Annotated in this window: 42 protein-coding genes and 2 pseudogenes; 30 read left to right on the top strand and 14 right to left on the bottom strand. The window is 62.7% G+C overall.

Annotated elements, in window-relative coordinates; genetic code table 11:
- From LB524_RS28315 to LB524_RS28255, 13 genes are all read left to right on the top strand, one after another.
- Positions 1-129 (top strand): mannonate dehydratase (locus LB524_RS28315; RefSeq protein ID WP_181171475.1); only part of this gene is annotated, 129 nt, incomplete at its 5' end.
- Between the two features lie 115 nt (positions 130-244).
- The gene (locus LB524_RS28310; protein ID WP_140793817.1) at positions 245-1387 is read left to right on the top strand and encodes an ABC transporter substrate-binding protein; all 1143 of its coding nucleotides are present in this window, start codon (positions 245-247) and stop codon (positions 1385-1387) included.
- Positions 1387-2238: an IclR family transcriptional regulator gene (locus LB524_RS28305; RefSeq protein ID WP_140793815.1), complete on the top strand. Its 852-nt coding sequence runs from the start codon at positions 1387-1389 to the stop codon at positions 2236-2238. Before LB524_RS28310 ends, LB524_RS28305 begins: the two co-directional genes overlap by 1 nt.
- A gap of 27 nt (positions 2239-2265) precedes the next feature.
- A complete protein-coding gene (locus tag LB524_RS28300) occupies positions 2266-3294 on the top strand; it encodes a sugar ABC transporter substrate-binding protein (RefSeq protein WP_224531655.1) in 1029 nt (342 codons plus the stop codon).
- 115 nt (positions 3295-3409) lie between these two features.
- On the top strand, positions 3410-4393 hold the full coding sequence (locus LB524_RS28295; RefSeq protein ID WP_140793811.1) for an ABC transporter permease: 984 nt from the start codon (positions 3410-3412) through the stop codon (positions 4391-4393).
- Complete coding sequence (locus LB524_RS28290) at positions 4383-5915, top strand: sugar ABC transporter ATP-binding protein (RefSeq protein ID WP_140793809.1); 1533 nt, start codon at positions 4383-4385, stop codon at positions 5913-5915. The genes LB524_RS28295 and LB524_RS28290 overlap by 11 nt, the downstream gene beginning before the upstream one ends.
- Positions 5916-5964: 49 nt before the next feature.
- Positions 5965-6960 (top strand): ABC transporter permease, encoded by a 996-nt coding sequence (locus LB524_RS28285; RefSeq protein ID WP_140793807.1) that lies wholly within the window; start codon positions 5965-5967, stop codon positions 6958-6960.
- A 1-nt stretch (position 6961) separates the two neighbouring features.
- Positions 6962-7747, top strand: coding sequence for an SDR family NAD(P)-dependent oxidoreductase (locus tag LB524_RS28280; RefSeq protein ID WP_224531652.1), 786 nt, complete (start codon positions 6962-6964; stop codon positions 7745-7747).
- Positions 7748-7766: 19 nt separating this feature from the next.
- Positions 7767-8972 carry a CaiB/BaiF CoA transferase family protein gene (locus LB524_RS28275; RefSeq protein ID WP_140793803.1) on the top strand — a complete coding sequence of 402 codons (1206 nt, stop codon included), beginning with the start codon at positions 7767-7769 and terminating at the stop codon, positions 8970-8972.
- Between the two features lie 2 nt (positions 8973-8974).
- Positions 8975-9763 (top strand): enoyl-CoA hydratase/isomerase family protein, encoded by a 789-nt coding sequence (locus tag LB524_RS28270; RefSeq protein WP_140793801.1) that lies wholly within the window; start codon positions 8975-8977, stop codon positions 9761-9763.
- A complete protein-coding gene (locus tag LB524_RS28265) occupies positions 9760-10776 on the top strand; it encodes a hypothetical protein (RefSeq protein WP_140793799.1) in 1017 nt (338 codons plus the stop codon). Before LB524_RS28270 ends, LB524_RS28265 begins: the two co-directional genes overlap by 4 nt.
- Complete coding sequence (locus LB524_RS28260; RefSeq protein WP_224531650.1) at positions 10773-12560, top strand: CoA-transferase; 1788 nt, start codon at positions 10773-10775, stop codon at positions 12558-12560. The genes LB524_RS28265 and LB524_RS28260 overlap by 4 nt, the downstream gene beginning before the upstream one ends.
- Positions 12561-12567: 7 nt before the next feature.
- Positions 12568-13404: an SMP-30/gluconolactonase/LRE family protein gene (locus LB524_RS28255; RefSeq protein WP_140793795.1), complete on the top strand. Its 837-nt coding sequence runs from the start codon at positions 12568-12570 to the stop codon at positions 13402-13404.
- A gap of 1007 nt (positions 13405-14411) precedes the next feature.
- On the opposite strand, the gene LB524_RS28250 is transcribed toward LB524_RS28255, so the two are convergent.
- From LB524_RS28250 to LB524_RS28240, 3 genes are read right to left on the bottom strand one after another with little or no spacing between them, the layout of a single operon-like run.
- Positions 14412-15287, bottom strand: a complete 876-nt coding sequence (locus LB524_RS28250; RefSeq protein ID WP_015316337.1) for a carbohydrate ABC transporter permease — start codon at positions 15285-15287, stop codon at positions 14412-14414.
- Entirely contained in the window at positions 15284-16174 is an 891-nt protein-coding gene (locus LB524_RS28245; protein ID WP_224531648.1) for a carbohydrate ABC transporter permease, read from the bottom strand. Before LB524_RS28245 ends, LB524_RS28250 begins: the two co-directional genes overlap by 4 nt.
- Positions 16174-17466, bottom strand: coding sequence for an ABC transporter substrate-binding protein (locus tag LB524_RS28240; RefSeq protein ID WP_140793578.1), 1293 nt, complete (start codon positions 17464-17466; stop codon positions 16174-16176). The genes LB524_RS28245 and LB524_RS28240 overlap by 1 nt, the downstream gene beginning before the upstream one ends.
- Positions 17467-17785: 319 nt before the next feature.
- Between LB524_RS28240 and LB524_RS28235 the strand changes: the two genes are divergently transcribed.
- Genes LB524_RS28235 through LB524_RS28205 form a run of 7 tightly spaced genes read left to right on the top strand, consistent with a single transcriptional unit; the run spans position 17786 to position 24098 of the window.
- The gene (locus LB524_RS28235; protein ID WP_140793576.1) at positions 17786-19057 is read left to right on the top strand and encodes an extracellular solute-binding protein; all 1272 of its coding nucleotides are present in this window, start codon (positions 17786-17788) and stop codon (positions 19055-19057) included.
- 50 nt (positions 19058-19107) lie between these two features.
- Positions 19108-20040, top strand: a complete 933-nt coding sequence (locus LB524_RS28230) for a carbohydrate ABC transporter permease (RefSeq protein ID WP_140793573.1) — start codon at positions 19108-19110, stop codon at positions 20038-20040.
- Positions 20041-20090: 50 nt separating this feature from the next.
- Positions 20091-20894 (top strand): carbohydrate ABC transporter permease, encoded by an 804-nt coding sequence (locus LB524_RS28225; protein WP_224531645.1) that lies wholly within the window; start codon positions 20091-20093, stop codon positions 20892-20894.
- Positions 20891-21631 (top strand): PIG-L deacetylase family protein, encoded by a 741-nt coding sequence (locus LB524_RS28220; protein WP_140793569.1) that lies wholly within the window; start codon positions 20891-20893, stop codon positions 21629-21631. Before LB524_RS28225 ends, LB524_RS28220 begins: the two co-directional genes overlap by 4 nt.
- Positions 21628-22503, top strand: a complete 876-nt coding sequence (locus LB524_RS28215; RefSeq protein ID WP_015316344.1) for an ROK family protein — start codon at positions 21628-21630, stop codon at positions 22501-22503. Before LB524_RS28220 ends, LB524_RS28215 begins: the two co-directional genes overlap by 4 nt.
- Positions 22500-23270, top strand: coding sequence for a GntR family transcriptional regulator (locus LB524_RS28210; protein ID WP_140793564.1), 771 nt, complete (start codon positions 22500-22502; stop codon positions 23268-23270). The genes LB524_RS28215 and LB524_RS28210 overlap by 4 nt, the downstream gene beginning before the upstream one ends.
- 36 nt (positions 23271-23306) lie before the next feature.
- Positions 23307-24098, top strand: coding sequence for a sugar isomerase domain-containing protein (locus tag LB524_RS28205; protein ID WP_140793562.1), 792 nt, complete (start codon positions 23307-23309; stop codon positions 24096-24098).
- A gap of 45 nt (positions 24099-24143) precedes the next feature.
- On the opposite strand, the gene LB524_RS28200 is transcribed toward LB524_RS28205, so the two are convergent.
- Complete coding sequence (locus tag LB524_RS28200; protein ID WP_224531643.1) at positions 24144-24482, bottom strand: hypothetical protein; 339 nt, start codon at positions 24480-24482, stop codon at positions 24144-24146.
- Positions 24483-24742: 260 nt separating this feature from the next.
- Here LB524_RS28200 and LB524_RS28195 point away from each other — a divergent pair, with 260 nt between their 5' ends.
- Both LB524_RS28195 and LB524_RS28190 read left to right on the top strand, forming a co-directional pair.
- On the top strand, positions 24743-25234 hold the full coding sequence (locus LB524_RS28195; protein WP_140793560.1) for a DUF4142 domain-containing protein: 492 nt from the start codon (positions 24743-24745) through the stop codon (positions 25232-25234).
- The gene (locus LB524_RS28190) at positions 25231-25818 is read left to right on the top strand and encodes a cytochrome b (RefSeq protein ID WP_140793558.1); all 588 of its coding nucleotides are present in this window, start codon (positions 25231-25233) and stop codon (positions 25816-25818) included. Before LB524_RS28195 ends, LB524_RS28190 begins: the two co-directional genes overlap by 4 nt.
- A 279-nt stretch (positions 25819-26097) precedes the next feature.
- Here LB524_RS28190 and LB524_RS28185 read toward each other — a convergent pair whose 3' ends face one another.
- The 6 genes from LB524_RS28185 to LB524_RS28160 form a co-directional block, all read right to left on the bottom strand.
- Entirely contained in the window at positions 26098-26295 is a 198-nt protein-coding gene (locus LB524_RS28185) for a hypothetical protein (protein WP_140793556.1), read from the bottom strand.
- The gene (locus tag LB524_RS28180; RefSeq protein WP_140793554.1) at positions 26283-26924 is read right to left on the bottom strand and encodes an HD domain-containing protein; all 642 of its coding nucleotides are present in this window, start codon (positions 26922-26924) and stop codon (positions 26283-26285) included. Before LB524_RS28180 ends, LB524_RS28185 begins: the two co-directional genes overlap by 13 nt.
- A 173-nt stretch (positions 26925-27097) precedes the next feature.
- Positions 27098-28066 carry a GlxA family transcriptional regulator gene (locus tag LB524_RS28175; RefSeq protein WP_224531640.1) on the bottom strand — a complete coding sequence of 323 codons (969 nt, stop codon included), beginning with the start codon at positions 28064-28066 and terminating at the stop codon, positions 27098-27100.
- Between the two features lie 201 nt (positions 28067-28267).
- Entirely contained in the window at positions 28268-28690 is a 423-nt protein-coding gene (locus tag LB524_RS28170) for a cupin domain-containing protein (RefSeq protein WP_140793582.1), read from the bottom strand.
- A 77-nt stretch (positions 28691-28767) separates the two neighbouring features.
- Complete coding sequence (locus LB524_RS28165) at positions 28768-29424, bottom strand: HD domain-containing protein (RefSeq protein ID WP_140793550.1); 657 nt, start codon at positions 29422-29424, stop codon at positions 28768-28770.
- A 78-nt stretch (positions 29425-29502) separates the two neighbouring features.
- Positions 29503-30492 carry an NADP-dependent oxidoreductase gene (locus tag LB524_RS28160; RefSeq protein ID WP_140793548.1) on the bottom strand — a complete coding sequence of 330 codons (990 nt, stop codon included), beginning with the start codon at positions 30490-30492 and terminating at the stop codon, positions 29503-29505.
- 737 nt (positions 30493-31229) lie between these two features.
- Between LB524_RS28160 and LB524_RS28155 the strand changes: the two genes are divergently transcribed.
- From LB524_RS28155 to LB524_RS28125, 7 genes and pseudogenes are all read left to right on the top strand, one after another.
- A complete protein-coding gene (locus tag LB524_RS28155) occupies positions 31230-32207 on the top strand; it encodes a DUF3991 and toprim domain-containing protein (protein ID WP_140793546.1) in 978 nt (325 codons plus the stop codon).
- A gap of 111 nt (positions 32208-32318) precedes the next feature.
- Positions 32319-32916, top strand: a pseudogene (locus LB524_RS28150) (DUF1419 domain-containing protein).
- A gap of 11 nt (positions 32917-32927) precedes the next feature.
- The gene (locus LB524_RS28145) at positions 32928-33326 is read left to right on the top strand and encodes a DUF3085 domain-containing protein (RefSeq protein WP_140793544.1); all 399 of its coding nucleotides are present in this window, start codon (positions 32928-32930) and stop codon (positions 33324-33326) included.
- Between the two features lie 521 nt (positions 33327-33847).
- Positions 33848-35518 carry a ParB N-terminal domain-containing protein gene (locus LB524_RS28140; RefSeq protein ID WP_224531639.1) on the top strand — a complete coding sequence of 557 codons (1671 nt, stop codon included), beginning with the start codon at positions 33848-33850 and terminating at the stop codon, positions 35516-35518.
- 508 nt (positions 35519-36026) lie between these two features.
- Positions 36027-36614, top strand: a complete 588-nt coding sequence (locus LB524_RS28135; RefSeq protein ID WP_224531637.1) for a hypothetical protein — start codon at positions 36027-36029, stop codon at positions 36612-36614.
- Positions 36615-37184: 570 nt separating this feature from the next.
- Entirely contained in the window at positions 37185-37370 is a 186-nt protein-coding gene (locus tag LB524_RS28130) for a hypothetical protein (RefSeq protein WP_140794054.1), read from the top strand.
- Positions 37371-37637: 267 nt separating this feature from the next.
- Positions 37638-38567: an ArdC family protein gene (locus tag LB524_RS28125; RefSeq protein WP_140794052.1), complete on the top strand. Its 930-nt coding sequence runs from the start codon at positions 37638-37640 to the stop codon at positions 38565-38567.
- 164 nt (positions 38568-38731) lie between these two features.
- Here LB524_RS28125 and dinB read toward each other — a convergent pair whose 3' ends face one another.
- Positions 38732-39817, bottom strand: a complete 1086-nt coding sequence (gene dinB, locus LB524_RS28120; RefSeq protein WP_224531635.1) for a DNA polymerase IV — start codon at positions 39815-39817, stop codon at positions 38732-38734.
- A gap of 56 nt (positions 39818-39873) precedes the next feature.
- On the bottom strand, positions 39874-40380 hold the full coding sequence (locus LB524_RS28115; protein ID WP_140794060.1) for an SOS response-associated peptidase family protein: 507 nt from the start codon (positions 40378-40380) through the stop codon (positions 39874-39876).
- A 60-nt stretch (positions 40381-40440) separates the two neighbouring features.
- On the opposite strand from LB524_RS28115, the gene LB524_RS28110 reads away from it, so the two are divergent.
- Positions 40441-41031 carry an SOS response-associated peptidase gene (locus LB524_RS28110; RefSeq protein ID WP_140794048.1) on the top strand — a complete coding sequence of 197 codons (591 nt, stop codon included), beginning with the start codon at positions 40441-40443 and terminating at the stop codon, positions 41029-41031.
- Positions 41032-41210: 179 nt separating this feature from the next.
- Here the strand turns inward: LB524_RS28110 and LB524_RS28105 are convergent.
- Positions 41211-41789 (bottom strand): annotated as a pseudogene (locus LB524_RS28105) (endonuclease/exonuclease/phosphatase family protein); the annotation flags it as partial.
- Between the two features lie 4 nt (positions 41790-41793).
- The gene (gene ligD / locus LB524_RS28100; protein ID WP_224531633.1) at positions 41794-43929 is read right to left on the bottom strand and encodes a DNA ligase D; all 2136 of its coding nucleotides are present in this window, start codon (positions 43927-43929) and stop codon (positions 41794-41796) included.
- Positions 43930-44197 lie beyond the last annotated feature (268 nt).

Here is a 44197-nt window from a genome sequence, read left to right as displayed (position 1 = left end):
GGCCATCTGCTTGCCGACGACATCGGCAAGAAGAAGATCAACCCCGGCTATTCGCTCATCGGCCGGCTGAAAGGCCTCGCGGAGCTGCGCGGCATCATGCGTGCGGTGGAGCGGTTCGGGCTGGCCTGAAGCAAGAGAGGCTGACAGTTGTTTGCATATGTAAAAGTAACTTGTCTATGTAAAAATACCTGTTACTAGTCGACGGGCCGGCGCGCATGCCCGGCTCCAGGGAGGAATTGCCTGAATGACAAGACTGCGCGGTCTTGCGTGGGATCATCGACGTTGCTGGGGTCCGCTCGACGCTAGCGTCGCGCTCTATTGCGCCGGCAATCCCGGATTGGAAATCGAATGGGACCGCCGTAGCCTCTATGAATTCGGCGAAGGGGCGCTCGGCCCAGTGCTCGACACTTACGATCTGGTCGTGTTCGACCACCCCTTCATCGGCGACATCGCGCAGGATGGGCTGATGGTGCCCTTCGATGTGCACCTGTCGGCGGAGCAGATGCGTTTCTTCGAACGCGATTCAGTCGGTGCGTCCTGGCGGTCCTACGCAAGGAGCGGACGCCAATGGGCGTTGCCGATCGATGCTGCCTGCCAGGTTGCTTCCTATCGCCCGGATCTAATGGAGCGCTACGGGCCGCCGCCGCGCACGCATGACAAGGTGGTCGAACTTGGCCAACATGCGCGCAAGGACGGCAAGTGGCTCGGCCTGCCCTTCGTGCCGACAGACGCCATGTGCATGCTTTTGACGCTCGGCCATCCACAGGAGGACGGCGAGGAATTCATCGCCAGGGAAACGGCCGAAAAGGCCATCGAGCAATTGCGCGAACTGGCGGCTCTGTCGCACCCCAACTCCTCCAAGTGGAACCCGATCCGCTGCTATGACCACATGATCGCGCATGACGACGTTGTCTATGTGCCGTTCGCATTCGGCTATGTGAACTACGCCTCGAAAACAGATCGGCCCTATCTGCGCTTCGCCGACGTGCCGACCCCGCGCTCGGCTGGCGCCTTGCTCGGCGGTGCCGGCATTGGCGTCAGCGCCCAGTCGAAGCATAAGCAGGCGGCAATCGACTACGCGCTGTTCCTATGCTCGCCCGAATACCAGCGAGGCGACTATGTCAAGTCGGGCGGCCAGCCGGGATCGCTGGCGGCCTGGAAAGATGCTGGGGTCAACGATCTTTCCGGTGATTTCTTCAGCTCGACGCTGCGGACGATCAGCTCCTCCTATTTGCGTCCGACTCATCCTGGCTTCATCGCCTTCTTCCGCGAATGCGCACCGCATGCGGCCGCTGCCATTTCCGGCGCGTTGTCGGCGGCCGAACTTTCTGATCACGTCAATCGCCTCTACCGCGAAACTAGGCAACCGGAACGGAGCATCGCGTGATGGCCGCCAGTGTTGCCGAAACCTTCGAAGAAGGCGAAAACGGCCGTAGCGGCTATCGCGTGCCGGCAGTGGATAAGGCACTCGACGTTTTGGAGTTCATGGCCGCCAGCGCCGAGACGCTGACCCAGACCGAGATCGCGGCCGGCCTTGGCCGCTCCATCCACGAAATCTACCGCATCCTGCTTCTCCTGGAGAAGCGCGGCTACATCTTTCGCACGCAGTCGGATCGCTTCCGGCTGTCGCTGAAACTGTTCGAACTGGCGCACATGCATCCGCCGGTAAACCGGCTGGTCGAATGCGCGCTGCCGGTGATGCGCGAATTGACCGCCAATGCCGACCAGAGCTGTCACCTCGTAGTGCGCGAAGGCCAGAACGCGCTGGTGGTGCTGCAGATCGATTCCCCGCTGCCGATGCGCTACTCGGTTGCGCTGGGGTCGCATTTTCCAATCCTGGAGACAAGTTCCGGCGCGGTGCTGCTCGCCCATTCCAACCGGGCCGAGCGCGACCGCATCGTCGAGGGCATCGTGGCGGCCGGCGAAGGGCAGGGCAGCAGGGCCGAAATCGAAGCGCGGCTGAACGAGGTGGCAAGGCTAGGCTACGAGATGCGTACCTCGTTGGCTGTCGAAGCCTGCACCAACATCTCGATGCCGGTGCGAGATCACACCGGTGCCGTCATCGCCGCGCTTACCGTGCCGCTGCTGCCGCAGAAGGCGGCGCGCTTCGATCGCGAAACCGTCTTCGAACGCACCAGGGCCGCCGCCGAAAAGATATCGGCGGCGCTCGGCTGGGGCGAATCTATCTCTTCGTTACGTGCCGACCCGGAACGGCGGGACTACCCGTTCAGCGATTAGCAAAAGCGATAAACCTGGGAGAAGAAAATGCACTGGTCCAAGTCAATCCTGTTCGCATCCGCCGCCGCTCTGGCGATGGGCGCGGCTGCGCATGCCGAGAACATGCCCAAGCGCATCGGCTACGTCACCAACTACGCCACCCATGAGTGGTATCAGAACGTCATCAAGGGCATGAAGGCTCACGGCAAGGACCTCGGCATCGAGGTCGAGGTACAGGACGCCAATCTTGACATATCCAAGCAGGTCGCCGCGGCCGAGGACTTCATCGCCAAGGGCGTTGACGTGCTGATCATCACCCCGGTGAATGAAGAAGGTGTGGTGCCGCTGCTGCGTCAAGCCAAAGCTGCCAACATCCCCGTGGTGCTCGAGGGCAACCCGGTCAAGGGCATGACCACGATGGTTGCCATCTGCGACTACGACACCGGCTATTTCTCCGGCGTCGAAGCCGGCAAATATGCGAAGGAAAAGCTCGGCGGCGTCGCCAAGGTGATGAATGTCGGCCTGCCGCTGCTTTCCGCCACGGTGCTGCGCTCACATGGCTTCATGGACGGGCTGAAGACCATCATCCCCGCCGCCGTCATGGTCCACGACCTCGACGGCGGCGGCAACCCCGACCGCGCGCTTGAAGTGTCATCGGCGGCCCTCGCCAAGAACGCCGACATCAACATCATCTACGGCATCAACGACTCGTCGTCGCTCGGCGGCCTGCAGGCTTGGAAAGCCGCCGGCAAGTCGCAGGATGGCCTATTGACCGTCGGCACCGGCGGCGAAGGCCTTGCCTTCATCAACGCCATGCAGAACGAGCCGTCCTACCGCATCGAAGCCGCGATGTTCCCGGAGAAGGAAGGCTTTACCGCTATCGATGCCGCGGTCAAGCTCTTCAACAAAGAGGAAGTACCGGAGCACATCGTCAGCCCGACCGCACCGATGAAGGGCGAGGACTGGAAGAAGTTCTACGACTATGACGGGAAGACCCGCACCATCAAATGGGATGCCGTCAATGCGCTGCAGCCGCCGGCAAAGTGCATGAAGACCTCGGCTGACCTGAAGAAATAAGCCGGCCGACATTGCCCTTCCCGCATCGCGGGAAGGGCGCATGGTCAAGAGCTGTTGACGGCCAAAGGCAGGCGCAGGTTCGACGCCTGAGACAATCGGCCGGGAATGGACTGAGATGAGCGAGCTTATACACGCCTCCGCGCCGAGGCGCTTTTTCGGCGGCCAGCTTCTGGGCAGCAGTCAGCTTGTGCTGGGCGTCATCTTGGCGGTGCTGTGCATCGCCATCTCGGTCGCGGCACCACAATTCTATTCGGAGGCCAACATCATCGCCATCCTGCGTCAATGCGCGCTGGTGCTGATCGTCGCCGCCGGCATGACCATGCTGATCATCACCGCCGAGGTCGACCTGTCGGTCGGCGCGTCGCTCGCCTTCGTCGGCTGTATCGGCATGGCAGTGCTCAATTCCACCCACAGCCTTGCACTCGGCATGCTGGCGGCACTTGCCTTTGCCGGTGGCGTCGGCCTGTTCAACGGCCTCGTCGTCACGCGGCTCAGGGTCAATTCGTTGATCGCCACCATCGGCACGATGATGATGCTGCAGGGCGGCGTCTACCTGTTCACGCGCGAGGCGGTGCAGAACCACAACCAGTTGGCAAGCTTCACCGATCTTGGCGCCGGCTATGTCGGCGCTGTGCCGGTCCCGGTGATTCTGGCGGCGCTGGTATTCGTGGTCGCCTATATAATGTTGCGCCTCACCACGCTTGGCCGCTATCTTTACGCCGTCGGCGCCAATGAGAAGGCGGTGCGCCTGTCGGGCCTGCGCTCTGAGCGCCTCAAGCTGTTTGCCTTCGTCGTCACCGGCCTGTGCGTCGGCATTGCCGGCATGATCCTGTCGTCGCTAATGAACGCCGGCCAGCCGACCGCCGGCCGTGGCTTCGAACTGACGGTCATCGCAGCCGTCATCCTCGGCGGCACCAGCCTGCTCGGCGGCCGTGGCTCGCTATTCGGCACCTTGCTCGGCGTGCTGGTGCTGAAGGTGATCGACAACGGCATCATCATCCTCGGCTGGAACCAGGACCTGCAGATGGTGGTGCCGGGTGTCGTGATCATCCTGGCAACCTATCTCGACATTATCCGGAACAGAGCCAATGTCCGTTGATTTTATTCACCCCGGCGAAGGTGCGGTCATCGACACTGATGTGCCGGCGCTGGAACTGCGCGGGATCGATAAGCGCTTCCCGGGCGTGGTGGCGCTGGATAGCGTCGACTTCACCCTTGAACCCGGCAAGATCCATGCCCTGATGGGCGAGAACGGCGCCGGCAAGTCGACGCTGATCAAGATCATGGCCGGCGTCTACGGCAAGGATGCCGGTACCCTCCGCATGCGCGGGCGCGAGGTTGACATCAAGTCGCCGCGCGACAGCCTGAAGGAAGGCATCAAGGTCGTGTTCCAGGAGATCGCGCTGATTTCCGAATTCACTGTTGCCGAGAACATCTTCCTGGAAGGCTATCCGACCGGCAGGACTGGCTCGATCGACTGGAAGAAGATTCGCGCCGATTCAGCCGCCCTGTTTAATCGTATCGGCTTCAACGTCGATCCGGCGGCGCGCACCGGATCGCTGCCGGTCAGCCAGCAGCAGATGGTCGAAATTGCCCGCGCGCTCGCCCATGAAGCCCGCGTCGTTGTGATGGACGAGCCGACATCCTCGCTCACGCCGAACGAGGTTTCGCTGCTGTTCACTGTCATCCGACGGCTGGCCGCGCTCGGCATCGCGGTGGTTTATGTCAGCCACAAGCTCGACGAAGTCTTTGAGATCGCGGACACGGTGACGGTGCTGCGCGACGGGCGCCACATCTCGACCAAGCCGGTCGGCGAGCACACCAACGACACGCTGATCCAGGACATGATTGGCCGCCGCATCGACAATCTGTTTCCCCGCCAGCGGGGCGCGGCCGGCAGCAAGGTTGCCTTGTCGGTAGAGAAGCTCAGCACGGCGAAGAAGCTGAACGACGTCTCCTTCGAGGCACGAGCCGGCGAGGTGCTCGGCTTTTTCGGATTGATGGGCGCGGGCCGCACCGAACTGGCCAAGTCCATCGTCGGCTATGATCCGATCACTTCGGGCACGATCACCGTCGACGGCAGCCGGCTCGCGCCGCACGACACGCGCACCGGCGTCAAGCTCGGCATCGGCCTGCTCACCGAGGACCGCAAGAGCGAAGGCCTGATGGGCGAACTGCCTGTCTACCAGAATGCCAGCCTCGCCTCGCTCGGCGCCTTCGCCCGCATGGGGTTCGTCGATAGGGCGAAGGAGCACCGCGCGGTGCAGGATTATGTCGACCGCTTCCGCGTCAAGACCCCCAGCCTGTTCCAGCAGGTGAAGAACCTGTCGGGCGGTAATCAGCAGAAAGTGCTGATCGCGCGCTGGCTGATGCGAGGCCTCAAGGTCATCGTTGTCGACGAGCCGACACGCGGCATCGATGTCGGCGCCAAGTCGGAGATTTTCGCGCTGATCGACCGGCTCGCCGGAGAAGGCCTGGCGGTCGTCATGATGACATCGGAGATGCCGGAACTGCTCGGTCTCGCCGACCGTATCGCGGTGATGTGCGAGGGCCGCCTGACCGTGATCATGTCGCGTGAGGAAGCCACGCAGGAGAAAATCCTCAATGCGGCGATCGGTTAGGAACGATGACATCTGGTGATCTGGTCCGCCTCTTCGAAGGGAGCAAGCGATGAGCCTTGCAAGCACGGTTTCCGCAAAAACCCAGCCGTCCACGCTGGCACGGCTCCTTGCCCGGCAGGAGGTGGCGCTGCTCGTCTGCCTCATCCTGGTGCTGGCGTTCTTCTCCGTCACGGTTGAGAATTTCTTTTCCGTGCGCAACCTGACCAACGTGCTTGGCCAGGCGTCGCTGCCGCTCATCGCCGGCATCGGTTGCGCTGTCGTCTTCATCTCAGGCGAGGTCGACATATCGATCGGCTCGCTGCTGGCCACCATCGCCCTGCCGCTGATCATGATCATGAACGACACCAACTCGCTGCTGCTCGGCATCGGCGGCGCGCTGCTGTTCGGACTGATCATCGGCGTGGTGAATGGCTATCTCACCGCCTATGCCGGCATCAATTCGCTAATCGTGACGCTCGGCACGATGTTCATAATGCGCGGTGGCGTCTATCTCTACACCGGCCAGCGCGCGATCCCGGACGATGCTAGCCTCGACAGCTTCATCGCGCTGTCGGACGGCCGCCTATTCAACGTCCTGCCCTATTCGGCGATCATCGCCATCGTCCTGCTCGCTGCCTTTGCCTACATGATGCAGCACCGGCCGTTCGGGCGGCAGATCTATGCCGTCGGCGGCAATCAGGAAGTGGCGCGGCTGGCGGGCTACGATGTGCGGCGCGTCAAGTTCATCTGCTTCATCATCAGCGCACTGCTGGCGACGGTCGCCGGCATCATCCTGGCCGCCCGTGTCGGCTCGGCGCAGCACACGGCAGGGCTCAATTTCGAGTTCCAGGTCGTCGCCGCCACGGTGCTTGGCGGGGTCAGTCTTGCCGGCGGCATCGGCAGCCTGACCGGCATGGCGCTCGGCGTGCTGCTCCTGCAGTTCCTGTCCAACGGCCTGCGCGGGCTTGGCCTGCCGACCGAATGGCAGCTGGTCATCACCGGCATGATCATCATTGCGGCGGTCGCCTTGGACGAGGCGAAACGGCGGCGCGCGAACGGAGGCTGACATGGCTCGTCTTGAAGGGAAAACCGCCGTCATCACCGGTGCCGCGGACGGCATCGGCCATGCGATTGCGCAGGCAATGGCACGCGAAGGGGCGCATGTCTTCCTGGGCGATATCGCCGACAAGGCGGGCGAGGATTTCGGGGCGGCCCTGCGCGCGGCCGGCCACCAGGCCGACTATGTGCACTGCGATGTCTCGCAGGAGGCGGATATTTCAGGCCTCATCGACAGCGCCGTGAACAAGACCGGGGGCCTCGACATCCTCGTCAACAACGCCGCCATCGCCATCGGTGGCATGCCGGTGCACGAGATGACCGACGAGCAATGGCATCGGCTGATCGCGGTCAACCTGACGAGTGTGTTTCGCGGCTGCAAATACGCGCTGCCGCACATGATCGCGCAGAAATCGGGCTCGATCATCAACATGGCCTCCGCGCAGGGGCACATCGGTCTCGACGGCTGGACCGCTTACGCCGGCGCCAAGGGCGCGGTGATGGCGATGACGCGCCAGATGGCGGTCGAGTTCGGGCCGGCGAACATCCGCGTCAATTCGATCTCGCCGGGCACCATCAACACACCGATGAACGACAAGCTGGTCAAGGAGATCGGCGGCAACCTCGCCAAGGCCTGGGTCAAGATGCATCCGCTCGGTCGCATCGGCGAGCCTTCAGAGGTGGCGGAGGCCGCGGTCTATCTCGCTTCCGATGCTGCCGGCTTCACCACCGGTACCGACCTGCGCGTCGACGGCGGCCTGACCGCTGCCCCGCGCTACGTTCCCGAACTGCTTTGAAACGCGAAACGAGACAGAAATGAACAAAGCCCTCGAAGGCGTCCGAATCCTCGATTTCAGCCATCTGCTGCAGGGGCCGTTCGCCACGCAGCTGCTCGGCGACATGGGCGCTGATGTCATTAAGATCGAGCGGGCCGGCGCCGGCGACATGTTCCGGGGCATGACCTTCTTCGCCAAATGGGTGGGCGGCTCCGAGAGCCCGAACTTCCTCGCCTGGAACCGCAACAAGCGTTCGATCGCGCTCAACCTGAAGAGCCGCAAGGTGCACGCCATCATCATGGAGATGGCCAAAAGCGCCGACGTTGTGGTGCAGAATTTCCGCCCCGGCGTGCTGGCCAAGCTCGGCTATGGCTATGAAGCCTTCAAGGCCGTCAATCCGCGCATCATCTACTGCTCCGGGTCTGGCTATGGCGAGGAAGGTCCCTATGTCGAGCGCCCCGGCCAAGACATGCTGATCCAGGGGCTCGCCGGGCTAATTGCCAACACCGGCCGCGGCGACCAGGCCCCGGTTCCGGCCGGCGCCGGCCTCGCCGACCAGATCGGCGCCATGAACATGGTCTACGGCATCCTCTCTGCGCTCTATTATCGCGAGAAGACTGGCAAGGGCCAGAAGATCGAAGTCAACCTTCTCGCCGGCCTGCTGGCGCATCTCAATCAGGAATACGTCGCCGTGCTCAACCTGGGCGAGGATTTCGTGCGGCCGAATTCCGGCATCGGCCATCCCGGCATGCAGGCGCCGTTCGGCATCTACGAGACCATGGACGGCGGCTACGTGTCGATCGCCATGAGCCCGTTCAAGACGCTCTACGAGGTGCTGGAAGCGCCTCAGCTTGCGGCCTACGACGATCTCAAGACGTTGTTCGACAGGCGTGACGAGGTGTTCGAGAAGGTCAATGCCGAGACGAAGAAATTCGGCACCGAGGACCTGCTGGCACGGCTGCTGGCAGCCGACATCTGGTGTGCGGAGGTGAAGGATATCCGCCGTGCGGCCGAAGATCCGCAGGTCACGCATATGGGCATGATCACCAGCTACGATCACCCGCGTGGCGGCAAGGTGCGGGTGGTCGCGCCCGCGGTCAAGATGAGCGAGACGCCCGCGACCATTGAGCGGCCGGCGCCGCTGGTCGGCCAGCACGGCCGAGAGATCCTGGCGGAGTTCGGCCTCTCGAAGGATGAGATCGCGGCGCTGGAGGCATCCGGCGACATGACCGTGGACGCGGCCTGACGATGGGCACTTATCAGACACTCTCGGTCGCAACCTCGGGCCGCGTCGCGATCGTCACTTTCCGCCGCGCCGATCAGCTCAACGCCATGAACAGGCTGATGCAAGGCGAGATCACCGAGACCTTCGAGGCGCTGTCGCGCGACGACGGCGTCGGTGCGATCGTGGTGACCGGTGAAGGGCGCGGCTTCATGGCCGGCGCCGACATCAAGGAATATGCTGCACAGACCAGCCCCGAGTTCGACCTGTTCCAGACGGCCGGGACGCGCATGTATGCGGCCATTGAGAACAACCGCAAACCGGTGATCGCGGCGGTCAATGGCTTTGCGCTGGGCGGCGGCATGGAACTGGTGCTGTGCTGCGATATCGTCATCGCCAACCAGTATGCGAAACTCGGCCTGCCGGAGATCAAGCTCGGGCTGATCCCCGGCGGCGGCGGCACGCAACGCAGCGTCGCGAAGCTCGGCCGCAACCGCGCCAATTTTCTGCTGATGACCGGCGCCATCGTGCCGGCCTCGGAATTCGTCAATGCCGGCCTGGTCAACGAGATTGTCGATGTCGACAGGCTGATGCCGCGCGCGTTGGAACTCGCAGAGGCGATCGCCGACGAGCCTGCTGCCGCGATCGAAGGGTTGAAGGTGCTGACGGCGCATGCCGTGTCGGGCGATCTGGCCGATGGCTTTGCCATGGAACGCGACAGGCTGGGTGACCTCTACCGCAGCGAGATCGGCCAGCGGCGCGTCAAGGAATTCGCCGGCAGGAGCACGGCGAAGGTGAAGAAGGCCGGGCCGTGAAGGGCAACGACGGTTATCGCAGACTGGACTGGGCGCATGGCGCGCTGACCGTCCAGCGGCTCGGCGCGATGCTTGCCCCCGTCACATTCTTGCTGGCCGATGGCCGGCAGGTGTCCCCCATGCACGTCGCCCCCTGGTCGAACGAGGCGGAGACTGAGGCGCTGCCTGGCATTCTGCGCAAGCTGCGCGGCGAATGGCCCTGCGTGCCCTTCGGATATTCGGTGCCTGCCGAGGGATGGCCCGAGAACTGGTCACGCGTGATGGGGCCGCCGGAGCCGGATGAGGAAGTCCATGGCCACAGCTCCAACCATGACTGGACCTGGCGCGATGCCGAAAGCGGGTCACTGTCGCTGATGCTGGCCTATCCCGGGGGAAGCCCGATCGAGCGGGTTGAACGGACGGTGCGGCCCGACCCGTCGGCGCCGGCCGTCGACATCGAATTCAAGATCTTAGTCCGCCACGCCTGTCGCTTGCCGATCGGCCTGCATCCGGTGTTCCGGCTGCCTACAGAGATCGGCGCCGCGGCACTGGAACTCGGCTGCTTCGATCACGGCCATACCTATCCGCATGATGTCGAGCCCGGTGCGGAGCTGTTTGCCCGGGACAGGTCCTTTACCGACCTGACCAGCGTGCCGGCGCGCGCCGGCGGCGTGGCTGACGCCTCACGCTTGCCCTTGGCGGTCGATACCGAGGAATTGCTGCAGATCGAGGGTCTCGACGCAACGGTGGCGCTCGTCAATCACACGGACGGCTATCGGGTAAGGCTCCGGTGGCAGCAGGAGCATTTTCCGAGCCTCCTACTCTGGTATTCCAATCGCGGCCGCAAGGCTGCACCCTGGAACGCACGCCATCTCGCTATTGGCATCGAGCCGATCTGCTCGCCCTTCGGGCTCGGCCCGGCGACCGCGAAGGCCGACAATCCCATCTCCAGATCCGGCATCGCGACGGCCCTGGAATTCTCGCCCGAAAAACCGTTCGTAACCCGTTATCGTATCGAGGCATCCGCGCTGTGACGAACCGTGCCGCAACGTCCCTGGTCAAGCCGAACCGGCCTCGCTTCACCGATGTGGCGGGACTGGCCGCGATGGTCAGCCAAGGTGACTCGCTGGGCGTTGGTGGCCATCATTTCGCGCGGCTGCCGATCGCATTGCTGCGTGCGATAGCCAGCTCCGGCATCAAGGACTTGCATTATGTTTGCTGGGCCGGCGGCTTGTCGCTCGAGCTGCTGCTCGAGGCGGGTGCGGTGGCGGAAATCGACCTCTGCTTTTCCAGCCTCGACATTTTTGGCCTGCCGCCGCGATTTCGCGCTGCTGCCGAGAGCGGTGCAATACCGGTCCGCGACTGGACCGCACTGGCCATGATCCAGGCCTTGCGGGCGGCGCAGCAGAATCTGCCGTCCATGCCGTTCCAGCTTCCGGATGGTTCCGACATGCTGGCGCGCGTTCCGGGCGCGAGCGCCGCATCCGATCCGATCGCCGGCAGAGCTGCGGGATACATCCCGCCATTGCGGCTTGATACGTTCATTGTCCATGCGCAGCGCGCCGATGAAAGCGGCAATGTCCAGATCATCGGGCCACGCGCATTGGACTTCGCCATGGTGGGTGCGGCGCGCAACGTGCTGGTCACGGTCGAGGAGATCGTACCGGTCGGGGCGCTTCGGCAGGACGGGCGCCAGAGCATCCTGACCCGCAACCAGATTTCGGCTATAGCGCCGGCGGCAGGCGGCGCCTACCCGGCCTCGTGCCTGCCATTCTACGTCACGGACTATCGGGCGTTGTCGGATGCATTCGCGGCCCGCGAGACGCCCTTGGCGGACAATCTGCGCACGCCGCCCGAAGGCGTGCCGGGCCCGCTTCAAGCAGCTGCGAAGGTCCGCGCTGAAACGGTCCTTGCGATGCCCGCCCTCGCACGCAGCGAGAAGGATATATCTGTCGAGGAGACCATTGCCGTCCGCATCGCGGCGGAACTCGACAATGAGAGCTTTGCCAGCGCCGGCGCGGTTTCGCCGCTCGCCAACGTCGCCTACCGGCTGGCCAAGGCAACGCATGCGCCCGACATGATCATCGCGACAATGAGCTGCGGCCATCTCGACATCGCGCCGAGCCCAATGATCCTGTCGCTGATCGAAAGTCTGGATTGCCAGACGGCGGTGGCGCACGCCGGCGGCGACGACACCTACTCGACCTACTATCAGGCCGGTGCGGTGACGCACGAGATTGTCGGCGCGGCCCAGGTCGACCGCCGCGGGCGCCTCAACACCGTCGCGCTGCGCAAGCCGAGCGGCGGCCTGCTCCGGTTGCCAGGACAGGGCGGCATGGCCGACGTCGCCAACATGCATCGCGACTATTTGCTCTATCTCCCACGTCATTCGGCCCAGTCACTGGTGGATGGGGTCGAGATCGCGAGCTCCGCCCGTGGGCTGCTGACGTCGGCCGAGCGCGAGCCGATGGGCTATCGCACCGGCAAGGCGCTGGTCTTCACCGACCTCTGCGTCTTCCGGCTCGACCAGATATCCAGGGAATTGATCGTCATCGAGCTCATGCCAGGCGTCACACAGCAGCAGGTTCGTGATGCCACCGGCTTTGCCGTGACTTTTGACCCCGATTGCGGAGAGGTCCCACTGCCTTCCGATGATACGCTCGCAATCCTGCGAAGCCGCATCGACCCGCTCGGTCTGGGTCGCCTGGAATTCGTCAGCGCCAAGGAGCGCGGCGCGCTGATCGCCGAGATTGTTGATGCCGACCACGTCATGGTCGAACGCTGCATCGCCGCTCAGAGATCACTCATCGAAAGCTGAGGACCCCATGGCAAAGCCGTTGCTCGATATGTCCGCCGCGCGTGTCTTCTTCGACGGCATCTTCACCAGCCCGCGCGTCGCGCATCCCGAAGGCGTGGCAATCAACCCGGATGGCTCGATCTGGTGCGGCACCGAGACCGGCGACCTCTTACGGTTGGCCCCCGATGGCGCTTCGGTCGAGCGCATGGGTGGCACGGATGGCTTTCTGCTCGGCATTGCCTTCGACAGCGCCGGCAACTGCTTTGTCTGCGATCTCAGGCACGCCGCGATTTTTCGCTGGGATGCCGCGACGGGCCACATCGAGCGCTTCGCGTCGTCCGGCATCCGCGTGCCGAATTATCCCATCGTGGACGAGGCGAGAGGCTGGCTTTACGTGTCGGATAGCGTTGGCGAAGACAATCGTTCCGGCATTTTTCGCTACGATCTCAAGACGGGCGAGGGTCGTTTGTGGTGCCAGGAGCCGATGTCCTTCGCCAATGGCATGGCCATGGCGCCAGAGGGAAGCGGGCTCTATGTGGTGGAAAGCGATGCGTCGCGCGTCAGCTACGTGCCAATCCTTGCCGACGGTGCGGCTGGTCCCCGCAAGGTCGTCATCGAAGGTGTGCACAACGTTCCGGATGGTCTAGCCTTCGCTCCGGATGGCTCACTGTTCATTTCGTGCTATGAGCCCAGCCGGATCTACTGCTGGCGCAAGGACCGGGGACTCGAGATACTGATCGAGGATTCCGCCGCGACGACGCTCGCGCACCCCACCAACATCGCATTTAAGGGTAACAAACTCTACACCGCCAATCTCGGCCGCTGGCACATTACTGAGATCGATTTGACCTTGGCCGGTCGATAAAAGGAGGCTCGAACGCATGCAGTCGCGATCTCACCAGGCAAGCCTAGGGAAATGTCGCCGACTATTAGCTACGCGGACATTCTGCTGAATTCGAGCTATGCCGTTGGCGAGGAATGGAACGGCCTGTTGCGATCTTGGATCACAGCCTTGTCGCTTTTCCAGCCGGATATTCTTATTGCAGACCACGCGCCAACTGCGCTGCTTGCCGCGAGAGTGCTGGGCATTCGAGCGATGCTCATCGGAACCGGGTTGAGATCCCTCCCACTGTAGATCCGTTACCAAGCTTGATGTCCTGGCGGCCCATCGATTCGATGGATCTGGAGAAAAGCTCCTTAGCTGTGCTCAAAACCATCAATCAGTGTCTGGAACAACGAAAGGCACCGCCGCTGCCTGATTTATCTGTCCTGTTTCAGGCAAACTAGCCCTCGTCACCAGTGCGGCGGAACTTGATCCCTATTGGCCCAGAGAGGGTGTCCAATACATCGGCTCTGTCGACACGCCGGTAGGCCGTAGAATCGAGAATTGGTCGGCAATGCGAGGAACCAAGGCTTTCGGCTATCTCCACAGTGACATCGATCAACTCACGTCCCCGCGACCAATAAAATCTATCTGAACCAGATTACCAAGAACCCCGGGATGTCCTTCAATTACCCATTCAACCTGATGGCCCTCATCGGGGTCGACATCAACGGTTTCGACCCGACCATCAAATCACTGGGTCGTTTCGCTCGCGGGCCTGCGTGGCGAAGCCGCACACAGGAATCTCATAGCAGCGCAGACCAGTCCTGCGCTGGGCGATCTGGCGATATGGACCACCGGTCTCATTGCAGGTTACCGAACGCTGGACGACCAGATCACACGGCTCCGGCGTATGGCTTAGTCGCTGGGCGACAATTGCCCTGCAAATCCGGACACAACAAAAGCAGGCCGAGCTCGACTACCTCGTGCTCTTGCGCGCCGCCTCCACGCTGGCCAAGAACTATGTCGGCTTGGCTTGTTGAGCGCAGCTACCCCTTGATGGCGGAGCCGACGATGGAATCGACGAAGAAGCGCTGCAGAAAGACGAACAGAATGAGCGGCGGCAGCACGGCGAGCGTCGCGCCAGCCATCACCAGCCCAGTGTTGACCGCGCCTCTGTTGTAGCTGAGTAGTCGGCTGAGGCTGATGACGATCGGGTAGGCGTCGGCATTGCCCTGCAGCACGGTCAGTGGCCACAGATAACTGTTCCAGTGATAGACGAAGGCGAACAAAGCGAGCGCAGCGATCGCCGGGGCGACACTGGGCGCGACGATCTTGTAGAGGATCAGCAGCTCCGAGGCGCCGTCCATGCGCGCGGCGTCGATCAACTCGTCGGGCACGCCTGATATGAACTGGCGCATCAGGAAGATGCCGAACGCATTGGCGAGGTTGGGCACGATGATGCCGGCCAGGCTGGCATTTAGGCCGATCGAGCCGACCAGGCGGTAGAGCGGGATCAACGTCACGATCGGCGGCAGGAACATGGTGGCGATCAGCACCGAAAACAAAAGCGAGCGGCCAGGGAAGTGGTATTTTGCGAAAGCATAGCCGGCCATCATGCTGGTGACGAGGATGCCGACGGTGGTGATCGAGGCGATGACCAGAGAGTTCCACATCGAGCGGCCGACATTGACCACGCCAGAGACCTTCTCATAGGCGTCCAGGCTCGGCGTATGGGGTATCCACACCGGTGGCACCTGCATGCTCTCGGCCGGCGTCTTTAGGCTCGACAACACCATCCACACCAGCGGGAAGGCCGACGCCACGGCGACCAGCAGCATCAGCGTCGCCAGCAGTGCGTTGCCGCCGGTCGGGCGCTTTCGCGACAATCGGCTCGATGATCCCGAAAACCCAATCGGGCTCATTCGTCGTCCTTCCGGTTGGCAAGAGCAAACAGCGCGCACACCACGACGATCAGCGACAGCATCAGCATGACGGCCATGGCCGAGCCCAGCCCTCCCTGCGCGCGCTCGATGCCGACGCGGCGGATGTGGTAGGTCAAGACATTTGTCGAGCCCACCGGCCCTCCTTGCGTGATCAGCGCCACAGGCTCGAACACTTGCACCGCATTGATGATGGCGATGACTGCGCTGAACAGAAGTGTGCGTCGCATCAGCGGCAGTGTGATGAAGCGAAACTGTTCGTACCGGTTGGCGCCGTCGAGCTTTGCCGCTTCGTAGAGGCTGCCGGGAATCTGCGTCAGCCCGGCAATGGCCAGCACGGTGAAATAGCCGACCTGTTGCCAGACGTTGAGGAAGACGATCGAGACCAGCGCCGAGCGTGGCGACGAAAGCCACGGCTGCGGGCCGATGCCGATCAGGCCGAGCATCTGGTTGAGCGGTCCTTCGCTCGGCGAATAGAGCTTCGACCAGACCAGCGCGACCGCGATCATCGGGACCATGTAGGTGGAAAACAGCACCGTCCGCAGCGCCGCGCCGCCGGGCACGTCATGCTGGTAGACCATCAGGCCGAAGGCCACCGACAGCGGTAGGATAAGGACGACGGAGAGAACGGTGTAGATCGAGGTGTTGACCAGCGCGCCCTTGAAATCGCGTCCGACCGAGGTCGGCCCGAATATCTCACGGAAATTGTCGAGGCCGATGAAGCTGGCGCTGGAAAACGGCGTCTGCGTCGACCAGTCCTGGCATGACAGCCAGGCGGTGAGCAGCATCGGCAACAGGATGAAGATGCCGATCAGCGTCACGGCGGGCGCCAGCATGATGCCCGCCGAGGCACGGTACCTCTGAATCATTATTTGGCGGCGCGCTCCAGGATAGAGGTGGCGTCGACCTGCGCCGTCGTCTGCGCATCCTTGGCCGAGACCTGGCCATACTGCAACGCCTCGAGTGTCTGCTGCAGGGATTCTGAGAATTCCTGGCCGCCCGGCACTACCGGGAAGGGTTTTGCGTCGGCGAGCACGTTGACATACCCGGAGAGGAACTCCGAGCCGAGCTTGTCCTTGTGCGCCTCGATGTCGGAGGTGCGCGAGGGCAGAATGCCCATGGACATCAAGATGCCGGACATCGCCGAGGCGCCGTCCTTGCCGGACTTCGGATTGTTCAACCAGGCGAGAAAGTCCCACGCCGCCTTCTGCTCGACAGCATCTGCATTGGCGTTGACAACGGTCATCCAGGAATAGGAGATCGAATGCGGCTTGTCGCCGCTCGGGCCCACGGGGATCGGCGCGGTGGCAATGTCAGCGAACTTGTCGCCCATGCCGGTCTTCAGCGCGCTCTCCCACCAATTGGCCATGATGATCATGCCGGTCTTGCCGGAGACGAAATTATCCAGGAAGGGGCCGGTGGTGTTGGCGTCGGCCGTGGCCATCGCCGGCACGCTGACGCCGGACTTGATCAAGTCCTCGTAGAGCTGAAAAGTCTCGGCGGCTTGCGGGCTGTCCAGCACCGGCTTCCCATCCTTGACCAGTTCGCCGCCATTGGAGACCAGCAGCGAGGCGAAGGGATGGACGACGCCGGCCGCCCAGGAATTGATCATGCCGAACCCTTGCTGGCCGGCATCCTTGTTGGTCAGCTTCTTGGCCGCATCCTTGAGCTGGTCCCATGTCTTGGGTGCTGCCGCGATGCCGGCCTGCTTAAACAGCGCCTTGTTGTAATTCAGCGCGTAGACGTCGATCTCGTTGGGGATGCCATAGAGCTTGCCGCCGACCGATGCCGCACTGGCAATGCCCGCCGGCCATGAGGCCTTAACCTCGCTGGCCACCGCATCGGGAGCAGGCGCGACAAGCTTGTCGCGCGCGAGTTCGGGCAGCCACAGATCGTAAATGCCGCCGATCGTTGGACCATCCGCGCCGCCGCCCTGCGAGCGCAGCGTGGTCAACAAATCGCCGAACGGAACGGCGCGCACGCTGACGTTGACGTCAGGATTTGCCTTCGCATAATCCTTGGCGGCTGCCTCCAGCAAGGCGACCGTCTCTGGCGACCAATGCGTTAGGTAGGAGATGTTGACCGACTGCGCCCAGGCAGTCGCGGACAGCATGGTCAGGCTCGCGACAAGTGCCAGTTTCGAAGTCCAGGCAAACGACATCCTCATCCTCCCTCAGGGCCCACCGATCACGATGACGTTATGACAAGTTAAGGTGACGGCGCAAGGGCTTGCTGGTGAAAAAGCGGCAAGCCGGATTGCCGCATTTTATTTGCGCTGCCTTTGGTGACGATATTTTCTTTTATAAACAATCCATACCGGTGTCGCGGATGAATCAGCTGCGCCATCCTCGTTTCAACGGCGCAACAGACCTCTTGCGAATGCCGCTATGTCATTATAATGACTTTCCCGAGCCAATGACTCTCTCGTGGCATCGAAACGCCGCGAGACGCCAAGGAATGAGAACAATGGGAGACTGGCAATGAGCATGCTTTCAATTCACCGACGCGCCGCGCTTGGACTGATCGGCGGCCTTGCCGCCGCCGGCGCCGGCATCTTCACGACCCTCCCGGCAAAGGCGGACAGCACGGTGACGCTGTGGAGCTGGCGCACCGAGGACGAGGCCGCGATGCGCCGCATCTTCGATGCCTTCGAGGCCAAGAACCCTGGCATCAAGGTCAACATCCAGTTCACGCCTGATGCCGACTACCAGAACCGGCTGAGCACGGCGCTGCGCGGCGGCCGCGGGCCTGACATCGCCCAGCTCAAGGCCTATGGCGAATTGCAGCCCTTCGTCGATGCCGGCTATCTCGATGTCCTTGACGACAACGTGCCCGAATTGAAGAACATGCCGGCCGCGGCCCTTGGCGGCGCCCGTGGCCGTACCGACGGCAAGTTCTACGGCGTACCCTATTCGGTGCCGATGATGGGCGTCTTCTACAATCAGGACATCTTTGCCGCCCAAGGGATCGAAATCCCCAAAACCTACAAGGATTTCACCGCCGCCTGCGAGAAGCTGAAGGCGGCCGGCATCACCCCAATCGCCACCGGCGGCGCCAACGGCTCCGCCTGGGAGCTGGAGATCGGCGTCGGTGTGGTCGGCCCGACCGTCTACGGCCCGGGCTTCTACGACGAGATGATGACCGGCAAGGCCACCTTCGAGGACCCGCGCTATGTCGCGGCGCTGAAGCGCTTCGCTGAGCTGAAACCCTATTTCCCCGATGGCTTCGCCGGCATCGACTACACCACTGCCACGCAGCAGTTCATCGGCGGCAAGGCGGCGATGTTCCTCGGCGGTTCGTTCGAGAACGGCAGCTTCAAGGCGCAGAATCCCAAGCTGAAATTCTCGATCTTCCCGTTCCCTGCCGACGATGCCGGGGCAAAACTCTACACCTCGGCTTTCTCCGACGGCTCCTATGGCCTTGTCTCCGAAAGCGCCAATAAGGATGCTGCTATCAAGGTCCTGGACTTCATGGCCTCGGCCGAATTCGCGCAGATGTTCGCCGATGAACTCGGCTGGCCGCCGGCCCGCACCGATGTAACCGTGAAGGACCCAGTGTTGGCCGAGATGATGGCGATGTCGAAGAACTCGACGCCCTACCTGACGCTGGTCGGTTTCCGCTGGCAGTCGCCGACGGCCTCTTCCGTCTTGCAGTCCGAGATCATCGACATGGTCGAAGGCAACATCACGCCGGAGAAGCTGGCGGCCGACATGCAGGCCGCCGTCGCCACCTGGTTCAAGCCGAAGCAGTAAGGAGCCGGGCCGGTCGCACAGCGGCCGGCCCCTACCGGACAGAACAACGTATGACCATCCTCCGCCGCAAAAGCAGCCTTGGCCGCACGCAAGAGCGCATGGCCGTGCTTTTCATCCTGCCGGCGCTGGCGGTCTATGCGCTGTTCGTCCTCTATCCCCTCGCAATGTCGCTGTGGGGCAGCTTCTTCCTCTGGAAGGGGCTGCGCACGGTCGAGTTCGCCGGCCTGTCCAATTTTTCGCGGCTGTTCGTTTTTCCAAGCGGCGCGCGGGTCTACGGGGCGCTGTGGCACAACACCGCCTGGTTCTTCGGCATCATGGTCTTCCAGAACGGCATCGGGCTCTTGTTCGCCTGGCTGCTGTTCCTGCGCGACAAGGGCGCCGCCTTCTTCCAGTCGGTCTTCTTCTTCCCGGCGGTGCTGAGCCCGGTCATCGTCGGCGCACTGTGGCGTCTGCTCCTCGCGCCGGGTGGCGTCGTCGAATGGGCGCTGAATGGGCTTGGTCTGCACCAGGGCAGCCTCACGGTACTCGGCAACAGCCACACGGCGCTCGGGATGCTGATCGCCGTCGACACCTGGAACTGGATGGGCCTGCCGGTGCTCATCTACACGGCCGGTCTCAGGCAGATTTCCAGCCAGATCTTCGAGGCGGCGAAGCTCGACGGCGCTAGCGATGCGCGCATGCTGTTCTCGATCGCGCTGCCGCTGCTGATGCCAGCGCTCGGCACGCTGACGACCTTGTCGTTCATCAACACCTTCAACCAGTTCGACATCGTCTATGTGATGCAGGGCGTGCAGGGCAATCCGAGCTATTCGACCGACACGCTGGTGACCTATTTCTACCGGCTGGCCTTCGGCGCGGAAGGCGCCGTCGGCATCACCGATATTGGCTTGGCACTGGCGCTGGGCACCATGCTGTTCCTGATCCTCAGCACCGGCACGCTGATGATGCTGCGCTTCTTTGACCGCCGCACGGTGCAGCTATGAGCGCGCTGGTCATTTCACGTCGGCCAGTCCTCTCGCGGCAGGTTGCGCGGTTGCCGGGCTGGACAGTGCTGGTCGTGTGGACGGCGGCCGTGTTGCTGCCGCTCTACATCCTCGTCGTCTCCTGCTTCAAGACCACGGCCGAGATCTACGACAATCGGCTCGGACTGCCGAAGAGCTGGGCCTTCGACAATTTCGTCAACGCCTGGACGCGGGCCAATCTCGGCCAGAATTTCGTCAACAGCCTGATCGTCACCGGCGGGGCGGTCATCCTCACCATCGTCGTCTCGGCGATGGCCGCCTATCCGCTCAGCCGCTACAAGCTCGGCTGGAACGCCATCATGCTCGGCCTGTTCCTGTCAGGCATCATGCTGCCGATCCGGCTCGCCTCCGTCGAGCTGTTCACGCTGATGCGCAATCTCGGTCTGCTCGATTCGCTCACCGGGCTGATCCTCGTCTATTCGGCGATCCGCATTCCCTTCGCCGTCTTCATCTTCGCCAATTTCATGCGCGTGCTGCCCTCTGAACTCGACGAGGCGGCCCGCATGGATGGCGCCGGCGAGGTCCGCATCCTGTTCCAGGTCATCCTGCCGATGGTGAAGCCCGCCGTTTCGATCGTCGCCATCTTCACCGCGATTGCCGTGTGGAACGACTTCTTCTTCCCGCTAATCTTCATCTTCGACGACCGCTACAAAACCGTGCCGCTGGCGATAAGCGTTTTCGTCGGCCAGTTCCGCACCGATTGGGGCCTGGTCTTCGCCTCGCTGGCGATCTCCATGGCCCCAATTTTGATCATGTATTGTCTGCTCGCCCGCCAGATTCGCGAAGGCGTCGGCGCCGGGGGAGGTATGAAATGATCGAGGACAGGATCTACGCCGCTAATTCCATGCTGGTCGTCGGCGCGCACGCCTTCGATGCCGAGGTGATTGCCGGTCCGCTGGCGGCGGCCGCCGTCAAGCGCGGTGCTTCGGTGACCTTTCTGCATCTGACCATGGGCGAACAGGGTCACCCTTGCCTCATCCCCGAGCACTATGGCGCTCAGAAGGAAGAGGAGGCGGGCAGGGCGGCGGCACGACTTGGGGTCAAGGTGCGCAGCCTTGGCCTTCGCGACGCCTTCCTGCCTTCAGACGACCAGACGGCGCTTGAGGTGTGCGACGTCATTCGCGAGCTGAAACCTGAGATCGTCATCACCCATTGGCACGGCAGCTGGCACAAGGATCATCGCGCCGCCGCGCATCTGACGCAAGCCGGCATCTTTTTCGCAGCGCTGCCGACTGTCGCGAGTGATCATGCGGCGCATACGCCGCAATTGCTCTTGTTCGGCGAGAACTGGGAGGACGATGACGGCTTCCGGCCCGAGCATCTGGTCGATGTTAGCGACGGCTTCGAGGCTTGGAGCGAGGCGGTCAAGGAGTACGAGCTGGCACGCGGCCTGAGCAGCTTTCCCTATGTCGACTATTACAGCGCGCTTTATCGGCTGCGCGGTTGTCTGCGTGGGACACGCCATGCGCAGGCGTTCGCGGCGGCATCGCATTCGTGGAAAGCCGGCAGCGGCCTGTTCGCGCCGCCAGCTGGCGGAGGGCGCGGCCGATGAGGCGCGTGCTGGCCATCGATCTCGGCGGCACCAATCTGCGGGCCGCCATCCATACCGGCGACATCAGCGCATTGAGGGTGCTTAGCCGTGAGCCGGCGCCGCCAAGTCTGGATGCCTTCGTTGCTCGCATCCACGCGTTGTGCGCCGACACCGGATCGGTCGAGGCGCTCGGCATTGCCGTGCCGGGCCTCGCCGAGGGCTCGGTTTGCCGCTGGATTCCGAACCTGCCCTTTCTCGACGGCGTCGACCTCCAGACCTTGTTCCCGAAGCTGCGCATTGGGCTTGGCAATGATGCGCAGATCGCGCTGCTGGCGGAAGCCGTAGAAGGCAGCGCCAAGGCCATGTCGGACGCGATCCTGCTGGCTATTGGTACCGGCATCGGTTCGGCGGTGCTTGCCAATGGCCGTATCGTTGCCGGCGCGCATGCCGGCGCCTGCTCGTTCGGTTGGGCCTGCGCTGACATCAAAGACCATGGCGGCGAGCGCAGTGGCTGGCTGGAGCGCGTCGCCTCCGGCCGCGCGCTCGACGCGCTTGCCGGCCAGATCGGGCTGGCCAACGGGCGCCAGCTGATTGCCGCTGCCCAGGCAGGCGAACTGGCGGCGCGGACCCTGCTTGAAGTGCCGGCGCGCCAGCTCGGCACCGCGCTTGCCGGTGCCGTGGCGCTGCTTGATCCGCAGGCGGTGCTGATATCGGGCGGACTGGCGGAAGCGCTCAACGTGATGCGGCCGCCGCTGCTCGCGTCCCTGCGTCGCCAGTTGCCGTCGCATCTGCGCGGCATCGCGATCGAGCCTGGCCAGTTCGGCTCGGATGCCGGCCTTGTCGGCGCGGCGCTCGCCGGCGGTTTGGGGGAAAGGTGGAGGCAGGTGCGATGAGCGAAGCGAGCTTTCAGCAACCGGATCGCAGAAAGCCGGAGCCGCTCTGGTACCAGGTCGAGGAAGCGATCCGCGCCATTGTCACGAGCGGCGAATGGGCGACGGGCGACCAGATCCCGGCCGAGGACAGGCTCTGCGCGCTGTTTGGCGTCAGCCGCATCACACTGCGCCACGCTCTGCGCAATCTGGAGGAAGGTGGGTTGCTGCGGCGCGAACACGGCCGCGGCACCTTCGTGCGATCCACCACGCTCGTTGCCGGCACGCGCGCGTTGACCAGTTTCACCCAGGAAATGGGCAATATGGGCGTGGTCGCCGGCTCGCGCCTGCTCGACTGCAGCCTGACGACGGCAAATGCCGCCGCTGCCGGTGCACTGGAGATCGAGGAGGGTGACCCCGTGGTGCGCATTCGCAGGCTTAGACTCGGCAACAGCGAACCGATCGGCGTCCAGACAGCGCAGCTGACGGCCGCGCGCGTGCCTGGCTTCCTCGATGCCGGCCTGCTGCAGGGATCGCTCTATGAGGCGCTGGAGCGCCATTACGGCATCGTGCCGGTGGCGGCACGCGAAATCTATCGCGTCGGGGCGGTAGGCGGGGGCGATGCCGAGTTGCTTGACCTGCTCGCCGGCAGCCCCGCTTTCGTCGTCGAGCGCATCACCTCGGATGAACGCGGCCCGTTCGAATTCACTGTCTCGATCATGCGGGGCGACCGCTACGAAATCCGCTCGACGTTGCGCGCCGGGCGTGTCCCGTCAACCTCAAGAAGCTGATCCATCACAAGCCGACACTTAAACAGGAGTACCCACGTGTCCGATCTCTACATTCATCGTCTCACCGCGCTCATCGACCAGGCGGCAAAAGCCAATGAGGAGGCCTTCGGCGAGGCCGCCAGCCGCTTCGCCGATTCGCTCCAAGGCGGCGGGCTGGTGCATCTCTATGGTTCTGGCCATTCGGTGCTACCGGTGCAAGAAGTGTTTCCGCGCTACGGAAGCTATGTCGGCTTCAACCCGCTGACCGACCCAAGGGTGATGTGGCACAATGTGCTCGGCGCCGGCGGCGTGCGCGAGCTGTTGTGGCTGGAGCGGACCGAGAAATACGCCGAGAAATTCCTCGACCACCAGCCGCTGAACAAGGGTGACTCGATCATCATCTTCGGCCACAGCGGCCGTAACTCGTCGGGCATCGATACCGCGCTTTACGCCAGGAAACGCGGCATCTTCGTCGTCGCGGTGACCAGCAAAAACAATCTCGACAAGCCGGCGACGCATTCGTCGGGCAAGCGGCTGGCCGATGTGGCTGACCTCGTCATCGACACCTGCTCCCCGATCGAGGATGCGATCGTGCCGGTCGAGGGCTGGAGCCGTCCGGTGTCGGGCTCGTCGACGGTGCTTGCCATGATCCTGGCGCATGAACTGATCGCCCGCACCGCCGAGCAACTCGCCAAGCGCGGCATCGAACTGCCGGTCTTCGCCTCGCCGACCATCGCTGGCGTGACGCTGCACGACACCGACGTCATTTACGGCGTCTACCGCGAGCGCATGCTGGAAGCGCAGAAGAAGCACCTGCCGACCTTCCAGGCGACGATGCGCGGCGAGTGATGTTTGGGATCGAGAGGCGCCACGTGCGCTTCTCGATCCTGATTGCTACCGTCCGAGCAGATTGCGCTCGACGGTTCTCAGATGCGCCAGCATGGCCTGGCTGGCGCATTCGGAATCGCACCGCAAAAGCGCATTCAGAACAATCTGATGTTCGTTGCAATAGATGCTGCGGCGCTCTTCGGGAAAAAGAGCATGACGATCAAGATCGAGCATTGCGAACATATCCCATCCCCGCAACCAATTGGGGCGGTTTTTTGGTAGTGGGTCAGTTTGAAATTTCGCCTTCAAATAGCCAGCCCTGAATGCCACAATTGATACCATGAACCCCAAAGTAGAAATCAAGGCTTGGATTGTCCCCGTTTGGACCGAGAATGAGCCTCCCATGGCCTTCTGCTGGATCGCTGGATACGGCGACCCCACCGAAGCACAAGAGGCAGTGAGACGAAAAATAGGGGAAGCCGATATCGGGAGCCCGTCCCCTGTGTCAAATCCCACCGCTGACAAGTTGGGGGTCCGGCCCGGCGAGGTTTGGTTACTATGACCGATAAGAAACTGACCCACTACCGGTTTTTTTTGGCCGTTGATGGAACAAGGATCGGGAGCATCCGTTCGGGTCGGCTCCTAGGTCTCCGAAAGGCTCTGCCATGACCACACATCGCATCTTCGCTGTCGTAGCATTCGCTGCCGGCATCACTGCCAGCACCCAGGCACTCGCCAACAGCGATTCAGATTTTCTGACCGATGCCATCAAAGGCGACAATTCCGAAGTCGCTCTTGGCACCCTTGCCACGCAAAAAGGCGACAGCAAAGGCGTCAAGGCGTTCGGCCAAACGCTCGTAAAAGACCATGGCAAGGCCAAGAAGCAGGCACTGGCTGTCGGCAAGAAAATGGGTGTTGCCGACACCGACGATCTCACCGACGAAGCAACTGCCGAGATGACGAAACTGAACGGACTTTCGGGGACGGCTTTCGATCAGGAGTTTGCCACCTACATGGTGTCCGACCACCAGAAGGATATCGCCGAGTTCCAGGATGAGGCGAAGACCGGCAGCAGCAAGGTCGCTAAGCTCGCCAAGAAGACCTTGCCGACACTTGAGAAGCACCTGAAAATGGCGCGGTCACTGGCCAAACCATGACGAGCGAGTCCGGCGTCAAAAGTCGAACGATCGAGCTGGAATACTACGACCGGCCTACACTCTGGTTTCATTGGCTGACGGTGGTTTTCGTCGTCCTGTTGTTCGGTACTTCGCTGGTATGGAACTACGTCACGCCGCATGACCGATCCTGGCGCCCTCTCTTGGAGGGCACGCATGTCTCACTGGGAATCCTGTTCGCCGTCCTAATTCTTGCCCGGATCACATGGCGGCTGACAGGCGGCCGGCAATTGACGCCGGAGGTCGGGCTTTCGGGAACGCTCTCCCGGCTCATGTACATCGTCCTGTACGTGTTCCTTGCCGCAGAGAGCGGGCTGGGCTTCGTATTGCGATGGGCCCAGGGAGAGGAGTTTACGTTCTTCGGACTATTCACGATTCCTGCCTTGATGGCGCAGAATCGAGACCTCGCCCACACTTTCGAAGAGCTTCACAACTATGTCGGATGGGCGATTGTGATCTTGGCGGCAGGGCACGCCATTGCGGCGCTCATTCACCATCACGTTTTGCGGGATAAGGTTTTTGGCAGAATGTGGGTTCGTCGTCAGCAGACGACTAAGGGCAGGTAGCTACCGTCCGCAGGTCACTCATGCCGGAGACCGTTTCGGAGCCACATTTTGATCGGATGTTGCCGCACTTCGCTGGATGTCATCGGCCAGTGCGGACAACCCAGATCGGGCTGTCGTCCTTGCTACACAATTCGAGGCTTCGCCTTGGCGCAGCGGCACCAGGGTCTCGGCGTCAAAATTCGAATCCACGATGTGGCCGCCGAGTATGCAGGTTCGAAGCGCAGCGGCACCAGGGCCGGAGCATCGATCTGCAGCACACGGGTACGTCCGCCTAACCCTCTAGGCAGCCTCAAGGAAGATCCAGCATGCGGCAGTCCAGCTGTCGCTCGTCGCCGATTTCAAGGTCGGATGAGCCGCCGACGCGGCGGTTTTGGGCGGAAATGCAGCGGGAAGCACCCATCCAACGCCGTCGCCGATGTTGGCACTGCCGGAGACGTTGATGGTGACCTGTTCCCCGTCAGGCGTCAGTTCGGCCACGCTGAGCCGAGGATGATCGAGCAGAAATTCTGGCGGACGTAGCCCATGTCCTTCAGCGCTAGCACGTCCGCCTTCACATTCCCGAACGTGGTGTGCGGCTTGTTGATGATGCCGTTGGCGAAGTGATCTATGATGTTTTCCTTGAAGTTTGTCTCGCGAGGATGGTGCTCGCAGACATGGTCGCGCTGTTCATGCATGAAGTCGTGATAGGCGATGCCGAGCACATCCATTTCCACACCGGCGGTCACCAGCGCGATGGTGGGGGGCATATGCTCGGGGATGCCGGGCGTCGTGTGAAGCGCGATCGCAGTCCAGACGTCCTCGACGTCACGCTCAGGCACGCCGTAGCTCTTCATGAAGTCGCGTGCGGCATTGGCGCCGTCCACCTCGAAGCGCAGGTCGGCGCTCGCATACTTCTCGATCAGCCCCATATCGTGGAACATGGAGCCAAGGTAAAGCAGCTCCGGATCATAGTTCAGGCCGCGGCGCTCGCCAGTGAGCGCGCCCCAGAAGAAGACGCGGCGACTATGGTTGTAGAGTAGGTCGTCTTCGATATCGCGCACTAATTGCGTGGCGGCCCGCGCGATAGCGCTGTCAGGCAGACGGATACCGGCGATGATCTCAGTCACGAACGCTCTCCTTGGTTGGGTAACTGGCAGGCGGGGCTTGGGCGGTATTACGCAACTGAGCGCTTCCTCGGACAACGAACAATATCCCACGGATCAGGACAGCCGTGCGTCGTTTCCTGACAAATGCCCGTCTAACCCCAGGGCAGCGATTTCTCGTCAGATGCTGCAGGGGTCTAATCAGACCGCCGGAAGCTGGCGCGATATTGGATAGGGGTGACCCCAAGACGAGTGGTGAAGACGATCCTCATCCGGTCCGCCGACCCGAAGCCGCTTTCGAAAGCGACCGCCTTCAGCGGCCGGTCGCTTCCTTCCAGCATCATGCGCGCCGCGTCGACGCGGGCGCGCTCGATGAACTCGTGCGGTGTGATTCCGGCTGACTGCACGAAATGTCGGGCCAAGTTTCGGGGGCTCATGCCGACGGCAGCGGCAAGCGACTCCAGCGTGTGACGATCCCTGATGTTTGCCATGACATGGTCCTGGACGCGCGCGATCGGCGCCCCCGCATCGGCGGGTGCCGTGAGATAGGGACTGAATTGCGACTGTCCGCCTTGACGCTGGGCAACCACAATCAGCCGCTTGGCAACCTTAAGCGCGGTTTCAGCGCCGTGCCGCTGCCCGACTAACGCTAAGCCCAAATCGATCCCCGCAGTTACACCAGCCGCGGTGATCAGCCGTCCATCGCGGACATAGATCAAATCCGTCTCGACTTTTGCTTTCGGGAACCTGGCTGCCAGCTCTTGAGCATCCTGCCAATGGGTTGTGACACGCCGATCATCCAACAGGCCCGCATAGCCAAGGACAAAAGCCCCGGTGCAGATCGATCCATAAACACTCGAGCGCCAGGGCAACTCTTTGACCCACCGAACCAAGCACGGTTCTGGCACGGTCTCGGGCGGCGTCGGAGCGCCCGCCACCAGAATGATGTCGAAGCCTCCCGCCGCCTCATCGAAGGTTCGGTCCGCCATTATTTGCATGCCGTTCGACGCGCGCAGCGGGTTGCGGTGCGCAGCGACCAATACTGTTTCGTAGCGGTCGGCACTGTCGACGAACGTGTTCGCCTCGCTGAACACATCCATCGGTCCCGCCACGTCCAGGGCCTGGACCCCCTCATAGACGACGATCGCTACCGCCTGTACCGGCACCTCTCTCGGCCTCTCCAGTCTAGTGCCATATTATGTAGGTAGTCCGGACACTGAGAAAGGCCTAGCACGGTCGAAAGCAACAGAACATCCGAGACTGATCAACTCAATTACTGATCGAGTTTTGCTCTCCCACCCGTCAACCGAGCGGCCCCTTGCAACTTCCAAAAAATTGTCATGGCGACCGGCGAGTATGTCGCATCATCATTGCGATCCCGGCGCCTTGTCCGGTGTCGTCAATGGATCGTCCTTGGAATTGACAACGAAGAATGCCAGCAAGCTGGCCGGGTCCCTGTCGCTCGCATTCTCGCTGATCCGATGATGCGAGCCGGGCATTTCGTAGAAGCCTTCGCCCGCTCGATAGACCTTTGCGGGTTCATGGCCGACTTGGCTGCGGATCGCCCCGGATAGCACATAGGCGTAGATAAATGCTGACCCCGCATGGTGGTGAGCCAGCGATTTTGCCCCCGGAGCATAACTTACCTTCACCGCAACAATTCTCTTTGCTTCGACATTTGGGAGTGGGTGCTGGAAGACGACGCTAACTTGCTCCCGGTCCTGTGCAGGGGCGGACGAAGTTCCCAGAGCTATTGCTGCCGCAACCAGCGTAACGGAGGCCGCTCGCACTGCCCCCCTTGCTACCTCCACCTCCACACCCGAACGATCTGACAGCGCCCTAGTGCTGAACCTCTTGATCGACATCGTCATCCCTCATTTGTTGAGTGTTGGACTACGGTATCCGGAAACGGAGATGCAGCGATCATGTCGCACGCGTTGGGGCTCTTGAATCCCGGCATGAAACGCTCGCAGAAGGCGGCATTGACGGTTCCGTAGGTAGTTGCGGGCTTGTGTGCGAAGCCCGCAAAATACTCCTGAATAAAGCCTTCTTTGAAATTTATACGTGGGTACTTGGCGACGATTTCCCCGCGCAGTTCGGCAGGAAATTGATCGAACCCCACTCCCAGCACATCGAGAAGAACTCCTGAATTGAGGAGCGCCACTTCGGAGCGCATATATTTCGGGATACCAGGAGTAGTATGCAGCGCAATGGCTTCCCAAACAGTCTGCACGTGATTTTCGGCGATGTTGTGGGCGCTGAGGAACTCTCGCGCGGCGTTGGCGCCATCGACCTCGAAGCGTTCGTTCGGGCTCGAGAACTTGCTGACCAGGCCGAGATCGTGAAAAGCAGCGGCCACGTAGAGGAGTTCAGGATCGAAACGCAGTTTCCTCTGGCGGCCCTGCTCAGCCGCAAACAGATACACACGCATCGAGTGATTGAAGAGCAAATCGGTGGAGTGCTCGCGCAGGATGTCTGTCGCCTCTCTCGCGAGCAGAGAATCGGGAATGATGTTGGTGGTCATTGTTGGCCCTTTCAAAAGCAACCTGGCGCTCGGCCGCGAACATCTGGATCGCGAGCGCAATGCGGAGGCTTTGATCGATCAATTCGCTCCGACGGCCAGCACGATCTTTCCCTTTGGCTGAGGCCGCACGCGCTCCAGCATCAAATGAGCCTCGCGCGCTTCCGTGAGAGGTAAGACTGCCCCCACCTTCGTTCGTAATTTTCCATCATCGACGAGACGAGTGATCTCTGCCAGATTCTGGCTTGTGACGTTGACCAGAATGAAGGTGGCTTCAACGTCATAATGTTCTGCAAGTTGCTGATCCGGCTTTGACACCGCCGAAATCAATTTGCCGCCTCGGCGAAGGACCTGGAACGAACGGCCTTGTGTTTCGCCGCCGACCAGATCAATGACGGCGTCGGCGTCGCGCACTTGTTCCTCAAAGCGCTGCGTCCGGTAGTCAACAACCGTGTTCGCGCCGAGCTCGCGAGCGAAGGAAATATCTTCAGGGCCCACGGTTACGATCGTTTGCACACCCGCGTAGCGGGCCAATTGAACCGCGTACGACCCGACACTTCCCGCAGCGCCGTGGATGACCACCGTTTGGCCAGCCTTGAGTTGAGCGCGATCGAACAACGCCTGCCAGGCCGTGACCGAAACGACAGGAACGGACGCGGCTTCAACGTGGGTTAGCGAGGCTGGCTTATTTGATACCATCGCCGCGGAAGCCAAAGCGTACTCGGCGTAGGCTCCAATAAATCGCGGATTGGTAACACCATAAACCTGATCCCCAACGAACAGTTCGGAAACCCCAGAGCCCGTCGCGACGATTTCACCTGAAAAGTCTGAGCCCAAGACGAGAGGGAGCGGTTGCGGCAAGGCGCTCTTTCCGGCTCGGATCCAGCCATCCCAGGGGCCGACCCCAGCGGCACCAACCTTGACCAGAACTTCGTCAGGGCCGGGGTCGGGCCGCGGGACACGCTCGAACCTCATGACCTCCGGCGGCCCAAACTCGTGTACGCGCCAAGCCATCATCGTTGAATGATTTTGCTCCCCGCAAGCCTGAGGAACGATGTTGCTGCTGGTCATCTCGTTCTCCTTGCACTCAGCTGTTCATGACCACACCGTCGACCGTCGGGGAGACTGTGGCTAACCACGTCCCAACTGCCCCCGGCCAACGCGAGCGCGATGCCAGGAATGCCATGCTCCGCGTCTCGGCACTCGCGGCGCATCGCAACTATCCCGTACGCCCGCTAGCGGACTTTCTCAATCGTGTTGGCCTAGGCGACGGCGTCAGCGACTATCGCGTCGATCCTTAGCAGGGCGATTTGTCGGTTGACCTGTCCGTACGTAACATGAGTGCCCGGCCCTCGACCACGAACGCGATCCTATGAATCAGGACAGCCGTGCGTCGTTTCCTGACATAAGGCCCGGTTGCAGCGCTCGCGACTACAAAGATGTGAGGGTCGAGATGCCGATCCACTTTGCCCGTCGTGAGGAGATGGCGCGGGAGCAACAAGACGTTCGTCGAATATGCGCCGCGAGCACCGCGTGCCTTTGGCGACACACGGCGTTTGCGGAATGTACATCGACGCGGTGGATGCAGTGGCCGCGCACGAGGAAGCGTCACCGAGACTGACGGAGCCACCGTGCCGCTTGCGCGCCGCGCCCGGCAAGGGAAGCTGCGCCGCGGCACAACCCTTCACTATCATCGCCTTGCATACCGCGCCCTTGCCCGCCTTGCTCTTCGCGGCCTCCTGTTCCTGCCCAATCGTTTGGGCGAGAACTGAATAGAAGGGAAGCGCCGCAAAGGTGCGCGAGCAAAAATGGAAAAAGCAGAACTTGGAGGGCTGAAGGACAAGGTGCCCTGCGCTGCGGTGCTGGAGCGCGCGGGGTTCGCCCTCGACGTGAAGGAGAGCACGCGCAAGGCGATGAAGTATCGCTGTCAGGCGTCGATCATCATCGTCATCCATGACGGCAAGGGGTGGTTCGACCCGCTTGGCGATGACAAAGGCGATGTCTTTGGCCTGGTCGAACACCTGGAGGGGGTGCCGTTCGTCGAAGCCATGAACGAAGTCGCCAAACTCGTCGGGTTCGTGCCGTCCGAGCCGGTCTGGCAGCGGGTGTCCCGCGAACGAGAGCCTGACCTGTCGATACCGGAGCGCTGGCACGCACGGCGCAGGCCATGGCGCGGATCGGCTACCTGGCGCTATCTCACCGAGGCCCGCCATCTTCCCGACCGCATCGTCCGTGCCGCAATCAGCGCCGGCGTTCTGCGCGAAGGCCCGCACGGCTCGATGTGGGCCGCCCATGTCGATACCAACGGCACCGTTACCGGCTGGGAAGAACGCGGACCGGACTGGCGCGGCTTTGCCACCAGCGGCGCCAAGGTGCTGTTCCGCCTCGGCAGTCCCGATGCGTTGCGCCTTTGCGTGGCCGAAGCCGCGATCGACGCCATGAGCCTTGCCGCGCTTGAGGGCTTTCGCGCCGACACGTTCTATCTCAGCACCGGTGGCGGCTGGTCGCCGGCAACCGACGCGGCGCTCCGCGCGCTTGCCGCCAAGCCGGGTGTTGAACTCGTCGCGGCTACCGACAATAACAAACAGGGCGACATCTATTCCGACCGCCTGCTCGGACTGGCGAAGAAAGCTAGGTGCGGCGGTGATCGCCTTCGACCTGTGGCGGACGACTGGAACGCCGATCTGAGGATGAAAGCGGAAGCAGGAGGGGAGGAAGGAGGACCTGCCGCATGCCCGCCGGTCGCCTCAAGGGTGAAGCTTCGCCCGGCTCGCGCCGGCCCTTGACCCGCCCGGGCGGAGAGGCGGCCGCGGGGAGGGGTTCGGAAGGGCCGAAGAAGATGGTGATCCATAGGGGATGAACCGCGCTCCGGCCCGCACCAGGCCAGGAGCCTCCCCATGACCCAACCCTCCATCCGCAAGATCTACTTCAGCGTTGCCAATCGCCAGCAAATGTTCCGCCTCTTCGACCGCCACGCCCAGCGGTCCAATCGCTGGGAGAATGACGACATCGACCTGTTCGCCGGCGAGTGGTTCGAGATCGCGCGTGCCGAGCACGACTACATGCTCAACCTGCCGCCGCCGCTCTGGATACGCGGCGAGATGTTCGCCCTGCGCGAGTTCCTCACCGAGACCCTGACCAGCCTCTTCTACACACTGCGCATCAACGGCAAGAGGCGACACTTCCACGGCTATTGCGACCTCGCGCGGCCCCGCTCGCCAAACGACATGCGCGACGCCATCGTGGAACGCGAATCCTGGCCAGTGAAGGCGATGACGTGCGGAGCGCCTCGATCATGTCTGGAGCGCGACCCATGACGAGTACCGTGGCTACGCGGGGGCCCCCTTCGGAGCCGAGCATCGCGGCAAACGCACCATCCACGTCCATGGCCTGGGAACGCTCGAGCAGAAGTTGCTCGATGACCTGACCGATGACGAGATCGCGGCCAAGCTGCCGGTGCATCTCAGGCACCTTCCCGTCCGCGCAGCGGCGTGAGGGAGGCGGCGATGTTTACCTTCCCCATCGTAGCGGTGCGCAAGGTCATAGAGCGCGGACTTGACGATGCCGCAACCAATGGCGGCTTCCGCAATCCCTACTACGGCACCCGCCCCGGCGAGGGCGAGAGGCCGGGTCTGTGGCTGGTCGGCGACGAGGGCGTCTACATCATGTCCAACGGCAGGCTCGTCGAAGGGACACGCGCGCTCGTCATCTATGCCGAGCAATGCCACCCCGGGGGCGACATTGACTGGTGGGACTACAAGCGCCGCCACTTCGGCGCCGATGACGGCATCTTGTTCATCGAGGCCGAGCGTCTGCTTCCGCTGTTCGACCGCAACCTGCGGACTACTCACCTCAACATCGAACTCACCGAGACCGAAATCGCGCTCTCGCTGATCACCCGCTGACTTCCCAACGCACGATCGCCTAGCCGACCCGCTCGGCCGGGGGCTCGCGCGCCTTCATGACGAGGATTTCTCCAGATGTCCAACGACGATCCATTCACGCTCGACTTGTTCAACACCACCACGCTCTCGTCTGGCCTCGGCTTCGGCGTCACCGCCGTCGGCAAGAACATCGGCGCTGGCGAGCCCGAAGCTGAAGAGACTACGACGCCCGCCGCGCCGGAGTCACAGCCGGCATCATCCGCCGGTGGAGGGGCGTTTCCGAAGGGAGCAGGGAAGCGAAAAGCAAGGAGGACCGCTCGCAGATCGGGTGGTCCGCCGACGCTGACGCTCAATCGCGCCCGTCGCAGTCCCGGCCCGTCATCCTGCGCAGGGCTGAAGAAGCCCCGCTTGGCCAGCCGGGCAGGGATGCTCCAGCGCAATTGCCCCGTCCCGCCCGCTCCGCGGGCCGGGGGATGTCTTCGGAAAGAAGACGAGAAAGGACCGGCGAAGGGCCTGTCCATAACCCTCCAAGGAGCATTCCCATGGAACTGAAGTTTGTCGATCCGCGCTCGCTCAAGGACAATCCTGACAGGGCGCGCCGCGCCAAGTCCAGCCCTCAGGCCGACGCCCTGCTGCTGGCGACGATCAAGGCCATCGGCGTTGTCGAGCCGCTGATCGTCTTCCCTGAAGCCGATGCCGGAAATGGCTTCGTCATCGATCAGGGTCATCGGCGCGCGAAGCAGGCGATCGCCGCCGGCCTCGAAGAGATCGCCGTTCTGGTCGTGCCTCGTGCCGAGGATGGCGGCGCGATGCGCTCGCTGGCCACGGCGATCACGCACGAGCAGCTCAACCCGGTCGATCTGTGGCGCGCCATCGAGCGTCTTGTCGCGCTGAACTGGACCGAAGAGTCCATTGCGATCGCCCTCGCGCAGTCGGTACGCCAAGTCAAGAAGCTGCGGCTGCTCGCCAATGTGCTGCCGGCGATGCTCGACGCCATGGCCAAGGGCGATATGCCAAACGAGCAGCAGCTCCGCACTATCGCGGCCGCTTCGCTTGAGGAGCAGAAGGAGGTCTGGAAGGCCAAAAAGCCCAACAAGGGCGATCCGCAGGTCTCGTGGTGGAGCATCGCCAACGGTCTCACCAAGCGGCGCATGTACGCGCGAGACGCAAGCTTTGGCGACGAGCTGCGCGAGGCCTTCGGCATCGCCTGGGTGGAGGATCTGTTCGCACCGGCAGACCAGGACAGCCGGTACACCACCGACGTCGACGCCTTCCTCGGTGCCCAGCGGGAATGGATGACGCAGAACCTGCCCAAGAAGGGCGTCATCACCGAGCCGAACGCCTATGGCGAGGTGAAGCTGCCGCCGAAGGCGGAACGCATCTATGGCACGCCGAAGAAGTCGGATCACGCCGCGCTGTATCTCGACCGCGAGGGAAAGGTGAAGACCGTCCACTTCCGCCTGCCCGAGGCCAGGAAGAAGACCAACGCGACGGAAGCCGCCGAGGTGGTCGTCATGCCGAAATCGCGTCCCGATGTGACCCGTAAGGGCATCGAGATGATCGGCGACCTGCGCACCGATGCTCTCCATGAGGCGCTGTCGCGGGCGCCGATCGAGGACGAAATGCTGTTGGCGTTGCTCGTTCTCGCCTTCGCTGGCCAGAACGTGCGCGTCGATTCCGGTGCCGGCGGCGATCATGGGTTCGGTCGCCGCATGCCTCGGCACGCCGCCACTCTCTTCGATGCCGAGGGCAATCTCGCCTTCGACGCCGAGACTTTGCGCATCGCGGCCCGGGGCGTCCTCATCGATGCGCTGTCCTGCCGCGAGGGCATGAGCAAGTCGGGCGTGGTTGCGCTCGTCGCGGGCGGCGCGATCGGGGCAGAGAGCTTCCTCGCCAATATGGGCACCGAGGATTTCCTCTCCTGTCTGTCGCGTCCGGCGCTCGAGGGCTCCTGCGCCGACACGCCGGTTCTACCGCGGGCGCGCGTAAAGGACACGCGGGCCGCGCTCGTCGAGCACTTCAAGGACGGCCGTTTCGTCCACCCGGCCGCCCTGTTTGCTCGCGACGCCACGAGCCTGGCCGAATGGCTGTCCAAGAACACCGTTACCGAGGCCGAGGACGACGTTGGTCCTGAAGTCGACGGCCTAAGCGGAGAGGACCAACCTTCCGGGAAAAACGCGTTGGAGGAAGGCTATCGCGAGGCCGCCGAATAGACCTGGCCTCCGCTTTTGATCGCTCTGCCGCCGCCAGGTTCGCCTGGCGGCGGCATGTGCACTGCCGCCCCACAGCGAGCGCTGCCGATAATGGTACCTCCGGCCTAGGCTCCGGGCCATGATGGGGTGACCGTGATGTGCGTGCCGAGACACCTCCGGTCGAGGAATCGGCGGTGGTCATGACACCTGTCCTTCGGTTCCAATGTCCAGTCGAGCCCCGTGCCGGTCCTCACTCGGGCTTCATACGGTCCTGAACCGGCGGCCGTGCGCTTCAAGGCCGCGTTCCGCGCCGCGGGGGCGGCTGGATCGGTCCGGTCTCGACATGGCAGCCCCGCGTCCCGCGCGAGGGCTGAAGAAAGCCCTGCTTGGCCGCAAACCTTCCATGCTCGTCTCGTTCCGCCCAGACCCTGAAGCGCCCGTCATTGCGCCGGTTCTTTTGGTCCGCGCCCGAGGGAGGGCCGGCATGGAGCCGGTCCTGGCCTCGAGAACCTGAAGAAAGGACATGCCAATGACCAAGAAAGCCGCCAATTCCCGCACAACCGCCCGCGTCGTTCCGCTCCGCAAGGGCACTAACCTCCAAATGGTTCGGCTCGCCTGTCCCGACGCCGCACAGTGCTCGCTCATCTCGGAGAGTTTTGGCCTTCCGGTGCTCGACAGCGACGGCATTCGCGACTTGCACGAAAAGCTCATCGTGGACACAGCCGCAGCGCTCGACGAGGGGCTTGGGGAACGCGCCATGCAGATACACCTGCAACGCGTCGTCGGTGCCTTTGTCGGGTCCGCCTACGGGGCCGGCCAGTTCTATAGTCGGGCGGTGTCCGAAGCACGGGACGCGACGGCCAAGTCGGCCTGCGACGATCGGAACGAAGACGTCGGAGGACCGGTCGGCTTCGACAGCGCTGCCCAGCGCAAGCGTGAGTTCGCCGCCGATATGGCATTACAGGCCCATGCGCTGCGCATGGCCGCCGAGGGGGCTATCGTGGCCTACGAGCAGGTTGTAGGCGAAGTCTGGAAGCCGTTCGAGCGCCCGGTCGAAAACATCGGCCAATCCGTCGACCGCAAGGCGGCCGAATTGCAGATGGCGGCTCTCGGATGAACGCCTAGGGCGGGGCTCCGGTCCCGCCCTCCTTCATGTCGAGCACGGCACTCTCGTTCGTCAGTCGTATCAACTGCGCCGGCCTGGCCGATTTTCATTGGGCCGAACGTGCCGCTTTCCATCATCGCCAAGTTAACTTTCGTTGCGAGCGCCGTCTCCTGGCAAGGATTAGAGACAACCTGCTGCCATGCGGTGCGCCGGAGCAAATATGGCTGCATGGTCTCCCAATTCCGCCCGTGGCCACCACCTCGACAGGCAAGTTCTTGTTCCAGCGATTCATGTGCGCGACCCTGCACCGGGGTTCCGACGGCGCCTCCCCCACGGACGGCCGCCGATGCCTGCTCCTTTCGCCAGCCGGCCCAATCGGAACGCTGGGCTCCTTCACTGCCCAGTCCCCGCTCTCTGGTGATGGCTTTCCTTGTGCTGCTGCGGATCTTTCCCGATCAACCCGCAAGGGGTCCGCTAGCTTGCTGCGGCCGCTCGGCTGACGCCTTCGGGTGATCGCGCCCGCCTTCGCACACTGACGGAGCCATTGAGCGGGAATTGGCCCGCTCCAAGATGGAGCCTCAGATGTCCCACGATCTCATACTCGCCCAAAAGGCCGCCTGGTCCCTCGCCTGCACTCTCATGGTCCCGGTTATCCTCTTCCAGGTCGACAACGAATTCGGCGTCATGCCCGCCGATGAGCTCGACGACGCCGATGTCGAAATCCTCGTCGAATATGATCCCTATAGCGGTGGCCGGTCGGTTCATTGAACCGGCCTTCTCCCGACCGCATTCAGGCGGCCCCCAGCGCCGCCTTCCTGCTTTATGACGCCGCTCGCGCCCCGTCCTGGCTCTGGTCCTGGCGGAGCCAGGCAGTCAGCGCAACGGCTTCGCCGTCCTCCGCTGTCGCTGCGGCCCACCCCATTTTGCGAGCACGACGGGACCCCGGTCGGGTGCGCGGCCCGCCTTCCTGCTCCGCCCAAGCGGACCCCGTGACGGGGCCGCGATCGGCGCGGCCTCCAATTGGAGGTTGATAAAATGAGCAGGAAAGAAAATGCAGAGCGCATCGACATCTATGCGCGCATCACCGACCGCATCGTAGCCGAGCTGGAGAAGGGTATCCGTCCTTGGATGCAGCCGTGGCAATCCAGCAATGCCTCCGGCCGCGTCACCCGGCCACTCAGGCACAATGGTCTGCCCTATAACGGCATGAATGTGCTGCTGCTTTGGTCGGAAGCCGTCGCACGCGGCTTTTCCAGCCCGATGTGGATGACATTCAAGCAGGCGCTCGAACTTGGCGGCGGGGTTCGCAAGGGCGAGACCGGGTCTATGGTGGTCTTCGCCAGCCGCTTCACCAGGACGGAGACGGACACCAGGGGCGAGGAAATCGACCGCGAGATTCCGTTACTCAAGGCGTATTCCGTTTTCAACCTGGCGCAAATCGATGGTCTGCCCGACCAATTTTATCGGCGGCAGGCAGAGCCGGTGCGCGATCCGATCGCCCGGATCGAGCATGCCGACCAGTTCTTTGCCAATACCGGGGCGGCAATCCGGCACGGCGGGGATCGCGCCTACTTCGCCCCGGTGACGGACCATATTCAGATGCCGCCGTTCCAGACGTTCCGGGACGCCGCTTCGTACGTTGCCACACTCAGTCACGAGGTCACCCATTGGACGTCGGCGCCGCATCGCGTGAACCGCGACCTTAGCCGCTACGCCAAAGATCGCAGCGAGCGAGCGCGCGAGGAACTGATTGCCGAGCTCGGAAGCTGCTTCCTCTGCGCCGATCTTGGTATCGCGCCCGAACTCGAGCCCAGGCCGGACCACGCGAGCTACCTCGGCTCGTGGTTGAAAGTCCTCGGCGACGACAAGCGCGCGATCTTCTCGGCCGCTGCCCATGCACAGCGCGCCGTGGCTTTCCTGCATGGCCTTCAGCCGGAGGCCGCGGAAGAATGCGAGGCCGCCTGATGTTCTCACGCATCAAACTTCGGAGGGGGAGGCCATGTGCCTCCCCTGTTCTTCGCATGGCCAAGCCCTCCGACAAGTGTGAAACCCTCCAGATAAACTCGCGAAATCGATCCCCACGCGGGCTGATCCGCGGAGCCGGAGGCCATTTCCTTTTCGCGGCCATCCTAAAGTTCGAACCGAAGTTGCCGCTGTTCCGGCGGCAACACATCGCCTAGGGACGAAAGTGTTACGCCCAACAGCCGGATTTCCTTCTGTACCGGAAACACCGACCTCAGGAGATCGGATGCGAGACGTTCGAACTCGAAGAACTCGATTGGCACCGACACGGTGCGGCTGCGCGTGATCTGTTGGAAATCGGCAAATTTGACCTTCAGCGTAATCGTCCGGCCGCGGATGCCCTTGCCTTCACAGTATCCCCAGACCTTGGCTGTCAACGGCTTGAGCTCGGCGATTGCTGCAGCGAGCTCGATGATGTCGGCTGCGAACGTATCCTCGGCGCCGATCGATTTGCGCGGCCGATCCGGCTCGACCAGGCGTTCGTCGATGGCGCGCGCGATCTGATAGTACCAGAGCCCTGACTTGCCGAAATGCTGCTGCAGGAAGGGAAGCGAGCGGTCCTTGAGGTCGGCTCCGGTCTCGATGCCCAGCGCCTCCATCTTGGCGGCCGTCGCGGGACCGACACCATGAAATTTCTTGATTGGCAACGTCTCCACGAAGGCCGGCCCATGGCGGGGCGTGATGACGAACTGCCCGTTTGGCTTGTTCTGGTCGGACGCCATCTTGGCGAGGAATTTGTTGTATGAGATGCCGGCGGAAGCGGTGAGACCCGTCACCAGCAGGATTTTCGCCCGGATCATTTCGGCGATCGTCGTGGCGGACGAAAGGTTGAGCCTGTTCTGCGTCACGTCCAGATAGGCCTCGTCGAGCGAGAGCGGTTCGATGAGATCGGTGTGTTCGGCGAACACCTCTCGGATCTGGCCCGAGACCGACCGGTAGACGTCGAAGCGAGGCGGCACGAAGACCAGCTCGGGGCATTTGCGCTTTGCCGTGACGGAAGGCATCGCGGAACGAACGCCGAAGGCGCGGGCCTCATAGCTTGCGGCAGCCACCACGCCGCGCGCGGCCGCTCCGCCAACGGCAAGCGGCTTGCCGCGCAGCTCCGGATTGTCGCGCTGTTCGACGGACGCGTAGAACGCATCCATGTCGACATGGATGATCTTTCGATGTTCGGAGCTGCGGTCAGGGGACATATGGCTGCCATACGCGTCGGCAGGATATGTGCTTCGTGCCACCGGATCCACAACACTCAGATCGCAAATTCAGCCTGCGCGCGGCCCTGATGGAGGCTAGAAATCCGAAAACTGTCCTTGGGAAGGGGACGAAGCACTTCGTGTTCGGGACGCGTCATGTCCAGCCACGCCGAGCGCTGGTCTCGGCGCAGCACCGCCATCTGGCGATCATGATAAGTCGCGATGTCGTCATTGGCCTGGATCGTGAGGATCGCGTAGGCTTCCGGCCAATCGCGCGTCGCCGGCCGCCAGATGCCGGCGAAATAGAACCAGTCACCGTTGGCGAGCCGAAAGCTGTAGTTCTTCCCCTGGCTGCGGTGCCGGAATTCGGACGCCGGCACGAGGCAGCGATGGCTCGGGAATGATCGATCCTCCGCGCGCACCACAGTGAAAGGGCGCCCGCCTGGTTCCTTCGGTTGAAGTCCCCACGTCAGCTTGAGCATCTCAACATCGCCGCCGTGGCGTCTTATGATGACGCGGGGTTCATCGAGCAGAGTGTCGGAATCGAAAACTGTTGCGCTCATCGCCAAAAGAACATAACAGGAACACAGCCATCGCGCAATGCCGCAGAGACGAGGTGAGACATGTGCAATGATTATCGGCTGATGGTGGACGTCGCCTCGATCGTGGAGGATTTCGCCGATCTCAAGATCAAGATCCGCTTCAGTGAAGGAGCGCCGAACATCCAGGCGCGCGAGGACATCAAGATAACCGATATCGGGCCGATCATCCGCCCGGTCGACGGCGCGAGCGGCGAGGGTGACCTTGTTCAGCGCCGGTGGAGCTGGCCTGGACCGAACAAGAGGCCGGTCTACAATTTCCGCTCGGACGGTCGCGAGTTCGCCTCCAACCGCTGCCTGATACCAGCCGATGGCTTTTACGAATTCACCGAACCGACAGAAAAGGGCAAGAAGCGCAAGGACAAGTGGCTCTTCACCAAGCGCGACGAGTCGATCTTCTGCATCGCCGGGGTCTGGCGCGAAACCGACGATGTCGGGGAGGCGTTCACCATGCTCACGATGGAACCCGGTCCGGACATCGCCCCATACCACGATCGGCAGATCGTGATCCTGGAGCGCAAGGATTGGGGGAGCTGGCTTGATCCCCTGGTGTCCGCCAAATCCTTGATCAAGCCGCTTCAGGCGGGGACGCTGGTCGTGGAGCAGGTCGGGTGATGTGAGGCGGTGCGCTGCTGAATGCTGCCGCGATTTGGGCGTAGGCATTTTAGGCGCACCAAGCCTGTGGGCCCCGCGGCTATATGGCGCGAAGGTTCATCGTTGGCGAGCAACCAAGCCCTAACCGAGACCGGAGCTGAATCGTCGTCAGGCCTCGAACGGACGCGGGGCGGTGCCTTTTGCGAGAGCTCGATCCAGACCGGCGCGTGATCGCTGCTCTTTTCCCATCCTCGCACCTCGACGTCCACCTGGGCGTCGGTCAGCCGCTTCTTCAGTGACGGGCTCAGCAGAAGGTGGTCGATACGCAGGCCTGCGTTGCGGCCGAAGGCGTTGCGGAAATAATCCCAGAACGTGTAGATCTTCTCACCGGGATGACGCGCGCGCAGCGCGTCGGTCCAGCCTTGTCTGAGCAGCGTCGCGTAGGCGGCGCGCGCCTCGGGCGCGAACAGGGCATCGTCCAGCCAGCGCTCCGCTGCTTCGATGTAGCGGCTATGGCCGTCGTCGGGGTCGCCCGGTAGGCCGCGCCGCGTTTCGTGAATCTTGCCGACGCGGCTCAGGATCGCGACGCCGTTCCAGCTTTTCTGGCCATGCCAGATCACGTCATAGCCAAGATCGCGGATCGGCCCTTCCGGGAACTTCTCCTGCGGCGCCTTCAGTTCCTGAAGACAGGCAATGTCCGGCGCTGCCTCTTCCAGCCAGCGCAGCAGCACCGGCAGGCGGCCGTTGACGCCGTTGACGTTGTAGGTCGCGATCTTCATGGCTTCATAGATCCGGCAGGAACTGATCGGCTCGGCCCCATCCCGCGAGGGCCTTCGATGCGGCGCGCTTCTTCAACTCGGGCGCATCGCCGACATGAAAATGGGAGGGCGCATCGATTGTCTTCATCTCCGCCCAGGTGACTGGTGCCGCGACCGGGGCTCCTGGCCGCGACCTGGCGCTATAAGGCATGATCGCCGTTGCGCCGCGCTGGTTGCGCAGATAGTCGACGAAGATCCGTCCCTTGCGTTTGGCCTTCGACAACACGGCCGTAAAGTGGGTAGGGTCGCTCTGCGCGACCGCATGTGCAAGGCCTGAGGCGAAGCCCTTCACCTCAGGCCATTCAGCTCGCGGCGTGAGCGGCGCGATTACATGCACGCCCTTGCCGCCCGTCAGCATCGGGAAGGTGGTCAACCCAAGGGATTTCAGCATGTCGCGGAACTGGAATGCGGCAGCGCGAACCGCCTCGAAATCCAGTCCCTCGTCGGGGTCGAGGTCAAAGACAAGGCGGTCGGCCTTCTCGACGTCTTCGATGCGCGCTCCCCATCCATGGAACTCGATCGTTCCCATCTGGACACAGGTCACAAGCCCCTCGGCGTCGTCGACGTAAAGGTAGGGCTCCTCGTGACCATCCTTTTCGGTGATCCCGACGTGATGGACCTTGTCGCCGAAGCTCCCCGCGTCATGCTTTTGAAAAAAACATTTCTTTGCTCGGCCCTGCGGGCAGCGGACAAGACTGATCGGCCTGCTGCCGGCCCAGGGAAGCATGATCGCGGCGACGTCGGTGTAATGATCGGCAAGCTGACCCTTGGTGATGTTGGATTCAGGGTAGATCACGCGGCCGCGATTGCTAATCGCGATCGTTGTCGTTGTCGGTGTCGTTGTCGTTGCCGGCGGCAGTGTCGCTGTGCGGTGTTCCGTCTCGAGCACGACCGCTTCCGGTTTCTTGTCCTCGCGCAGGCCGAGATAGCTTGGATGCCGCAGTGTTCCTTCATTGGTCATCTCGGTGAAGGCGATCTCGGCGACAAGCCTGGGAGGCAGCCAGTGCGCGCCGCGAACCTCCGCGCGCGGCGCTTCGACCGTGGCGTCCTTCTGCTCGAGTGGGGCCATGGTCTTCATCAGCCGGGCCATCTCGGCAGCATCAAAACCGGTCCCGACTTTGCCGGCATAGCGCAGCCTTCCGCCGTCATGGACCCCAAGGATCAGCGATCGAAAGGCGCGATCCTTGTCTGACGGGGTCCAGCCGACGAGCACGAATTCCTGACGTTTGATGCACTTGATCTTCAGCCAGCTTCCATCGCGGGCTCCGACATAGTCCGAATCCGCCAGCTTCGAGACAACCCCCTCGAGGCCGGCGCCGCAGAAGCGGTTCAGCAATTCTTCCCCCCGGCCCTGGATGTGATCGGAGTAGCGAAGGATGGGGCTCTTCGCCGGCAGGATTGTCTCCAGTTTCTCCTTGCGCTGCAGAAGCGCCAGCCTCGTCAGGTCTTCCCCGTCGAGTTGGAGCAGGTCGAAGGCATAAAAATCGATGCTCGCGGGAGCAGCCTTCAACGCGTTCTGCAGCGCCTGGAAACTGGATCGTCCCTCGGTGTCGATGACGACGGCCTCACCGTCGATGAGGGCGGAGCGAACCTTAAGCCTTCGTGCCTCGGACAGGATTGAGGGAAAGCGGTCCGACCAGTCCAGACCGGAGCGCGTATAGGCGCGCGCCTCGCCGCCGCCCACAGCGACAAGAATACGATAGCCATCATATTTCATTTCGTGGATCCAGCGGTCGCCGGCGGGGACTGTGTCGACCAGTTTTGCAAGCTGGACCGGCTGGAATGCAGGTGGCGCCAGAATGGCCAAGCCGCGCGAGGCTGGCTTCGTGGGGCGAGTGGAAACGCCTTTGATGATTGGAGCACGCGACGCTGACTTGCTCACTTGACCTGGCTCAAACCAGACCCAACTGTGTCTGCCATTATCGTCTTCCTGTTCCGTAGCTGCGCCGTCAAGACGTCCTACCTGTAACGCTTTGGTGCGACTTGCGATCCTGAGCCGGGCAGAAATTCGGCGTTTCACCTGAAATTGCGCGTCTTGACCTTGATGTTGTCGATGTGGGCGCGGTCGCGCGACTTGCTGCCAATTCATGATCCGCTCCATCCTAAAACTCCGCCAACGCTAACGCCGCCACAGTCTTTGTGTTCGATTGCACGGAGCGGCACCTACGACCTCTCGAACGGGCTGATCTGGCCGAAGGACGGCTGAAGCCTCGACCGCCTATGCCGCAATGGCGCGTCGCGCGTTTCTTCCCCTGGGCAAAGCCCATTCCTCGCGGAACCAAGAAACGCGCCCCTGCGCCATCCTCCGCTGTGCTGCGGTCGCAAGCGATGCGGCGGCGGTCGCCTCCGGCCTCACGATCGCCATCGAG

Source organism: Mesorhizobium sp. ESP6-5 (assembly GCF_020164695.1).
Lineage (GTDB): Bacteria > Pseudomonadota > Alphaproteobacteria > Rhizobiales > Rhizobiaceae > Mesorhizobium > Mesorhizobium australicum.
This window is presented reverse-complemented; position numbering and strand designations above follow the sequence as displayed.

Bases quoted from the DNA above. Each gene is read 5' to 3' on its own strand.
- LB524_RS28275 (WP_140793803.1), top strand. From the start codon at position 7,767: ATGAACAAAGCCCTCGAAGGCGTCCGAATCCTCGATTTCAGCCATCTG.
- LB524_RS28130 (WP_140794054.1), top strand. From the start codon at position 37,185: ATGTCCCACGATCTCATACTCGCCCAAAAGGCCGCCTGGTCCCTCGCC.
- LB524_RS28115 (WP_140794060.1), bottom strand. From the start codon at position 40,380: ATGAGCGCAACAGTTTTCGATTCCGACACTCTGCTCGATGAACCCCGC.
- LB524_RS28285 (WP_140793807.1), top strand. From the start codon at position 5,965: ATGAGCCTTGCAAGCACGGTTTCCGCAAAAACCCAGCCGTCCACGCTG.
- LB524_RS28280 (WP_224531652.1), top strand. From the start codon at position 6,962: ATGGCTCGTCTTGAAGGGAAAACCGCCGTCATCACCGGTGCCGCGGAC.
- LB524_RS28190 (WP_140793558.1), top strand. From the start codon at position 25,231: ATGACGAGCGAGTCCGGCGTCAAAAGTCGAACGATCGAGCTGGAATAC.
- LB524_RS28145 (WP_140793544.1), top strand. From the start codon at position 32,928: ATGTTTACCTTCCCCATCGTAGCGGTGCGCAAGGTCATAGAGCGCGGA.
- LB524_RS28300 (WP_224531655.1), top strand. From the start codon at position 2,266: ATGCACTGGTCCAAGTCAATCCTGTTCGCATCCGCCGCCGCTCTGGCG.
- LB524_RS28220 (WP_140793569.1), top strand. From the start codon at position 20,891: ATGATCGAGGACAGGATCTACGCCGCTAATTCCATGCTGGTCGTCGGC.
- LB524_RS28250 (WP_015316337.1), bottom strand. From the start codon at position 15,287: ATGAGCCCGATTGGGTTTTCGGGATCATCGAGCCGATTGTCGCGAAAG.
- LB524_RS28240 (WP_140793578.1), bottom strand. From the start codon at position 17,466: ATGTCGTTTGCCTGGACTTCGAAACTGGCACTTGTCGCGAGCCTGACC.
- LB524_RS28215 (WP_015316344.1), top strand. From the start codon at position 21,628: ATGAGGCGCGTGCTGGCCATCGATCTCGGCGGCACCAATCTGCGGGCC.
- LB524_RS28125 (WP_140794052.1), top strand. From the start codon at position 37,638: ATGAGCAGGAAAGAAAATGCAGAGCGCATCGACATCTATGCGCGCATC.
- LB524_RS28200 (WP_224531643.1), bottom strand. From the start codon at position 24,482: ATGGGAGGCTCATTCTCGGTCCAAACGGGGACAATCCAAGCCTTGATT.
- dinB (WP_224531635.1), bottom strand. From the start codon at position 39,817: ATGTCCCCTGACCGCAGCTCCGAACATCGAAAGATCATCCATGTCGAC.
- LB524_RS28165 (WP_140793550.1), bottom strand. From the start codon at position 29,424: ATGACCACCAACATCATTCCCGATTCTCTGCTCGCGAGAGAGGCGACA.
- LB524_RS28255 (WP_140793795.1), top strand. From the start codon at position 12,568: ATGGCAAAGCCGTTGCTCGATATGTCCGCCGCGCGTGTCTTCTTCGAC.
- ligD (WP_224531633.1), bottom strand. From the start codon at position 43,929: ATGGAGCGGATCATGAATTGGCAGCAAGTCGCGCGACCGCGCCCACAT.
- LB524_RS28135 (WP_224531637.1), top strand. From the start codon at position 36,027: ATGACCAAGAAAGCCGCCAATTCCCGCACAACCGCCCGCGTCGTTCCG.
- LB524_RS28270 (WP_140793801.1), top strand. From the start codon at position 8,975: ATGGGCACTTATCAGACACTCTCGGTCGCAACCTCGGGCCGCGTCGCG.
- LB524_RS28155 (WP_140793546.1), top strand. From the start codon at position 31,230: ATGGAAAAAGCAGAACTTGGAGGGCTGAAGGACAAGGTGCCCTGCGCT.
- LB524_RS28305 (WP_140793815.1), top strand. From the start codon at position 1,387: ATGGCCGCCAGTGTTGCCGAAACCTTCGAAGAAGGCGAAAACGGCCGT.
- LB524_RS28310 (WP_140793817.1), top strand. From the start codon at position 245: ATGACAAGACTGCGCGGTCTTGCGTGGGATCATCGACGTTGCTGGGGT.
- LB524_RS28245 (WP_224531648.1), bottom strand. From the start codon at position 16,174: ATGATTCAGAGGTACCGTGCCTCGGCGGGCATCATGCTGGCGCCCGCC.
- LB524_RS28110 (WP_140794048.1), top strand. From the start codon at position 40,441: ATGTGCAATGATTATCGGCTGATGGTGGACGTCGCCTCGATCGTGGAG.
- LB524_RS28290 (WP_140793809.1), top strand. From the start codon at position 4,383: ATGTCCGTTGATTTTATTCACCCCGGCGAAGGTGCGGTCATCGACACT.
- LB524_RS28160 (WP_140793548.1), bottom strand. From the start codon at position 30,492: ATGACCAGCAGCAACATCGTTCCTCAGGCTTGCGGGGAGCAAAATCAT.
- LB524_RS28230 (WP_140793573.1), top strand. From the start codon at position 19,108: ATGACCATCCTCCGCCGCAAAAGCAGCCTTGGCCGCACGCAAGAGCGC.
- LB524_RS28295 (WP_140793811.1), top strand. From the start codon at position 3,410: ATGAGCGAGCTTATACACGCCTCCGCGCCGAGGCGCTTTTTCGGCGGC.
- LB524_RS28235 (WP_140793576.1), top strand. From the start codon at position 17,786: ATGAGCATGCTTTCAATTCACCGACGCGCCGCGCTTGGACTGATCGGC.
- LB524_RS28140 (WP_224531639.1), top strand. From the start codon at position 33,848: ATGGAACTGAAGTTTGTCGATCCGCGCTCGCTCAAGGACAATCCTGAC.
- LB524_RS28195 (WP_140793560.1), top strand. From the start codon at position 24,743: ATGACCACACATCGCATCTTCGCTGTCGTAGCATTCGCTGCCGGCATC.
- LB524_RS28210 (WP_140793564.1), top strand. From the start codon at position 22,500: ATGAGCGAAGCGAGCTTTCAGCAACCGGATCGCAGAAAGCCGGAGCCG.